The organism is Massilia sp. CT11-137 (assembly GCF_047302885.1).
Taxonomy (GTDB): domain Bacteria; phylum Pseudomonadota; class Gammaproteobacteria; order Burkholderiales; family Burkholderiaceae_D; genus Telluria; species Telluria orientalis.
Window position 1 is genome coordinate 284731 of sequence record NZ_JBKYMP010000001.1, and the last position, 56624, is coordinate 341354.

Below are 56624 nucleotides of genomic sequence, written 5' to 3' on the forward strand. Positions count from 1 at the left end.
CGCGGCCAGTTCACGGTACTGCGCCAGGTCGGTACGGATACCACCGGACAGGCCCTTGATGATCTTGGTCTGGGCTGCGCCACCGACGCGCGACACCGAGATACCCGCGTTGATCGCCGGACGGATACCGGCGTTGAACAGCGAGGTTTCCAGGAAGATCTGACCGTCGGTAATCGAGATCACGTTGGTCGGCACGAATGCCGAGACGTCGCCCGCTTGCGTTTCGATGATCGGCAGTGCGGTCAGCGAACCGGTCTTGCCCTTGACGGCACCGTTCGTGAACTTCTCGACGTAGTCGGCGTTGACGCGTGCGGCACGCTCCAGCAGACGCGAGTGCAGGTAGAACACGTCGCCAGGATATGCTTCGCGGCCCGGCGGGCGGCGCAGCAACAGCGAAATTTGACGATAAGCGACTGCCTGCTTCGACAGGTCATCATAGACGATCAGCGCGTCTTCGCCGCGGTCGCGGAAGTATTCGCCCATCGCGCAGCCCGAGTAGGCCGAGATGTATTGCATTGCTGCCGATTCCGACGCCGACGCGGCGACGACGATCGTGTATTCCATCGCGCCGTGCTCTTCCAGCGAGCGCACGATGTTCTTGATGGTCGAAGCCTTCTGGCCGATTGCGACGTACACGCAGGTGACGCCCTGGCCCTTCTGGTTGATGATCGAGTCGACTGCGACAGCCGATTTACCGGTCTGGCGGTCGCCGATGATCAGCTCGCGCTGGCCACGGCCGATCGGCACCATCGCGTCGATCGACTTGATACCGGTCTGCAGCGGCTGCGACACGGATTCACGGGCGATCACGCCCGGGGCGATCTTTTCGATCGGCGAGGTCAGCTTGGCGTCGATCGGACCCTTGCCGTCGATCGGCTGGCCCAGTGCGTTGACGACGCGGCCGCGCAGTTCCGGACCGACCGGCACTTCCAGGATGCGGCCCGTGGTCTTGACGGTGTCGCCTTCCGAGATGTTCTCGTAGGCACCCAGGATCACGGCGCCGACCGAGTCGCGCTCGAGGTTCATGGCGAGGCCGAAGGTGTTGCCCGGGAATTCCAGCATCTCGCCCTGCATCACGTCCGACAGACCATGGATGCGGCAGATACCGTCGGCGACGGAGATCACCGTGCCTTGGTTACGAACATCAGCCTGACCTTCGAGGCCCTGGATGCGGCTCTTGATCAGTTCGCTGATTTCAGACGAATTAAGTTGCATGAGTGCTAACTCCTAATAGTTTCTTGATGCGTAGGGCAAGTCCTGGACGCGGCGACGGTGCTTGTCTAGCGATTCTCAGGCGACCAGCGCGTTGTGCATCTGCTGCAGCTTCGCGCGGACCGAGGTATCGAGCACTTCATCGCCGACGACCACGCGCACGCCACCGATCAGCGACGGATCGACCACGACCGTGGGGTTCAGCTTGCGGCCAAATTTCTTTTCCAGCGTGGCGACCAGCGGGTTGAGCTGGTCGGCCGAAAGTTCAAACGCGCTGTGGATCGTCGCGTCGGCGGCGCCTTCCTGTGCATTCTTGAGCACAGCAAACTGGGCACCGATTTCCGGCAGCAGGGCAACGCGGCCGTTCTCGGCCAGCATTGCGATAAAGTTCTTCGCTTCAGGGCTCAAAGGCGACTTGACCATCGACGCGATCGCATCGGCAAGCTGTGCGTGCGTGACGATCGGATTGGCAGCAAAAGCCTGCACATCCGGATTGGCACCGATCTGCGCCAGTTCCGCGACGGTGGCCGACCAGGCGGCCATGTCGCCCTGCTGGGCGACGCGGAACAGGGCTTCGGCGTAAGGGCGGGCGACGGTTGCGAGTTCAGCCATGATCAGAGCTCGGTCGACAGGCGGTTCAGCAGGTCGGCGTGGGCCGCTGCATTGACTTCGCGCTTCAGGATCTGCTCGGCACCGGCGACGGCAAGGGTAGCCACCTGGCCACGCAGTTCTTCGCGCGCGCGGGTGATTTGCTGTTCCGCGTCGGCCTTGGCACCTTCGATGATGCGTGCGGCTTCGACGGATGCCTGCTGCTTGGCTTCTTCGATGATCGCTGCGGCGCGCTTTTCGGCGTCGGCGATACGCTTGGTGCTTTCGTCACGCGTTGCAGCCAGTTCGGCGGCGATGCGCTTTTCTGCGGCGGCCATTTCGGCCTTGCCACGGTCGGCGGCTGCCAGACCATTCGCGATCCTCTCGGCGCGCTCGTCGAGCGCTTTCATCAGCGGCGGCCACACGAATTTCATGGTGACGAACGCCAGGATGAAGAAGACCACGAACTGGGCAAACAAAGTTGCGTTCAAGTTCACGGTAGGTTCCTTCTCACAAAAACGGATGCCGAACCGTGCTGTCGGTTCGGCGCTTCAGATCACTTATCGTGGGAAGCTCTTAGCTGGTGAACGGCTTGGCGAACACGAACAGCATGGCGATACCAACGCCGATCAGGAATGCCGCGTCGATCAGACCAGCCAGCAGGAACATCTTGGTCTGCAGAGTGTTCATCAGTTCAGGCTGACGTGCCGAGGCTTCCAGGTACTTGCCGCCCATGATCGCGATACCGATACATGCGCCGATAGCACCCAGGCCGATGATCAGACCGCAAGCCAGTGCAACGAAAGAAACGTCAGTCATGAGATTTACTCCAAAAGTTAATTTAAAAAATTGAAAAATTACAACTTCTTTACTACCACTATCTTGGTCGTTCTTGCGATCGTGCCGATCAGTGGCCTTCGTGGGCCTGACCGATGTACACCAGCGTCAGCATCATGAAAATGAATGCCTGCAGCACGACGATCAGGATGTGGAAGATTGCCCAGATCGAACCTGCAATGACGTGGCCGACGAAGCCGAACACGGTTGCCGTGGAGCCGAGCAGTGCAATCAACAGGAACAGCAGCTCACCGGCGTACATGTTGCCGAACAGTCGCATACCGAGCGACACGGTTTTTGCTGCGTATTCGATGATGTTCAACAGGAAGTTGAACGGAGCCATCCAGATGCCGAACGGAGCGGCGAACAATTCGTGGATCCAGCCACCCAGGCCCTTGATCTTGACGCTGTAATACAGCATCAGCGCGAGCACGCCGAGGGACATGCCGAGAGTGCCGTTCAGGTCGGCGGTCGGCACGACGCGGAAATGCGGTTCGCCCATGTCCAGGGCGCGGAAGATGCTGGCAAACAGGTCGACCGGCAGGAAGTCCATCGAGTTCATCAGCACGACCCAGACGAACACGGTCAGTGCCAGCGGGGCGATGAAGGTACGGTCGCCGTGGACGATGGCTTTCGACTGGTCTTCGACCATTTCGACGATCATTTCGACGAACGCCTGGAAGCGGCCAGGCACACCGGAGGTAGCGCGACGCGCTGCCAGCCACATCAGCGTGAGACCGATCACGCCCATTGCGACCGACCACAGGATCGTGTCGAGGTTCCACACGCTGAAATCAACCACGAAGGATTGATGGCCCTGCGTCAGGTGACCCAGGTGGTGTTTGATGTATTCGCTCGCGTTTGGCGCATGCTCCGCCGCGGTTTCTACCGTACTCGTCATTGTTTATGCCCAAATAATAAAATGATGTAACTTTTCAGCGCCACGATGAACCCGCCCAACAGGGCCAGCCAGTTCAGGCCGTGATACAGCCGCACCGTTGCGAACAATAGCGCGAGCGTTAAAGCAATCTTTACAAATTCCCAGATGAAAAATGTGGCGGGGTTTGCACCGCCCATTTTTTGTGAACTGGCGAACAGGCGAAACGCCATGATGCCATTGGGCACGACACAACACATCCCGCCAAGTACCGCCGAAAACATCGCAGCCCACCCCCCAAGCAGTCCGGCGATTACGCCGGCCACAAGTGTTGCCAGGATTTGCAGGGAGACCAAGCGCAGCATTTTTCTGTTCTTTTCGCGCCAGCCGTGGTGGAACCGTGTAACGGTATGGTAATTACATGAATCAGCGGGATTATAAGGTGTTATCGGAGCCATAGTCAAACTCTTCGCTCCGCGCGCCTGCTTATATCGGGTGTAAAAACGACAAAATAAATTACCTGGAAACTGTTAAATTTTCTACGAAATGTTGTGTATTTGCGACTGTTGAGCGAGGTAAACCGATAGTTTCGGCCATGCATATACCGGCGGGTACGGCCTGGTAGCGCGACCAAGGACATGCTCACCGACGTGCTCGATTTGCACCGCGGCAGTGAGGACGCTGTGCGCTGGGAGTGCGTGGCGCGTCGCCGTGGTGCATCCGTTGTGGATAAAAAAATGCCGGGCGCGCAGCCCGGCATCGGTGCGCGAGTGTCGGCGTCAGGCGCGCAGGCGCGCGAGCACGGTGTCGAGGACGTCGAGGTCGGCGAAGTCGATGATCATCTGTCCCCTGCCCTTCGGCCCCATCTTGAACACGACGGGCGTCGCCAGACGGTCGGACAGTTCTTCCTCGAGGCGCACGATGTCGCCCGACTTTTCCTTCTGGCGCGCGGCAGCCGGCGGCGCGTTCTGCTCTTCCAGCGCGCGCGCGACCAGCTTTTCCGTCTCGCGCACGGACATGCGCTTGGCGATCACCTGGTTCGCCAGCGCGATCTGACTGGCTGCGTCGACGGCCAGCAGCGCGCGTGCATGACCCATGTCGATGTCGCCCGCCATCAGCATCGTCTGCACGGGTTGCGCCAGGTTCACGAGGCGCAGCAGGTTCGACACGGCACTGCGCGAGCGGCCGACGGCCTGCGCCGCCTGCTCGTGGGTAAAACTGAATTCCGAGATCAGGCGCGCGATGCCCTGCGCTTCTTCCAGCGGGTTCAGGTCTTCGCGCTGGATGTTTTCGATCAGCGCCATCGCGGCGGCGTTCTGGTCGTCCACTTCGCGCACGAGGACGGGGATCTCGTCCAGGCCTGCCAGCTGGGCCGCGCGGAAGCGGCGTTCGCCGGCGATGATCTCGTAGCGCGCGCCGGCCGGAGACTGGTCGATCGGCCGCACGAGCACCGGCTGCATGATGCCCTGGGATTTGATCGACGAGGCCAGCTCGGCCAGCGAACCGTCGTCCATGCGCGTGCGCGGCTGGTATTTGCCTGCCTGGATCTGACCGACCGGCAGCAGGGACGGCGCACCGCTTGGCGCGGCCGGCGTCTCGGGAGCGTCTCCACCCAGCAGCGCGTCGAGACCGCGGCCGAGTCCTTTGAGTTTTTTGGTTGCCATGACTTATGCTGGTTCTGGTTACATTGTCTTGATGCGTTCGACCATTTCGGCGCCGAAGGCAATATAAGCCTGCGCGCCTTTCGAGGACGGATCGAACGTGACGCCCGGGATGCCGTACGACGGCGCTTCCGCCAGGCGCACGTTGCGCGGGATGATTGTCTTGAACACCTTGTCGCCGAAGTGCTGCTCGAGCTGGGCCGACACCTGCTGCGACAGGGTCATGCGCGGATCGAACATCACGCGCAGCAGGCCGATGATGCGCAGATCATGGTTCAGGTTCGCATGCACCTTCTTGATCGTGTTCACGAGATCCGACAGGCCCTCAAGAGCGTAGTACTCGCACTGCATCGGGATGATGACGCCGTGCGCGGACACGAGGCCGTTCAGGGTCAGCATCGACAGCGCGGGCGGGCAGTCGATCAGGATGAAGTCGTAGTCGGCGTCGACCTTCGCCAGCGCTTCCTTCAGGCGGCGCTCGCGGTTTTCCAGTTCGACCATCTCCACTTCGGCACCGGCCAGTTCGCGGTTGGCGGGCAGCACGTCGAAGCGCCCTGCTTCGCTGCGCAGGCGCGCCGTGGCCACGTCGGCCTCGCCCAGCAGCACCTCATAGATGGACGAGGTCAGCCCCGCCTTGTTGATGCCCGCGCCCATGGTGGCATTGCCCTGCGGGTCGAGGTCGACCAGCAGCACGCGCTGGTCAAGCTTGGCGAGACCGGCGGACAGGTTCACGCTGGTGGTGGTCTTGCCGACCCCGCCCTTCTGGTTTGCTACGCAAAAAATTTTCGCCATGTATGCCTTTATCAGTCATACGGTTAATATCATTAAAACGGTTTATACGATTTATATAATATTAACGGTATAAACTGTTTATACAGTTTATATGATTATGCTTCGACGGGATTGTTTCACGTGGAACGTTCGATGAATACCAGGTGGCGCTCGGCGCCTAGTCTCGGTACGTCCAGCGGTTCCACCTTGCCGACCTTCCACTCTGCCGGCAGGCGTTCCTGTTCGTCTTTCGGCGCCACCCCTTTCAAGGCGATGTAGCGTCCGCCGTCTGCCAGCAGGTGCGAGGACCAGTTGACGAAATCCGACAGGTCGGCAAAAGCACGCGAGGTGATGACGTCGAATTTGTCGTTCACCTGCAGTTGCTCCACCCGCGCCGTGTACACCGTGACGTTGGCCAGGCCCAGTTCCGCCTTCACCTGCGTAAGAAACGCCGTTTTTTTGTGGACCGTGTCGATCATCGACACTTTCATGTCTGGCCGCACGATTGCCAGCACGATGCCGGGCAGACCACCGCCCGAACCCACGTCCAGCACATTCTGCGCGGTCGCGAAGGCCGGTACGGCGGCCAGCGAGTCCAGCAGATGGTGCGTGACCATCTGCATCGGGTCGCGCAGCGACGTCAGGTTGTAGACCGCATTCCACTTGAACATCAGGGCCAGGTAATTCATCAGCTTGTCCTGCTGGGCCGGATTCACGTCGAGACCCATCGCGGCGATCCCCTCGCCCAGCACGGCGGACAAGGCCGCTCGATCGAAATTCTTCATGCGGCCGATTCCTCGTTCGGGACACTCCCAAAACCCTTGGCGCCGCGCTTTTTCAGGTGAACGAGCAGCAAGGAAATAGCCGCCGGCGTCACACCAGAAATGCGCGAGGCCTGGCCCAGCGTTTCCGGCCGCTGCTTATCGAGCTTCTGGCGCACTTCGATCGACAACGCCGCGATCTCGAGATAGTTCAGGTTCTCGGGCAATTTCAGGTTTTCATAGTGATCGTGGCGTTCGACTTCGCGCGCCTGACGGTCGATGTACCCCGAATACTTCAGCTGGATCTCGACCTGCTCCTTCACGGCCGGATCTTCCACACCCGGGCCGCCCAGCGCCTGGCCCTCGACGCCCTGCAGCGTAACCAGCTTGTCGTACTCGACACCCGGACGGCGCAGCAGGTCCGCCAGGTTGTATTCGCGCTCGATCGCTTGACCGATTACGCGTTCGGACTCGGCCGCGGCAAGGATGCGCGGATTCACCCACGTCGCGCGCAGGCGCTCCAGTTCGCGTGCGACGGCTTCGCGCTTGCGCTCGAACGCTTCCCACTGCGCATCGCCGACGACGCCCAGCTTGCGGCCGATCTCCGTCAAGCGCATGTCCGCATTGTCTTCGCGCAGCGACAAACGGTATTCCGCGCGGCTCGTGAACATGCGGTATGGCTCCGCGACGCCCTGCGTCGTGAGGTCGTCGACCAGCACGCCGAGATAGGCTTCCGAACGCGACGGCGTCCAAGCGTCGCGGCCCTGCGTCTGCAGCGCCGCATTGATACCGGCGAGCATGCCCTGGGCCGCCGCTTCTTCGTAGCCGGTGGTGCCGTTGATCTGACCCGCGAAGAACAGGCCCTGGATGGCCTTCGTCTCCAGCGACGCCTTCAGGCCGCGCGGGTCGAAATAATCGTATTCGATCGCGTAGCCGGGACGCAGGATGAACGCGTTTTCCAGGCCGCGCATCGAGCGCACCAGGGCCAGCTGCACGTCGAACGGGAGGCTCGTCGAGATACCGTTCGGGTAGAACTCGTTGGTGGTCAGACCTTCCGGCTCGAGGAAGATCTGGTGCGACTCCTTCGATGCGAAGCGGTGGATCTTGTCTTCGATCGACGGGCAATAGCGCGGGCCGACGCCCTCGATCACGCCCGTGTACATCGGGCTGCGGTCGAGGCCGTTACGGATGATGTCGTGCGTCTGCGCATTCGTGTGCGTGACCCAGCACGGCAACTGCTTGGGGTGCATCGCGGCATTGCCCATGTACGAAAACACGGGGACCGGATCGAGGTCGCCCGGCTGTTCCGTCATCACGGAGAAGTCGATGCTGCGGCCGTCGATGCGCGGCGGCGTGCCCGTTTTCAGGCGGCCCTGTGGCAGCTTCAATTCCTTCAGGCGCGACGACAGCGACACGGCAGGCGGATCGCCCGCGCGGCCGGCCGAGTAATTTTGCAGACCGACGTGGATCTTACCGTCAAGGAAAGTACCTGCGGTCAGCACGACGGCGCGGGCACGGAAGCGCAAGCCAATCTGCGTGACGGCGCCAACGACGCGCTCGCCTTCGACCATCAGGTCGTCGACGGCCTGCTGAAACAGCCACAAATTCGGCTGGTTTTCCAGGCGCGAGCGGATCGCCTGCTTGTACAGCATGCGGTCGGCCTGCGCACGCGTGGCGCGCACGGCCGGGCCTTTCGAGGAGTTCAGGATACGGAATTGGATACCGGCTTCGTCGGTGGCGATGGCCATCGCGCCGCCCATGGCGTCCACTTCCTTGACGAGGTGGCCCTTGCCGATGCCGCCGATGGACGGGTTGCAGGACATGGCGCCCAAGGTTTCGATGTTATGAGTGAGCAACAGGGTCTTTTGGCCCATGCGCGCAGACGCGAGCGCCGCTTCGGTGCCGGCATGGCCGCCACCAACGACGATCACGTCGAATTCAGTCGGAAATAGCATGATGGAGTGTGTTGCGAGGAGGATTAAGAAGGGATTATAGATTCTTTTTTCCGTGCGGCTTCGGCTCGGCCGCGAAAACGACGATTTGTTTCACGTGAAACAGCGCCGTGTTAGGCTTTTCGCCACACTCACTCGACCTTGCCGCCATGCCGAAACGCCGTCCTCTCACCTGTCTTTTGCTCGCCGCCAGCGCCACCGTCAGCGCGTATCCGCACTCGGATCTGCCGTCGACCACGTTCAGCCACAAGGACTGGGAACTTGTCTGTGACAACACGAGAACCTGTCGCGCAGCCGGCTACAATGAAGAAGACGACGGTCCGAACGCGACCATCCTGTTGACGCGCGCTGCCGGGCCGCACTAGCCGATCAAGGTCGAGCTGCAGCTGGCGGAAGATGAACGCCATCCGGCCCCCGACCAGCTTGCGATGAGCATCGACGGCCGCGCCGTCGGTATGGCCCGCATCGAACCGACATCGTCCACGCTCACGCTGACCGATGCGCAAATGCCTGCACTACTGCCGGCCCTGCTGAAGGACGGGCGCATCGCCTGGTCCGGCCAGGGCACGACATGGACTATCTCGACGGCGGGCTCTAATGCCGTGCTGCTCAAGATGGACGAATTCCAGGGCAGGCTCGATACGCTTGGCGTGTTGGTGCCGAAGGGCAGCAAACCAGAATCAAATGTTCTGCCACCATTGCGCGCGCCAGAAATCGAGGCGGGGCCGGTCAGCCAGGACAAGAACCCCATCAAGCTTACCCCGGCGCAGACCCGCGAGATCAAAACCGCATTGCGCCAGACCGTGAAGGAAGGCGATCGCGAGCTGCTGGACGCGGCGTCCGAATCGGCGGGCAAGCTCGAGGTGCGTCCGCTCGCGAAGGACAAACTGCTCGCGTCGCACACCTGCTGGATCGCCGCGTACAACACGGGCGAGGGCTACTGGGTCGTCAATAAGAAGCCGCCCTACTCGGCCGTCCCCGTCACCACGTCCGCCACGGATTACGATGACGGCGTCATTACCTCGTTCCAGAAAGGACGTGGCATTGCCGACTGCGTGGCAACCGCGACCTGGACATGGGACGGCCGCGCATTCGCCCAGACCTCCGACAAAACTTCCGGCATGTGCCGCCAGTTCACGCCCGGTGGCGCATGGGATTTACCGACACTCGTGACGAACGTCCGAAAGTCGCGTTGACTGTTCCACGTGAAACAATCACCAGCCCAGCCGCTTGAACGTGTCGAACGCTGTCTTTACGATCAGCAGCCCGACGACGACGAGGAACAGCTTGCGCACGAAGCCGCTGCCATGCTTCAGCGCCAGCCTGGTCCCGACCAGTGAGCCGGCGATCTGGCACACGGCCATCAGCAGGCCAAGCTGCCACAGCAGGTGGCCGCTGTAGCCGAACCAGAGCAACGCCGAGATATTGCAGGCAACGTTGACGATCTTCGCCGCCGCCGACGCGCTGAGGAAGTCGAACCCGAAGAAGCGGACGAACAGGAAGATCAGGAAGCTGCCGGTGCCGGGACCAAAGAAGCCGTCATAGAAACCGATGGCGGCGCCGACACCCATCGCCAGCAGCCGCTCCTTCATGCCGCTGTGGGCCGGCGCATGGACGGCGCCCAGGTCCTTCTTCTTGTACGTGTACACGGCCACCGCGACGAGGATCAGCGGCAGCAGACTCCGGACGAAATCGCCCGGCACGCGGGTCACCGTCCACGCACCGATGAACGACAGCGCGAATGCGGCGAGGGCCGCCGGCGCCGCCGTGCTCCAGGCGACCGTCACGCGTCGCGAGTATTTGACGGCCGCGACTGCCGTGCCAAACATCGCGGCCAGCTTGTTCGTGCCCAGTAGCGTTGCCGGTACCTCACGGGGGAACATGGCGAACATCGCCGGGATCTGGATCAGTCCGCCCCCACCGACGACAGCATCCACGAGACCGGCAACGAAGGCCGCGACGGCCAGCAGGGCAAAATCGAACATGATGAATCACGCGTAAAAGCGCTATTGTAGTCCGACACCCTTGTTGCGACGCAACAAACTCAGACGGCCGCCGCCCGCCCCTCTTCCAGGAATTGCAGCAGCAGGCGGTTGACCTCGTCGGCCGCCGTCAGCTGCAGCCAGTGATCCGCGCCGCGAATGCGCTCGAAACGGAATTCGCCGTCGACGTAGTGCGCGGAGTCGCGCATCTGCTTTTCGCCCAGGGCCGGGTCGCGGTCGCTCCACAAGCCCATCACGGGCACTTTCACCTGACGGTGTCCGCGCGGCAGGGCGAGACTCAGGTTGGCGCGGTAATAGTTCAGGGCGGCCGTCAGGCGCCCCGGCGGGGACAGGTCGCGCTTCCAGTGGTCGGCCTGGCCGGGCTCGTCCGTGAACTGGCGCATGATGAACCAGTCGGCGGCGCGCAACGTATGCTCGGCGATGCCCGGCATGATGAAGCCGAGGATATACGTCATGCGCAAGCGCTGCAGGATGCCGGCACGCGCGATGGCGTACGGGTGACCGGTGGACATCGCCACGTAGCGGTGCACGCGCTCCGGCGCCAGCGCCGCGATCTGCCAGCCGATGATGCCGCCCCAGTCATGGCCGACGAGGAAGACCTTGTCGATGTGAAGGGCGTCGAGCAGGCCCAGCACGTCGCCGCGCAGCTTGTCCATCGTGTAGTCGAAGACGCCGCCCGGCGCGTCGCTGCGGCCGTAGCCGCGCAGGTCCGGGGCCAGCACGCGGAAGCCCGCGGCGGCCAGGACGGGGACCTGCTTGCGCCAGACGATGTGGGTGTCGGGAAAACCGTGCAGCAGCAGCACCGCCGGTCCCTGCCCCGTCGTCGTCGTGTGGATGCGGATGCCGTTCACGTCCAGCATGAGGGATTCGTCGATCACGTGCGTCTCCTTGAAACCGGAGCGTGGAGCGCCGCCGCGATCTCGCCGACGATACCCCGGCGGAACAACAACACGCAGGCAACAAAGATGAGGCCGGTGACGATGCCCACCGATTCTCCGAGTGATGCGAACCATTCTACATGCGTCTTCTCGGCCAGGAAGTTCCCCAGGTCGCCCAGCTTGTTTTCCAGTGCGACGATCAGGAAAGCGCCCAAAATCGGCCCGGCCAGGGTGCCCATGCCGCCGACCAGGGTCATCAGGATGACGAGGCCGGACATCGTCCAGTGCACGTCCGTCAGCGTTTCGAAGCCGAGCACGACGGTCTTCGTCGCGCCCGCCAGGCCGGCCAGTGCGGCCGACAGCACGAACGCGACGAGCTTGTAACGATCGACGTCGTAACCCAGGGAAATGGCGCGCGCCTCGTTTTCCTTGATCGCCTTCAGCACTTGCCCGAACGGCGAATGCACCGTGCGCACGATCAGGGCAAAGCCGGCGACGCAGATCGCCAGCACGACGTAGTACAAGGTCAGGTCGTTGCCGAGGTCGACGCTGCCCAGCAGCTTGCCGCGCGGGACGCCCTGCAGCCCGTCCTCGCCATGCGTGAACGGCGCGCGCAGCGCCGCGAAATACACCATCTGCGCGAGCGCCAGCGTGATCATCGAAAAATAGATGCCCTGGCGCCGGATGGCCAGCAGCCCCATGACGACACCCAGCGCCGCGGCCGCCAGCACGCCCAGCACGAGCGCCGCCTCGAACGGCAAGCCGAGCACCGCCAGCGCGTGACCCGTGACGTAGCCGGCGCCGCCGAAGAAGGCCGCATGGCCGAACGACAGCAAGCCGGTGTAGCCGATCAGGAGGTTGAAGGCGCAGGCGAACAGCCCGAAGCACAGCAGCTTCATCAGGAAGACCGGGTAGCCCACGAACGGTGCCGCCAGCGCCACCACCAATGCGAGGCCGTAGCCGAGTGTTCTGTTCATGGTCATCGCCTCATTTTTCTTTGCCGAACAGGCCGGCCGGACGCAGCAGCAGCACGATCACCATCACGACGAACACGACCACTTCCGACGCTTCCGGATAAAACACGCGCGTCAGCCCTTCGACGACGCCCAGCGCCAGGCCCGTGACGATGGAGCCGAGGATGGACCCCATCCCGCCGATCACGACGACGGCAAACACGACGATGATGAGATTGGAGCCCATCAGCGGCGTGACGTTGATGACGGGCGCCGCCAGCACGCCGGCAAAACCCGCCAGCGCGACGCCGAAGCCGTAGGTCAATGTCACCATCAACGGCACGTTGACGCCGAACGCTTCGACCAGTTTCGGGTTCTCCGTGCCTGCGCGCAGGTAGGCGCCCAGCCGCGTTTTTTCGATCGTGAACCACGTCGCCAGGCACACGACGAGCGAGGCGAACACGACCCAGGCGCGGTAGTTCGGCAGGATCATGAAGCCGAGATCGGTGGCGCCGGACAGCGCTTCCGGCACGTCGAGGGTCTGGCCGGACACGCCGAAGAACGAGCGGAACACGCCTTCCAGCAGCAACGTGATGCCGAAGGTCAGCAGCAGGCCGTACAGGTGATCGAACTGGTAGAGCCAGCGCAGCATCGTCTTTTCGAACAGGATGCCGAACGCGCCGACGATGAGTGGCGCCAGCACGAGCATCGCCCAGTAATTCAGCCCGAACGACGTGACGCCGATGTACGCGGCGAACGCGCCCATCATGTACAGCGCGCCGTGCGAGAAATTGATCACGTTGAGCAGGCCGAAGATGACGGCCAGGCCCAGCGACAGCATCGCGTAGAACGAACCGTTCACCAGGCCCAGCAGCAGCTGGCTCATCATCGCCTGCAGGGGGACGCCGAAAATTTCCATATGACGTGCTTACGCCCGGCTCACTTCCACGCCGCGCACTTGGTCTCGGCCTTGGTCGTGTACGCCTGGGCACCCGGAATCGTGGCCACGACCTTGTAGTAATCCCATGGCGCCTTCGACTCGGCCGGCGTTTTCACCTGCATCAGGTACATGTCGTGCACCATGCGGCCGTCCGGACGGATCTCGCCATTCTTCGTGAACATGTCGTTGATCTTGGTCTTTTTCAGCTGGGCCATGACCTTGTTGCCATCGTCGGTACCAATCGCCTTGACGGCGTTCAGGTAGTTCATCGCGGCGGAATAATCCGCCGCCTGCAGCGACGACGGCTCCTTCTTCATCTTCGCGAAGTATTTTTTCGCCCACGCACGGGTGTCGTTGTTCATGTCCCAATACCACGCGTCCGTCAGGTAGAGTCCCTGCGTCGTCTGCAGCCCGAGGGTGTGGATATCGTTGATGAACACCAGGAGACCCGCGATCTTCATCTTGCTCGTCAGGCCGAATTCCTTCGCGGCCTTGACCGAGTTGATGAAGTCGCCGCCGGCATTCGCCAGTCCCAGCACTTGCGCTTTCGACGACTGGGCCTGTAGCAGGAACGACGAAAAATCGGACGCGCCCAGCGGATGCTTCACACTGCCCAGCACGGTGCCGCCATTGGCCTTGACGACATCGGTCGTGTCCTTTTCCAGCGACTGGCCGAACGCGTAGTCGGCCGTCAGGAAATACCAGCTCTTGCCGCCCTGCTTCACGATCGTGGCGCCCGTGCCGCGGGCGAGCGCGACCGTGTCGTACGCGTAGTGCACGGTGTACGGCGAGCACTGTTCGTTGGTCAGTTGCGCGCTGCCGGAACCGATCGCGATGAAGACCTTTTTCTTTTCCGCCGCGACCTTGGCCATGGCGAGGGCCGCACCGGAATTCGTGCCGCCGATCAGCATGTCGACGCCCTGCTGGTCGAACCATTCGCGCGCCTTGCTGGCGGCGATGTCCGGCTTGTTCTGGTGGTCGGCGACGATGAACTGGATTTTTTTACCGTTGATGGCGCCGCCCGCATCGGCGATCGCCATGCGCACGGCTTCGGCGCCGCCATTGCCGTCGATGTCGGAATACACGCCCGATAAATCCGTGATCATGCCGATTTTGACGGTGTCGCCCGAGATCTGGGCCAGCGCCGGCATGGACAAACCGGCCGCGAAGGTGGCGGCGGCAAAGGCAATCGCTGTTTTCATGTGGTCTCCGTTGTCAATGATCAAACGCCCAGCAGCTCGGTCAATGCCGGCATGCTGGCCTGCAGCTCCGCGGCCGCGATCGTCGTGACGATGCGGCCGTGTTCCATGACGTAAAACCGGTCCGCCAGCGGCGCCGCGAACCGGAAATTCTGTTCCACCATGACGATCGTGTAGCCCTTCGCCTTGAGGGTCGTGATCATCTTCGCCAGCGCCTGCACGATCACGGGGGCGAGCCCTTCCGAGATCTCGTCCAGCAGCAACAGGCGCGCGCCCGTGCGCAGGATGCGCGCGACGGCCAGCATCTGCTGCTCGCCGCCGGACAGCCGCGTGCCCTGGCTGTGGCGCCGTTCGTACAGGTTCGGGAACATCTCGTAGATCTCGGCGACGCTCATGCCAGCCTCCTGACCCGCCAACTTCGGCGGCAACATCAGGTTTTCCTCGGCCGACAGCGACGCGAAAATGCCGCGCTCCTCCGGGCAGTAACCGATGCCGAGGTGGGCGACGCGGTGCGTGGGCAGGCGGATCGCCTCGACGCCATTGACCTTGATCGACCCGCTGCGCGCGCCCGTCAGGCCCATGATGGCGCGCAAGGTGGTCGTACGGCCCGCGCCGTTGCGGCCGAGCAGGGTGACGACTTCGCCCGGCTGCACGGTCAGGCTGACGCCGTGCAAAATGTGCGATTCGCCATACCAGGCTTGCAGGTTCTCGATCTCCAGTGCGGGCGTCATCCGTGTGCTCCCGCCAGGTTGTTGTCGGCGCTGCCCATGTACGCTTCGATGACCTGCGGATTGCGCGATACGTCCGCGTAACTGCCTTCCGCCAGCACGGCGCCCCGCTGCAGCACGGAGATGCGGTCGCAGATGCCGGACACGACGTTCATATTGTGTTCCACCATCAGGATTGTGCGGCCGCTCGCCACTTTCTTGATCAATGCCGTCACGCGGTGCACGTCTTCGTGGCCCATGCCTTGCGTCGGTTCGTCCAGCAGCATGAGTTCCGGCTCCATGCCGAGCGTCGTCGCGATCTCGAGCGCGCGCTTGCGGCCGTACGGCAGGTCGGCCGTGACGGTGTCGGCAAAGTTTTCCAGATCCACTTCGGCCAGCAAGGCCATGGCGCGATCGTTGAGCTGGTTCAGCGTTTTTTCGCTGCGCCAGAAATAAAAACTGGTGCCGAGGGCGCGCTGCAGGCCGATGCGCACGTTTTCCAGCACGGTGAGGTGAGGAAAAACGGCCGAGATCTGGAACGAGCGGATGATGCCCATGCGCGCGATCTGCGCCGGTTTTAGCGAGGTGATGTCGGTGCCGTTGAACAGGATACGGCCGGCGGACGGAGAAAGAAATTTCGTCAGCAGGTTGAAGCACGTCGTCTTGCCGGCGCCATTGGGTCCGATGAGCGCGTGGATATGGCCGCGCTGCACCTGCAGACTCACCTGGTTGACCGCCGTAAAACCCTTGAATTCCTTCGTCAGATCACGTGTTTCCAGAATGACGTCTGGCATTGCGTCTCCCCGCTTTCGTCCATTCAAGCTTTACAAATCATACACACTTTTGGAACTCGTCAAGATACAGCACGCGGCAGGCGGATCGCCCTGCGCTACGTCATGACGGCGCGCAAACCCGTTGTGCAAAAACGCACTATGACCACGTGCTGTCGATCAGCGCAGCCGCCTTTTCGGCAATCATCAGGGTCGGGGAATTCGTGTTGCCGGAGGTGATCGTCGGCATGATGGACGCGTCGACGACGCGCAACCCTCGGACGCCTTTGACCCGCAATGTGCTGTCGACGACGGCGAGCGGATCGTCCATTTTCCCCATGCGGCAGGTGCCGACGGGATGGAAAATCGTCGTGCCGATGAGGCTGGCTGCTTCCGCCAGTTCTTCCTCCGTGCGGTAGTGCGGGCCCGGCTTGAATTCTTCCGGGCGGTATTGCGCCAGTGCGGGCGCCGCGACGATGCGCCGGGTCAGCGCCAGCGCGTCGGCCGCCACCTTGCGGTCTTCCGGCGTGCTGAGATAGTTCGGCGATATTTTCGGCGGCGCGTAACTGTCGTTCGCCGCCAGCCGGACGTGCCCCCGCGCCGTCGGCCGCAGGTTGCACACGCTCGCCGTGAATGCGGGAAAACCGTGCAGCGGATCGCCGAATTTTTCCAGGGACAGCGGCTGCACGTGGTATTCCAGGTTCGGCGTCGCCTGGCCGGGATCGGACCTGGCGAACGCACCCAGCTGCGACGGCGCCATCGACATCGGCCCGCTCTGAAACAGCAGATATTGCACACCGATTTTCATCTTGCCGTACCACGACGCGGCGCTCGTGTTGAGCGAGCGGGCGCCCGTGATGCGGTAGACCATGCGCAGCTGCAAATGATCCTGCAAATTTTCGCCGACGCCGGGCGCATCGACGACGGGGTTGATCCCATGCCGATGCAGCAAAGCCGCCGGCCCGATGCCGGACAATTGCAGGATATGCGGCGAGCCGATGGCACCGGCGGCAAGCAGGGTTTCGCGCCGCGCCGTCGCCGTGAATGCCCGGCCGCCGCCCGTGAATTGCACGCCGCGGCAGACGACGCCCTGCTCCGCCTGCCCGATCAACAGCTTTTCGACGTGACAACCCGTCATGATCGTCAGGTTCGGCCGCGTGGAAGCCGGCCGGAGAAACGCTTTCGCCGTATTCAGCCGGATGCCGCGCCGCTGGTTGACTTCGAAATAGGCACAACCCGCGTTGTCGCCGCCGTTGAAATCGTCGACTTTCGGGATGCCCGTCTGGTGGGCCGCTTCGCGGAACGCGTCGAGGATCTCCCAGGACAGCCGCTGGCGCTCCACCCGCCATTCGCCGCCGCTGCCGTGGATGGCGCTGGTACCGCCGTGATGGTCTTCGCTCGCCTTGAAAATGGGCAGGACATGATCCCAGCGCCAGGAGGGATCGCCCGTGATGGCGGCCCAGCGGTCGTAGTCCTCGGCCTGGCCGCGCATGTAGATCATGCCGTTGATCGACGAACTGCCGCCCAGCACTTTACCGCGCGGGTAGATCAGCGCGCGCCCTGCCAGGCCGGGATCGGCTTCCGTTTTATACAACCAGTCCGTGCGCGGGTTGCCGATGCAGTACAGGTAGCCGACGGGGATGTGGATCCACAGGTAATCGTCCTTGCCGCCCGCCTCGATCAGCAGCACCTGCACGTCGGACCTGCGGGTCAGGCGATTGGCCAGCACACAGCCGGCGGTACCGGCCCCGACAATGATGACATCGAATTCCCCTGCGGACTCCATGGACCCTCGCATCGTGATTCGGTTGAACAAGCTTACCAGATGATCAAGCTCAACAAGGGGTCCCTGGGCTGTGGATAAGCGTATGAATATCCACAGGTACGAAATGTGAGGAAGATCGGTTTTTCGCACAGTCGGGATTTTTATCCAGTTTTGCCACAAGGCACATACAAGACCAGCCCACCGTCTTATGCGAACCGTAAACGTTTGATGTTGTGGAAAAAACCCGGCTTATCCACAGAAGAGTGGCACCGTTAACTATTACTATTATTCTGTATACAAGCTTCTGGTTGTAAACCTGACGAGCCGCCTTGAAAGCTGCGGCCCTGTCGAAAAAAATTTCTCGTCGCCGATCTCGACATCGTTCTGCTCAACAAAAAAAATCGACCGACTCCGGATGCGTTCATGACCACAACACCTGCCCGACGTCGACCAGGCCAGCTACCCGCGACACCCAAACGCCCTGTTTCCGGGCCTTTTGTGGATAAGCTGCTGAATATCCACAGGATCGAATGTGCGGAACTGCCACGAAAGTCGATCTCGAATTTTTTCTCCAGTTTTGGTCCTCGACAGAAACAAGGTTTGTTCGACCGCTTTCGACGCACGTAAACCCTTGAGCTTGTGGAAAAAATCCCGTTTATCCACAGTTCAGCCGGCGTTTACTATTATTACTATCCTTTCTTTCTATCCAAGTTAACTAAAGAAGGACAACTCGCCCGGCAGCGATCGACGGCGAAGCAGACACGACGCGAACGCTCTTCTGTCTGCAAAAAAAAAGAACTGAACGCCACCGCATCCAAAAAATGCTGACGTAACGACTGCTCGACTGCCGTTTGTCTACAGGAAGAACACGATGCCGAGGTCGCATCCGGAACAGCGTTCGCAGCCCGCGAACGTCCCGCCGGTAGACAAAACCAGCTCGACTGTGGAAAAGGCGCTGCATATCCACAGGATCGGATGTGCAGAACGGCCGTTTTTTCTGCTCGCCTGGTTTTTGTCCAACATCGGTTCAGCATCGATACAATGCTTGTCCAGCCGCTTCGTGAGCACGTAAACCGTTGACGCTGTAGACAAATTCCTTCTTATCCACAGGAAGGAAGGCGTTTACTATCACTACCATTTTTTATATATATCTTTGTTTTATTAATACAAAGACAGAGCGAACAGCGGGAACAAGCCGCCAAAACCGTCCGTCAACCCATCTAAAAACCAGGCTGAACCATGCGATTAGGGATCATCAGTGCGTTGCACGAAGAACAGCAGGGGCTCGTAGAGGCCATGGAAGGGGCCTACAAGCTCACGCACGGCATGCGCGAGTACTTCCTCGGACGACTGTGGGAAATCGACGCTGTGTGCGTTTTATCGCGTATAGGCAAGGTTGCAGCGGCACTGACGACCGCAACGCTTGTGGAGAAGTTCGGTGTTACCCACATCCTCTTTACGGGCGTGGCTGGCGCTGGAGACGCTTCGATCCGTGTCGGCGACATCGTCGTGGCCGAATCGCTCGTCCAGCACGACATGGATGCGAGCCCTTTGTTCCCCCGCTACGAAGTGCCGTTGACGGGTTTGACGCACTTCCTGTCCGACCACCACATGGCGTTGCAGCTGGCGGATGCGGCGCACCGCTTCCTGGAAGACGACTTCGCGCTTGCCGTCGACCCCGGGGAAAGGGCCGTATTCGCGCTCAGCGGGCCGCGGCTGCATCGAGGCCTGATCGCCAGCGCCGACCAGTTCGTGAGCGACAAGGACCGTCTGGACGCGTTGAATGAGGCATTGCCGGGTCTGCTGGCGGTGGAGATGGAAGGCGCCGCGGTTGCGCAGGCCTGTTTTGAGCTAGGCATCCCGTTCGGCGTGATCCGGACGATTTCCGACAACGCCAACGAACACGCGGCCACGGATTTCATGCGTTTCGTGAAATTCGTGGCCGCGCGGTATGCTTTTTACATCGTCAGGCAGTTTTGCCTGGGTTGGCAACATCAGGCCAACAGGGTATCCGCCGGCACGTAGTCATAGCCGAGATCCTTCGCGACGGCCGCATAGGTCACCTTGCCTTCGCAGACATTCAAACCGTTCTTGAGGTGCGGATCGTCGCGCATGGCCTGCCGCCAGCCCTTCGTCGCCAACGCGACGGCATGACCGATCGTCGCGTTGTTCAGCGCAAATGTCGACGTGCGGGCCACTGCGCCCGGCATGTTCGCCACGCAATAGTGAACAACGCCGTCCACGACAAAGGTCGGATCGGCGTGCGTGGTCGGATGCGACGTCTCGAAACAGCCGCCCTGGTCGATCGCCACGTCGACGACGACAGCCCCTTTTTTCATTTTTGACACCATGTCGCGCGTGACGAGCTTCGGCGCCGCGGCACCGGGCACGAGCACGCCACCGATGACGAGGTCGGCCGACAGCACCGCTTCCTCGATCGCGTGCGCGTTCGAATACAGGGTCGAGATCCGGTTGCCGTAGACGAGGTCGAGCTGCCGCAGGCGGTCGACGTTCTTGTCGAGCACGGTGACACGTGCGCCGATACCGGCCGCCATCTGCAACGCATTCGTGCCGACGACGCCGGCGCCGATGATGACGATATGGCCCGCCGCCACGCCCGGCACGCCGCCCAGCAGGATGCCGGCGCCGCCCTTCGATTTTTCCAGGTGGCTGGCGCCGGCCTGGATCGACATCCGCCCCGCCACCTCGCTCATCGGCGCCAGCAACGGCAGGCCGCCGCCCGGGCCCGTGATGGTTTCGTACGCGATGCACACGGCGCCGGATTGCACGAGGGCCGCCGTCTGCTCCGGATCCGGCGCCAGGTGCAGATACGTGTACAGGATCTGTCCCGGACGCAGCATCGCGCATTCCTGCGGCTGCGGTTCCTTCACTTTCACGACCATGTCGGCCTGCGCGAAGATTTCTTGCGCCGACGGGACGATCGTGGCGCCGGCAGCCGCGTATTGCTCGTCCGTCAACCCGATGCCGGCACCGGCGCCGGTCTGCACGATGACCCGATGCCCGCGCGCGACCAGTTCGTGCACGCTGGGGGGCGTCAAGCCCACCCGGAATTCATTGTTTTTGATTTCTTTTGGTACGCCTATCAACATGTCTGCCTCCAGGTTAAACCTACGAAAAACATCTCCAAAAACAAAACGCCGCGGCGCAGGTTAGAAACCTGCTACCGCGGCGTCGCAGCCATCAGGACCCGGATTACAAACCGAGCGTCATCAGGCTTGCGTTACCTCCTGCCGCGGTCGTGTTGACGCACAAGGCGCGTTCCGCCACCAGCCGCCACAACGCCACCGGTTCGCCCGCACGGGTGTCGACGATGCCGACGATCGCCCCCGGACGGGCCGCCAGCCGCGCCTGCAGATCCCCGGGGAGACCCTGCTCGACGAGGGCCATGGCGAACTCGCTGCCATCCAGCTCCTGCGCGTTGATGAAGCGCACGCGTTCCTTGACGGCGATCGGCAACGCGGGCAGCGTTTCCGCCAGCACGAGCGCGCGGTTGCCCGTCGCGAACGCGGCCGCCAACTGGTTCAGCAGGCTCGCCGTGCCGTTCGGCGCGCACAGGACGGTGCCGCGCGGAACGAAATCGAGCTGGTTGCGCTCGCCCGTCGGGCCCGGCAAGTCGATGCGCACGCCGTCCAGCGTCGTTTCCATGTAACCGTTTGCCAGGTTCGCGATGTCGCCGTGGCCGTTCGCGCACGCCCAGGCAAGCAGGCCGTCCAGCGCGTTATTGCTGCGGCGTGCGTGACGCAGCAGCGGCGCCGCATCCTGTTGCAGGCGCTTCAGGTACAACGGACCGCCGGCCTTCGGACCGGTGCCGGATTTCCCCTCGCCACCGAACGGCTGGACGCCGACGACGGCGCCCACGATATTGCGGTTCACGTAGATGTTGCCGACGTGGGCCCGCGTCGTGATGAATTCGATCGTCTCGTCGATGCGCGAATGCACGCCGAGCGTGAGGCCGTAGCCGGTCGCGTTGATCGTGTCGACGACCTTGTCCAGCTCGGAACGGCGCCAGCGCACGATGTGCAGCACGGGGCCGAAGACTTCGCGCTTCAGTTCGCTCATCGAGCCGATCTCGAGCACGGTCGGCGGCACGAACGTCCCCTGCGACAGCAACACGTCCGGCAAGACCAGCGAGAAATGCTGCTTCGCCGTCGCCTTCATGCGCTCGATGTGGCCGAGCAGGTTTTGCTGGGCTTCCTTGTCGATGACGGGGCCGATGTCGGTGGACAGGCGGTCCGGCACGCCCACGCGCAATTCCTGCATGGCGCCCTTGAGCATCTTGATCGTTTTATCGGCAATGTCTTCCTGCAGGAACAGCACCCGAAGGGCGGAGCAGCGCTGGCCGGCGCTGTCGAACGCGGAACTGAGCACATCCTGCACGACCTGCTCCGGCAGTGCGGAAGAATCGACGACCAACGCGTTCTGGCCGCCCGTCTCGGCGATCAGCGGGATGTCGGCGCCTTCCTGTGCGGAACGTGCGGCCAACGTACGGTTGATCAATTGCGCAACCTCCGTCGAGCCCGTAAAAATGACGGCTTTTACACGCGCATCGGAGGTCAATGCGGCGCCGACGGTCTCGCCACGGCCCGGCAACAGCTGCAGCGCGGCTGTCGGCACACCCGCTTCGTGGAACAATTGCACGGCGCGGTGGGCGATCAGCGGCGTCTGCTCGGCCGGCTTTGCCAGCACGACATTGCCGGCGGCCAGCGCGGCGGCGACCTGGCCCGTGAAAATCGCGAGCGGGAAGTTCCAGGGGCTGATGCACGTCACCGGTCCCAGCGCGCGGGCTTGCGGGGCATTGCGGATCTCAGCCGCGTAATAGCGCAGGAAATCGACGGCTTCGCGCACTTCCGCGATCGCGTTCGGCAGAGACTTGCCCGCTTCGCGCACGGCCAGGGCCATCAGTTCGCCGCGGTATTGCTCGAACAGATCGCCGACGCGGGCGATGATGTCGGCGCGACCGGCATTGCCCATGCCTTCCCAGGCCGGTTTCGCGTTCACGGCGGCCTGCAGCGCGGTATCGACGTCGGCGGTGGTCGCTTCCGTCACCTGGCCGACGATGTCCGCCGACTGCGCGGGATTCACGATGTTCAGCGCACCGGCCGCTGCGACGGGACCGTCGACGAGCGGTGCGGCCACGTAATGGCGCGGTGTACCGAGGTCTGCGGCCAGTTCGGCCAGCACGTGTTCATTTGCCAGGTCGAGCCCGGTGGAGTTGCGGCGGCCGTCAGGGAACAGAGTCAGCGGCAGCGGAATGCGCGGGTGCGGCAGGCAGTGCGCGGCGCGTGCGGCTTCGAACGGATCGGCCAGCAGGGTGTCGATGGGCACGCTCTCGTCGACGATCTGGTTCACGAACGACGAATTCGCGCCGTTTTCCAGCAGGCGGCGCACGAGGTAGGCGAGCAGTGTCTCGTGCGAACCGACCGGCGCGTAGATCCGGCAAGCTTTACCGAGGTTCTCTTTGCCGACGACCTGGTCGTACAGCGTTTCTCCCATGCCGTGCAGGCACTGGAATTCGTAATCGGTGACGTTGTCGGCCTTCGCCCACGTGTAGATCACGGACAGCGAATGTGCATTGTGCGTGGCGAACTGGGCGTAGATCACGTCCGTCGCGGCGAGCAGCTTGCGCGCGCACGTGAGGTAAGACACGTCCGTGTAGATCTTGCGCGTGTACACCGGATAGCCCGGCAGGCCGTCGACCTGGGCGCGCTTGATTTCCGCATCCCAGTACGCGCCCTTGACGAGGCGGACCATGAATTTGCGGCCGCTGCGGCGGGCCAGGTCCACGACGAAATCGATCACGAACGGGCAGCGCTTCTGGTACGCCTGCACGACCAGGCCGATGCCTTCGAAGCCGGCCAAGGATGGATCGAAAGCAAGAGCTTCCAGCATGTCCAGCGAGATTTCCAGGCGGTCCGCTTCCTCGGCGTCGATATTGATGCCGATGTCGTATTCCTTGGCGAGCAGCACGAGGTTGCGCACGCGCGGCAGCAGTTCGCCCATCACGCGGGCATATTGCGCGCGGCTGTAGCGCGGATGCAGGGCCGACAGCTTGATCGAGATGCCCGGACCGTCCTTGATGCCGCGGCCATTGGAGGCCTTGCCGATCGCGTGGATGGCCGCTTCGTATGAGGCATAGTAATTGTCGGCGTCGGATTCCGTCAGCGCCGCTTCGCCCAGCATGTCGTAGGAATAGCGGTAACCGCGGGTTTCGTTTTCGACGCTGTTCTTCAAGGCTTCGGCTATGGTCTGGCCGGTGACGAACTGGTTGCCCAGCATACGCATCGCGAGGTCGACGCCCTTGCGGATCAGCGGTTCGCCGCCTTTGGCGATCATGCGGGTCAGCGCGGCGCCGAGGCCCTTCTCGCTGCTGGACGACACGAGCTTGCCGGTGACGAGCAGGCCCCACGTGGCGGCGTTCACGAACAGCGACGGCGATTCGCCCAGGTGCTTTTTCCAGTCGCCCTTGCTGATCTTGTCGGCGATCAGGCGGTCGGCCGTTTCCGTGTCGGGGATGCGCAGCAGCGCTTCGGCCAGGCACATCAGTGCGACGCCTTCTTCCGACGACAGCGAGAATTCGTGCATCAGCGCATCCACGCCCGACGAGCGCGTACGTTTTTCGCGCACGGCCGACACGAGGCGGTGCGCCAGCATGTAGGCGTCGCCGTTGGCGCTGGCACCCTGGGCCAGCAGCCATTCCACTGCGCTGGTCTCGTCACGGCGGTAGGCGGCGGTGATCGCCGCACGCAGCGGCGTCTGTTCGCGGCGGGTTTCGGCCTGCAGGGCGTCGAAAGGGACGTAGGTGGAAGCCGGGAAGGCGGCAATGTTCATGAACGGTCAGGAAAAAATGGATGAGGACGGGCACCGGCAAACGCCGGTCTGGAGTGCGGATCAATGATTCGATTGTAGAAGGAAATCTTCTGGATTAATTCTGTTTTTACAGAAGACTAGCAATAGATAGTTTTTGGTGAGAGAATTTCACCAAATAATATTTATAGTGGAGAGAGAACACATGCTGGACAAGATCAGCAAGAAAATCCTGGCCGAACTACAGAGCGACGGGCGTATCAGCAACGTCGAGCTCGCCGCACGGGTCAACCTGTCGCCCGCCGCCTGCCTCGAGCGGGTGCGCAAGCTGCACGAGTCCGGTTACATCATGGGCTATACAGCCCAGCTGAATCCGCAGCTGCTGGACGTGTCGCTGCTGGTGTTCATCGAAGTGGTGCTGGACCGCACCACCCCGGAAGTCTTCGACGCGTTTAAGCAGAGCGTGCAATTGATTCCCGAAGTGCTCGAATGCCACATGGTGGCCGGCGGGTTCGATTACCTCGTCAAGGCGCGCGTGAAAGACATGGCAGCTTACCGCGAATTCCTCGGCAAGACACTGCTGCAGAAAGGCGTGCGCGAGACGCACACGTATGCGGTGATGGAAGAAGTCAAGAATACGACCAAGCTGCCCATCAAATGAAAAACGCCCTGGCAGGCAGGGCGTTTGTATCTTCAGGCAATCTTTTCCATCTTTTCCGACGTTTCCGACTTCTGCGGAAGCATTTTTTGCGCCGAGGCTGACAGGTTTTCCAGGTTCTTGCGCAGCCAGCGGTGGGCCGGGCTGCGGCCGTCGCGTTCGTGCCACAGCATGTCCAGGTGCACGGCCGGCAGCTGGAACGGCAGCTCGCGCCAGATCAATTGTTCGGCCGCACCGGTCGACGCGATCAGATGCTTCGGCAACACCGTGACCAGATCCGAGTTCGCGACCACGCGGCCGGCCGTGAAGAACTGGTTCACGGTCAGCAGGATGCGGCGCTCGCGGCCGAGCTGCGCCAGCGCTTCGTCGACGAGGCCGTGGGCGCGGCCCGAGAAGCTCACCAGCAGGTGGTTCGCCTTGCAATAATCGTCGAGGGAGAGCGTGCCCTGTGCGAGCGGGTGATTCTTGCGCATCACGACGACGTATTCTCCCGAATACAGGCGCTCGTGGCGGATCGGCGAACCCGTTTCGTACGACAGCTGGGCCGCGACGCCGGGGAAGAAGCCGACAGCGAGGTCGATGTCGCCGCGCAGCAGCATCGGCCGCGGTTCGCGCGTGGTCAGCGGCACCATGCGGATGTTGACGCCCGGCGCCTCTTTTTCGATCGACCGCACCAGAGAAGGCAGCCACAGGGCGGCAGTGGCGTCGGCCATCGCCATGCGGAACGTCGCCTGGGCCTTGGAAACGTCGAAGGTTTCCGGCATCACGGCCGCTTCCAGCGCGGCCAGCGCCTGGCGCACGGCGGGCCACAGCGCTTCCGCGCGCGGCGTCGGTTTCACACCGTAGGCCGTGCGGATCAGCAATTCGTCGCCGAGGCTTTCGCGCAGGCGTTTGATGGCGTTCGAGACGGCCGGCTGGGTCATCGCGAGGTGACCGGCGGCGCGTGTCAGGTTTTGCTCGGTCATGACGGCGTCGAAGACGCGGAGCAGGTTCAGATCAAGCGTGAGGAAGCTCATGGGACTCCGTTCAGGACGGGCAATAAATGGTTTGTCGGTACGGTAAGTGTACCCGATTTCCATTCACGATCAATATAATAGCTATTACCAAGTGTAATTAGATTTATATGTTGCGTTGCACTATAGTGACATCGAACGAATAGATCAGCTTGCTACTTAGTCTTCCCATGTCCTTCTCCGACACCCTTTTCCAGACCCCGGTGCTGGCTCTGCCCTTCACCCACCTGCTCTTGTGCATGGTCCAGCTGACCCTGCTGGGCGGCGTGTTGATGTTCTTCCGCCCCCTGCTGGTCGGCATCGTACGCGCGCTGGTATTGGTGGTGCGCCCGCGCCCGACGAAGGGCGAACTGGCGGCACGCAGGCAGCGTGCGCAGGCCGCAGCGGTGGGATCGCACTGATCCTTACAGTCTAGTCTACACAGCTTCATTCCCGAAAGCGGCGCCCGGATAACCGGGCGCCGCTTTTTTCGCCCCTACTCTTACCCGTCGCCGGTAACTCGTGGTCGCTCGAGTTGTCAGGCGCTTTTTTTGGTGATTTAATTTAACAATCAGTCGTCGAATGGATGGTGTATCAAAAAATCGATGATTCATGAATCGATGAGTTGATGATGAGTTTGAAGAAGATGGCATCATATTGATGAGATATGAGGAATTTCGCTGAATTTGTCGGGTAGCAGTCGAATGCCGCATCATAAGGATGAGATAGAGATGAATTCAATGTAGTTGCTGAGTCATCCTCGCAAAATAAGAGAAGTTCATGATTGGTCATTTTGTATGGATGAGTTGAGGTAACTTCGATCCTGTCGAATGGATGCGCCGCCAGAGGCATCGACGCGCCGGCTGGCACCCCACCTCATCCAGAAATCCGGGTGGTGCGCAGTCAAAAAACGAGGGACGAAAAAAAACGCGGCCGCCGGTTGCCCGGGGCCGCGTTTCGAAGAAAAACGAGCGGATTACTTGGCGTCGCCCAGCAGCGCCGGCTTGAGCGAGCGGTCGACAGGCTTGTCGCCCAGCCAGATGCGCAGGATCGCGTTGTAGAAGTTGACGTCAGGGATCGGGCCGCCCAGCTTTTTGCCGTTCAGCTCGGCCTGGGTGCCGGTGCCCGGGATCCAGTCCAGGTGCAGCACGTCGCCCTTCTTGAGGCCGTCGACGGACGCGAACAGCTCGCCCATCTTGCTGATCTGGGCCACGATGCGCTGTTTTTCCGCCTTGTCGATGTTCTCGTTCAGGCCATCCATGAAGGCCTTGCCGAAATCCTCGGACGAGATGTCGCGCGCCATCTGCAGGGTCACGCGGCGCGGGCCCTCTTCCTTCAGGATCTCGGCCGTGTTGTTCTTCTTCTCCGGCAGGTACAGGCCGGCCGCGTAGACCTTGACGATGAATTTGGTGCGCATGCCGGCGCCGTTCAGTTTCAGGTCCTTGCCGGCGACCTTCGTCATGTCGTCGAACTTGTAGCCGTTCACGTCGACGACGGCGGCGATGGCCGGCAGGCTGGCGGCCAGGGTCAGAATGGCGCCTGCGAGCAGGCCCTTGATGGCAAATTTACGGGCAGTCATGGTTGTCTCCTTGGTGGGAAAGCTATCGTTGTAAACATCGTGGCCGCCGTTCAGGCCGCGGCCAGCGCCAGGGTAGGTTGGACATTCTGCAGCTTGAACACGCTGACGGCGCGCGCCAGGCGCTGCGCCTGTTCCTGCATCGATGCGGCGGCGGCGGCGGCCTGCTCGACGAGGGCGGCGTTCTGTTGGGTCGTCTCGTCCATCGCGACGATCGTCTGGCTGACCTGGGCGATCCCGGCGCTCTGCTCGAGGCTGGCAGCGCTGATTTCACCCATGATGTCGGTGACGCGGCGCACGCTTTCGACGACCTCTGCCATCGTCACACCGGCCTGCTCGACGAGCGTGCTGCCTTCCTGCACCTTGTCCACGGAATCGCCGATCAGCAGCTTGATTTCCTTGGCGGCCGCGGCCGAGCGCTGCGCCAGGCTGCGTACTTCGGAGGCCACGACGGCAAAGCCGCGTCCCTGCTCGCCCGCGCGCGCGGCCTCGACCGCCGCATTCAAGGCGAGGATATTCGTCTGGAACGCGATACCGTCGATCACGCCGATGATGTCGACGATCTTTTTCGACGACGCCGTGATCGAGCCCATTGTGTCGATGACGTGCGCGACGACGGAACCGCCGCGCGCCGCCACTTCCGACGCCTGGGCCGCCAGTTGATTCGCCTGGCGCGCATTGTCCGCGTTCTGTTGCACGGTACCGGTCAGCGCCCGCATCGAGCTCGACGTTTGCGCCAGGGACATGGCTTGGGATTCCGTGCGCGTCGACAGGTCCTGGTTGCCGGTGGCAATTTCACCGGACGCGCAGGACATCGATTCCGTGCTCGTGCGCACTTCGCCGACGATGCGGATCAGGCTGGCGTTCATGTGGCGCAGCGCTTCCATCATCTGGCCCGCCTCGTCGCGGCTGTCGACAGCGATGTCGCTCGTGAGATCGCCGTCGGCGACGCGGCGGGCGATCTCCACCACCTGGCCCAGCGGCCGGGTGATGCTGCGCGTGGCCAGCCACGCGACGCCCAGCGACAGCCCGGCCGCGACCGTCGTCAGCGCCAGAATGAGCATCTGCGTGCGCTGTGTGACGGCGGCCGTGTCGGCGCCGGCCTGGTGCATCGCGGCGTTTTGCCAGGCGACGAATTTGTCGAGTTGTTCGAAATAGCGGGTTTGCTGGGGGCGCAGCGAGAACATGAATTTCATCATCGCCTCGTCCTTGCGGTCTTCGTCGACGAGCTTGATGAATGCCGTTTGCGCCGGCAGGAATTTGTTCTGGATGGTGGCCAGCGCTTTCAGGATGTCGGCGGCCTCGGCATCGCCCGTGCTCTTGGCCAGCTCGGCGACCTGGGCCGTGGCGCTGGCGCTTCTCGCTTCCGTGTTCGCCAGCTCTTTCTTGATCTGGTCCGGATCGGTCATGATGAGGACGTTGAGCATGCTGCGCGTCGCTTCGCTCACGTCTTCCTTGATGTGGTTGGCCGCGACGGTATTCGCGTAACGCACGTTGACCAGGGTCTCCATTTCCTTGTTCAGGCTGGCAATCCTGACGTATGACAGCCCCGCCAGCAGCACCAGCAAGGCAATCACGACCCCGAACCCGATGGCCAGACGCTGGCCGATACTCATATTTCTAATCATTATTGTGAGTCTCTCCGTCCAAAAAAAAGAATGGCCGTGCTAATTTTGCAAGATAAATATAGCACCAATGTGTTTGGCGAAATTAGAGACTCAAAACTATTTCAATGCTGCAAGAGCACAATCCCGGCCTCGGGAGACATGCCAGCGAACGAAGGCGCGGCTTTGTTGCGCACCAATGCAGTGCGGAAAGTGTTGTGTTTTGGAACGGGAATAATGATTGTATGCGTAATGAATGAACTTATTGCGCACGCAATCATTGGGTGAGGTGTAGCGGATGGCAAACCGCCAAAAGAAAAGCCGGCGCAGGCCGGCTTGTGCGATCAGGCCGCTTTGGCCTTGTCTGCGGTCAGGCGTTCGTATTTCGCCTGGAGCTGTTCGCGCGTTTCACGCCATTCGGGATTGAACGGAATGCAGGCGACCGGGCACACCTGCTGGCATTGCGGCTCATCGAAATGGCCGACGCATTCCGTGCATTTATGCGGATCGATCTGGTAAAACTCCGCGCCCATCGAGATCGCGTCATTCGGGCACTCGGGCTCGCACACGTCGCAATTGATGCAGTCGTCGGTAATCAGTAATGCCATGACTAATAAGACCTCAGGCTTTCGGTGCGGCCGCCATGTCGGCGATTTTCTTTTGCAGCCAGCGGTCGACCGAGGGGAACACGAATTTGGATACGTCGCCGCCCAGCATCGCGATCTCGCGCACGATGGTGCCGGAGATGAACTGGTACTGGTCGGACGGCGTCAGGAACAGGGTTTCGACGTCGGGCAGCAGGTAGCGGTTCATGCCCGCCATCTGGAACTCGTATTCGAAGTCGGACACGGCGCGCAGGCCGCGCACGATCACCCGTGCATCATGCTGGCGAACGAAATCCTTGAGCAGGCCGGAAAAACTTTCGACCTTCACGTTCGGATAATGGCCCAGCACTTCGTTGGCGATTTCCAGGCGCTCGGCGAGCGAGAAGAAGGGGCGCTTGTTCTTGCTGTCGGCGACCCCGACCACCAGGGTGTCGAACAGACCCGATGCGCGACGCACCAAATCCTCGTGGCCGCGCGTGAGCGGATCGAAAGTTCCTGGATAAACGGCTACAACCATTGCGGCTCCCTGGAGAATGCACCTGAATAGACGCGCATTATGCCTGAAATTTCGGCAACCGCCCGGGGAGGGGGCCCATTTTGCTTATTGTTTAAGCAGTTTTGCCCAGAAAAGCGGTGTTTTAACGCAACTTTAACAAATGGTAGTGCACCATCCCGGCCTTGTCGGCGCGGACCAGCTGCCAGGGCTGCAGCCATTCGGGGACGTCCTCGGCCGCCTCATCCGTCTCCGGGAACGGCAGGCGCTCGCCCGATTCGGCATACACGAGACCGCCTTCGTTCAGCAGTTGCGCGCAGAGCGGCAGGGCCTGGACCAGGAAATCCTGCTGGTAGGGCGGATCGAGGAAGATCACGTCGAAGCGTTGGCCGCGCTGGATGAAGTCGCGCGCCACGGCCAGGGCATCGGCGCGCAGGATGCGCACGTTGTCCGCCTTGAGCTTGTCCTTGATCAGTTCGAGCTGGCGCACGACGGGGCCGACGGTGTCGATCATCGTGACGGACCGCGCGCCGCGGCTGGCCGCCTCGAAACCGAGGGCGCCGCTGCCGGCGAACAGGTCGAGGCAGTCGGCGCGGTCCCAGCCGCCCGTCATCTGGTGATTGATCCAGTTGAAGACGGTTTCGCGGACGCGGTCGGGCGTGGGACGCAAGCCAAATGCGTCGAGAACGGGAAGCGGGGTGCGCTTCCAGGCGCCGCCGATGATGCGGACCTGCTGCGGCGGGCCCGGGCGGCGGGCGTAGATTGGGGCGGACTTCTTTTTTTGCATGGGGCGGAATATAGCATCTTATTTCCCGCTAGCCAGCGCGTTGAAGTCGTTGATCCAGCCCTGCATGCGTTTCTGCGCATGGGCTTTCTGGTCCGGCGTCGTCAGGCGGATCGCCGTCAGGATGAATTTCGACGTGTTGTCGACATAGGCGTCGAAGAATGCCTTGCGCTCCGGCGCATCCATGCGGTCGAACAAGTCGCGCAGCAGGTCGTGGATCGCCGACATCGTCTGTTCCTTGTTCAGCTTGTCCCGCTGAATACGCTGCAGCAGCGCGATGATTTTTTTCTGGCGCAGTACGCGTTCCTGCAGCCAGATCTCGTTGTCGAGTGGGCGTGCATCGGACGCCTTGCGGAGTGCCGCTTCCTGGTCGCGGCTGAAACTGCCGAACCATAATTCAAGCTGTTCCAGCGCCTTTTTATAGCGGGCTTTATGCTGGTCCTCGACGCTGCCGCTCATGAATTTCCTGCGGAAGTCTTCGTTATTTTTCGCGAACTTCTTTTCCATCTGCGCGATCTGGTCAGGCTTGATCGACATCGCCAGGTCGGCCAGATCCGGCAGCGCTTTAAAGGCCAGCAATTCCGTTCTCGCCTTGACGTCGCGGTAGTCGGACAGCAATTCGTCCTGCGTGACATTGCCGTCGCCGAGCTGGCGCTGCATCTTGGTCAGCAGGCCGGCGTAATCGCGCAGCTGCGTCGTGCGGTGCCACTGGAACAGCTTGTCGATATCTTTCTTGACCCAGTCGGACTGGTCGCTGTCGAGATCGAGATACGCGTTCAACCACCAGTACAGCAGCGTGTCACCGTGGTTATAGGTGAACCGGATCGCGCTGCACGCACTCAGCAGCGCCACGAAGGCAATCAGGAACAGCATGCGTACGCGCAGGAACACGGTAGGGGGCGTGTTAAACTTTTTCATCTTTTTTAACTCGTTTTGAGAACGGCCTATGAACGTAGTCATCCTCGCCGCCGGCATGGGAAAGCGCATGCAATCCGCACTGCCGAAAGTCTTGCATCCACTGGCCGGCAAGCCGCTGTTGCAGCATGTTATCGATACGGCGCGCAGCCTGGACCCGAGTAAATTATGCGTGATTTACGGGCACGGCGGCGCAGCGGTGCCGAGTGCGGTTCAAGCCTGGTCGGGCCAGGGCGGCGTCGCGATCGACACGGCCCTGCAGGAACCGCAGCTGGGCACCGGCCACGCCGTGATGCAGGCCCTGCCGCAGATCGACGAGAACGAGCCGACGCTCGTCCTGTACGGCGACGTGCCGCTGACGACGGCCGCCTCGCTGCGCCGCCTGGTCGAAGCCGCCGGCGACGACAAGCTGGCGATCCTCACGGTCGAACAGGCGAACCCGTTCGGCCTCGGCCGTATTGTCCGTGAGAACGGCAACATCGTGCGCATCGTCGAAGAGAAGGATGCGAATGAAGCCGAACGTGCCATCAAGGAAATCAACAGCGGCATCATGGTCATCCCCACCCGCCACCTGACGTCCTGGCTCGGCTCGCTGAAGAACAACAATGCACAGGGCGAATATTACCTCACCGACATCGTCGCCCAGGCTGTCGCGGCCGGCGTACCGGTCGTGTCGGCCCAGCCGTCCGCCGAATGGGAAGTGGCCGGCGTGAACAGCAAGGTGCAACTGGCCGAGCTCGAGCGCCGTCACCAGCTGAACATTGCAATCGCCCTCCTCGAACAGGGCGTGACCCTGATGGATCCCGCGCGTATCGACGTGCGCGGCGAACTCGTCTGCGGACGCGACGTCACCATCGACGTCGGCTGCGTGTTCGAGGGCCGCGTGGTCATCGGCGACGGTGTGACGATCGGCGCCCACAGCGTGTTCGTGAACGCGACCGTCGCCGCGGGCGCCCAGATCAAGCCGTTCTGCCACCTGGAAGACGCCGTCGTCGGCGAAAAATCGATCATCGGCCCGTATGCGCGTTTGCGTCCGGGTACCGAGCTGGGCGAGGACGTCCATGTGGGCAATTTCGTGGAGATCAAGAACAGCAAGGTCGCCGCGCACAGCAAGGCGAACCACCTTGCTTATGTGGGCGATGCCGACGTCGGTTCGCGCGTGAACATCGGCGCGGGCGCGATCACGTGCAATTACGATGGTGCCAATAAATTCCGCACGATCATCGAAGACGAAGCGTTCATCGGCAGCGACAGCCAGCTCGTGGCCCCGGTCACGGTCGGCAAGGGCGCGACGATCGGCGCCGGCACCACGCTGACCAAGAATGCGCCGGCCGGCAAGTTGACGATCTCGCGACCGAAGCAGTTGACGATCGAGAACTGGACGCGCCCGGTCAAGGTCAAGAAATAAGCTTGTCCACCGCATACGCACAGGCAATCCACGGCAAAAACACAGGGTAATCACAGCCTGGTCCACTGCCTGTGCACAGGGATGTCAACTGCCCGTCCACAACATCATCCACAAAGTCATCCACAGGCCCACCGCGTTGTCCCGGCGGGCCTGATCGTTTCAGAAACCCAGTGAAATGCGCATGTGGCGGGAGATGGCGCCGCTGGCTTGCCGATGCGCCAGGAATAAGCGCACAGAGTTATCCACAGGTCGTCAGACGCCGATACGCGTTTCGAACTTGCTGCGGAATGTGGAGAAGTAGGCTTTGACGTTGCGCACATTGCTGTGCGTGGTGAACAGGCGGTGCGCCAGGGCGTGATACGCCGGCATGTCGGCCACTTGCACGACGAGCACGAAATCCGGCCCGGGTGACACACGGTAGCACTGCAGCACGGCAGCCTCGTCCGCCACCACTTGCTCGAACTCCGCCATGCGGTCGGCGGCCTGCACGTCCAGCGTGATCTCGACGATGGCGGAGAGACGCGCGCCGACCTTGTCCGGCGCGACGATCGCAACTTGCCGCTCGATAACACCGTTCTCCCTGAGCTGTTTGACACGGCGCAGGCAAGTCGGCGGCGAGATGTGTACCAATTCCGCCAATTCTGCATTGGTCTGCGAGGCATCAACCTGCAGGATGTTCAGGATGCGACGATCCAGATCGTCAAGGTTTGGGCCCTCTTGCGCCATATAAGTAAAATCTCTCGAGAAAAATGAAAGGATATTTCATGTCGAATGTGTCGTGAAATTATCTATCAAAATGAGGCGCACTTAGAAAGCATATTTCGTTTCCTCTACTCTACAGTGCATGCATTCATCGATTTCGGAGGTTTCCCATGTGTGGCATCGTCGGCGCAGTCGCCCAACGCAACATCACCCCAGTGCTCATCGAAGGCCTGAAGCGTCTCGAATACCGCGGCTATGATTCCTGCGGCGTGGCGCTGCACGTGGACGGCCGCCTGGCGCGCTCGCGCAGCACGTCGCGCGTGGCCGATCTGGAAGCGCAAATCCAGGAAACCCACTTGCAAGGTTTCACGGGCATCGCCCACACCCGCTGGGCGACGCACGGCGCGCCGGCCACCAAGAACGCGCACCCGCACTTCTCGCCGAACAGCGACGACGCGCGCATCGCCCTCGTCCACAACGGCATCATCGAGAACCACGACGAGCTGCGCGCCGAGCTGACCGGCCTGGGCTATGTGTTCCAGAGCCAGACCGACACCGAGGTCATCGCCCACCTGGTCGACCACATGTACAACGGCGACCTGTTCGACACCGTGCAGCAGGCCGTCAAGCGCCTGCACGGCGCCTACGCGATCGCCGTGTTCTGCCGCGAAGAGCCGCACCGCGTCGTGGCCGCCCGCCAGGGCTCGCCGCTGATCGTCGGCCTGGGCAAAGGCGAAAACTTCGTCGCCTCCGACGCGATGGCGCTGGCCGGCACCACCGACCAGATCATCTACCTGGAAGAAGGCGACGTCGTCGACCTGCAACTGGCCCGCTACTGGATCGTCGATGCCGAAGGCCGTCCGGCCGAGCGCGAAGTCAAGACCGTGCACGCCCACACCGGCGCCGCCGAGCTGGGCCCGTACCGCCACTACATGCAGAAGGAAATCTTCGAACAGCCGCGCGTCGTCGGCGACACGTTGGAAGGCGTGACGGGCATCATGCCGGAACTGTTCGGCGACCAGGCTTTCCGCGTGTTCAAGGAAATCGACCGCGTGCTGATCCTGGCCTGCGGCACCAGCTACTACGCGGGCCTGACGGCCAAGTACTGGATCGAGTCGGTGGCCAAGCTGCCGGTGAACGTCGAGATCGCCAGCGAATACCGCTACCGCGACAGCGTCCCGCACCCGAACACCCTCGTCGTGACGATCTCGCAGTCCGGCGAAACGGCCGACACGCTGGCCGCGCTGAAGCATGCGCGCAGCCTCGGCATGACGAACACGCTGACGATCTGCAACGTCTCCACGAGCGCAATGGTGCGCGAGTGCAAGCTGGCGTACATCACCCGCGCCGGCGTCGAAGTGGGCGTCGCGTCGACGAAGGCCTTCACGACCCAGCTGGCCGCACTGTTCCTGCTGACCCTGACCCTGGCCCAGGTGAATGGCCGCCTGACCGACGAGCAGGAAGCGAACTACCTGAAGCAGATGCGCCACCTGCCGGTCGCGCTGTCGTCCGTGCTGGCGCTGGAGCCGCAGGTGATCGCGTGGGCCGAGGAATTCGCCCGCAAGGAAAACGCCCTCTTCCTGGGCCGCGGCATCCACTACCCGATCGCCCTGGAAGGTGCGCTGAAGCTGAAGGAAATTTCGTACATCCACGCCGAAGCCTACCCGGCCGGCGAACTGAAGCACGGCCCGCTGGCGCTGGTGACGGAAGAGATGCCGGTGGTGACGATCGCCCCGAACGACGCGCTGCTGGAAAAGCTGAAGTCGAACATGCAGGAAGTGCGCGCCCGTGGCGGCCAGCTGTACGTGTTCGCCGACGTCGACACCCAGATCACGTCGGGTGAAGGCGTGCACGTGATTCGACTGCCGGAACACTACGGCCTGCTGTCGCCGATCCTGCACGTGGCGGCACTGCAGCTGCTGGCGTATCACACGGCGCTGGCGCGGGGTACCGATGTGGATAAGCCGCGGAATCTGGCGAAGTCGGTGACGGTCGAGTAAGGGGTACGGCTGTAGATAGAAAAAGTGTGGACGAACAATAAAGCCGGACACAAAACAATAAAGTTAGACACAAAGGTGCTGTGAAGCGATGATTTTGGTAACGTCAGTTATCGGTTGCGCGATCCAATAGGGAGTCTTCCTTGGAAATCCGGTTTAGAAGAGCGTCATCCAGTAGGCCGACGTTCCAGAGGCTAGGTATCGTTTTTCTCTACTACGCTTTCTCATTGCCAGGGATATTCGTCATGAGCGTCGGGATCGGGACTGACCAAGTTCCGGTTTTTATGAAATGCATGTGGGTTGTGGCTTGGGTGGCACATATCGTTATGAGCGTCCAGTGGATACGCAATGCCCGACTGTCCAAGTTATGGCCAGCAATAGGTGTTGCCAGCGGATTGGGCAGTTTCCTTATACTTATAATCCTGCCTGTCGCCATGTTTATCCAGCTTCTTCTTGTACTACCGTGCGTTTTACTTTCATTCTGGCTTATAAAATTCCATTGGGCGAAGCCTGTTTAGAAATCCAAGGTCGATAGCGGATGGTGGTGTGGCCTTGCCGCCGACGTGCAGGCTGTGTCAAACTTTATTGTTGCAAATCGTGGACCAGAGACGCCCCGAAGGGCGTTTGTGTCGAACATTATTTCGATGCTCGGCATATCGGAGTCGGTACGCCATAGGTGCGCTTGTGTCAAACTTTTTTGCTCTTCCACAAAAGTTAACCTTGAACTAAAAAGGTTGGCCACAAGTACAGAGCCCGGCGGAAACGCCGGGCTTTTTGCTTTTCTATTACGCCGAACAATCATAATCGCCGATAGGAAATTCTCAACAGCAACAGCGTCTGCCGGGTTCGGCATAAAGCAGTAATTCCGGCGGTATCTCTTTCTTGTCGGGAATCAGATCAAAGGACTTGAGGTAGTTACTGATAAGAAGGCGAGCGCTTTACCGGGGTTGCGCCCGCCGCCCACGATCAATAACGGCCTTACCCTTCGCCCGCGCGCTTCGGTCAGCGTTGTCGCAGAATCCACTGCGCGGCGCACCCCGCCAAAACTTGCGTTTTGTCACTGTTTACACGCACTTTAATCACTACAGTCAAGAACTTCGTCGCAAGTTCAGACGCGCTAACAACCACTTCGAGCACCTTGAGTTCAACAATGCGCAGCTCAACGAATGAGTAACTACGATGACTGACCTGCAAGCACTGCTGGAAGTTCACCAAAGCAACCGCCTCTATGGTAGCCCTTATGGAATTTTTACATCTCCCACTGGCACACCATATCGTGCAAGAGCATCAAAACCAGGCACTGATTTAAAGCCATATTGTGTTTACGAAGTTAATAAGCTGTTAACAGTAAAAGCTGGAGAAGCTGCTCCGTGGTTTGGTTATGAAGAAAATGGAATTCAGTATGAGCTTCCGGACAGGGTAATAGCCTTAGAAAAGGCTGGAATCCTAACGAAAATTAACTAGGTCAAAAGATGAAAAAAGATGAATTGCGTTCGGTTTTAATTAATAAGGGTATATCGAGGTCTTACTATTCGCTAGAAGGCGGATTGCCAAACGAAAAACTTTGTTTAGATTACGAAAGTGGAGAATGGATTGTGTATTATTCTGAGCGTGGCGTAAGAACAGGTATTCAATATTTTGATAGCGAAGATGACGCTTGTGATTATCTATTGCACGCAATTGAAGAATCAGCTAGCGGAAAATATTGATGTGTGATGATTAGCCTAGATATCTCTAAGTCGGCGTGCAAGCAACCATTCTCAGGTGCTACCGCTGCCGCTCACGCTACGGCCCACGGGCCAACTGACGAGCATCGACAACAGCCGGCGCGGTCGCGTGGAATAGTGTTACGACCCGGTCGGGCGGCTACTTGAAAGGCTATGAGAAGGCGTAATCGCAAAAAAACCGTAGTTGGCAAAATCGATATTGTTGGCTTGAAATACGGAACCTCGCAGACCATTTTCAAGAGGTAATTTATGAATTTCGAGGTCATTCATGTCTCACGGGGAGACATAAGGTTGAAGTGTGGGGACAAGCACGTGCGTGTTCTAGGCGAGGCGCTTATTGCGTCAGCGTCGACCGAACCAAGTTACATCATCTATTTGGACTCATTGTATAACTGGGAGGTGCCATCGGATGTTGCCTTGACTGAAACTGAGAAGAACGATGTCGTTAGCACAATTCGGAAACATTTTCAGGACTGCGGCTCGGTTGTCGAGTTCGAATAGTGATGCGCTGTGAAAGCGACGCTTTTCTAAAGGGACAGTAACTTGTAGATATAGGGCGAATAATCGCGTACGGAAATTAATAATGCATACCGTTAAGTTAGATTTGAAACACGGTTTGGTTTTAGTTGATTCGGCACCTATAAAGGTTGGCAAAAATGGCGTTCTTTCCGGTTCGATCACAAAACTATGTTCACTGCCAATTCACACAGATGAGGGGCGAACACGCTATCGTTTATTAAAAAAGGCCGGTGTTTGTGGAAAATCGGCCGATGGCGTGATTGAAGTCGCTGAAGGAAGAGTTTGCGCTGTAACGTTTTTATTTGATTTGATCGAGTTTTTCGAATCCAGCGTCCTTGAATCAAAAGTACTAAAGAAATTCGAGAAGTCTTTAAATCTAAATTTTATGAGCAATCATCCAAGCACTGCTTTTTTAGACTGCTGCGAATGGGGGCAGGTTATATTTTTTTACGATGCTAAGCAAGGCGATCTAAGTTTGGACATTACATTCGAACGCAGTCCAAATGAACCTAATTAGTGGCGTGACTGTAAAATTCTCAAAATGGCACCATTGAACAGCTGCTTTTCTTCAGGCAACAGTGTCTTGCGCACCGATGATCAAGTGCTAGCCTCTCCCGGACTTGCTCGCTTGGAATTCGACCGTGGCCTTGGCAAAAACATGACCGTCCAAAATTCCGCCCCGGATTTCGTCGTGTATGGCCCGGTTCCAGTTCGATTGTGGGGGCAGCGCTTCGTGGCCGGTATCAGATTCTTCAGAGACGTCATACATGGGGTCACTCTGACACTCGAACAGAGCAACGTTGCCACAAGGCAATGAAGAAGAATCCGCTGGGCCGCGCCAAGGAAAAGCTGGAAAAGGCCAAGGCCAGCGTGCGCGCCAAGGTCGAGCATCCGTTCCACGTGCTGAAGAACCTGCTCAAGCATCGCAAGACGCGTTACCGTGGGTTGGCGAAGAACACCGCCCAGCTCCACACCTTGTTCGTATTCGCCAATCTGGTGCTGGCCGGCCGAACTTTTGGAAGTTCCCACGCCCGAACTCCGTCCTGAACCGGGGGGCGCACACCGCGGCACCTAAAAACGCGTCTCGTGGCCCAGCACACGCGCGAAAAATAACTGATTTCAACCATCGTGATGGCCGACGCTGGTTTTGACGCATCGAATCGAACGCGCAAGCTATTTATTCAGCGTTTCCTTAGGATATGACGCTACGCAGAAAGACCTCCTGGCCGAGAAGAAAGCGCTGACAATGATCCTCTCGAAGCAACTGGTGTGCTCACCGTCATCGACATCAATAGGCGCCGACGTGTTTGATTTCCCTTGGGGGCGGCGTAGTATCGAGAGCCGATCTGAAATCGACGTGGTGCGGTATCGAGGTTCGGTATAAATGAACAACCATGTACGCCTTGCAGAGCTCGTAGTGGTAATAGTGGCAGGCGACTGGGCCATGAAAGCGTACTGCGCTTGAGCCGACGGCCCAGGCCGCACTGCCACATGGGCTCACACCACCATCGGCCCCCCGATGTTCCCTTTGAATATCTCCATATTCAGCGAGAAATCATCCACGGTGCCCGCAGTCCGCCCATCGACCAGCACGCTGATCGCCCGGCCGCCGCATACCCGCTTCATCTCGTCGATCGACAGCGAGCGCACGCGCGAGCCGGCCGGCGCCGTGCCGTCAAAGGCCAGGTCTTCGATAATCAATGTGTTCATGATGGTTCTCCTCGAATGGTTGGAAGTGGATCGGCGCGCATGTCACGCGCCCACCTACCACCATGCAGGGAGCATGCCACCTGCCGCGTAACGGGCAGGCCGGCATTGACGGCGGTTTGTGTTGGTCCGGGACCAACACATTGCCTGAGGCTGTTGGAAGATCAGTTCTTGCCGGACGATTTGGCCGCCACTTCGCGATACCGGGCTTCCGTCTCGGCCAAGCCTATGCGGGCCTGGACGAGCTGGGTCTGCATGCGTATGCGTTCCACCTCTTGCTGCATGCCTGAGAGTCCGGAGCCCTCTTGCGGTGCCCAGATCAAATCTCCGCCTTTGCCCGTGGCATTCCCGCGCGTGCACACGCGGCCATTCAACGTGGCCCCTTCGGAAAACTTCTGGTCCTGGTAAAAACAGTAGGATGGGTCGGCGGCCTTGGCGGGGCCGACGAAAACGGCCGCCAATGCGGCGGCCGTGATGAACATTGATTTCATTGCGCTCCTGTTCAGGTAACGCCGCGCCGGCTCGCACCGGCGCGGCACTTCAGGTTAGAACACGTAGGTGGCCTGCATGCGGAAGCTGCGGCCCGGATCGAACCAGGAACGGCCCATGTCGCCAGGGGTCTGCTGGTTGACCTGTTTCGTCACGGTACGGGTCAGGTTGCTGATGTTGAAGCTGCCCGAGAAGTGGTCGCTGAAGCGGTAGTTGATGCCCGCATCCCACTGGCCCACCGGCAGCTGCCACACCGGGATCCCGAAGCCCGCATCCTGCAGCGGGTTGCCCTTGTCGTCCACGTGCGCCGGATCGGCGCTGGTGCCGTTAGAGCCCTTGGCGCCATAGACACCCGTCGCCAGCAAGGTACGGTCACGCCAGGAATACGCCAGACGTGCCGACACCGGGCCGCGGTCGTACATGAAGGCCATGTTGAAGGCGCGCTTCGACATGTACGGCACCGGCAGATCCTTGTACGGGATGCCGTTGGTGTCGCAGCCATACAGCGCCGCAGATCCCTTCAGCTCGCCACCGGACGGGCAGAAATTCGACGGGTTCGGGTGGTACAGCTGCTGCTTGCCTTCGATATAGGTGAAGTTCGACGACACACCGAAACCCTTCGCCCAGTCCGGCAGGACATCGCTCACGCCGGGCACGTGATCGAGGTAGGTCATGCCGGCCAGCTCGATACCGCGCACGCGGGCCTTGGCCGCGTTGGCCGGACCGGTGATCGTGAACTCCATATCGTTGCCGGCGAGATCCTTATACGTCCTCGTATAGGATTCGTTCATGATGATGTCCTTGACCTGCTTGTAGAAGAATGCAGCGGTCAGGGATTGGCCCGGGCGCGGATACCATTCCAGCGTCAAGTCGACATTGTTCGACTTGAGCGGCTTCAGCTTCACGTTACCGTCGTTGGTGCCGGTGTACGAGATGGTGGTGATCTTCTTGCTGTCGTTGGGATCGTTGATCACGTTCTGCGACAGCGTGATGTACTCCTGCAACTGATCGAAACCGGGACGGTAGATGCCGCGCGACAGCGCCACGCGTGCCTGCAGCTTGTCCGTCAGGCTCGCCTTCAGGTTCAGGCTCGGAATCACGTCGACGTGGCTGGACTTGAGATCCATCGGGTCGCTGATCTCGCCGAAGCGCGGGACGTTCGGATTGGTGGTCTCGCCGTAGCTCGGCTTGAACACCGTGTAACCGTGGGCCACGGTGTTGGTCCGGACCACGCGTACGCCGGCGACGCCGTCCACCGGATATTTCCAGTTGTCGAAGCCGAAGCGCAGGTTGCCGTACAGGGCCTGGGTGCCTTCGCTGTGCCGGCTGACGTACTGCGGTTCGGTGCTGAAGCCAGGCGGGCGCCAATCGCTGCCGGCCGTCGAGCAATCGCTCGTCGCGCCCGTCAGCCTGTTGTCGTCCTCGCAGTTATAGCGCAGCGCGGTCAGCAAATTCTTGTACGCGGCCATGTCCCTGACCATCGACTGGGCGGGCACGACGAACGCCGGCGGTGCAGGCATCCTGCCGTTGAAGAAGTCGGGGAACGCGAACGTTTGGACGTTGCCCAGCGCTGCGTATTTCGGGTCGCTCAGGTAACCGAAGTTCGGGCGCTGCCAGTCCCAGCTTTCGAGGTGCGGGATTTGTCCTGGGACGTCGGTTTCCTTCACGCCCCATTCTTCGGCATAGGATTTCCAGCCCGAACCCGCATTCTTGTCCTTGCGCGAGGAACGTTCCGTGATGCGAACGCCAAAGCGGACGTCGCGCAGCACCGGATGGTCGAAGCTGTATTTGCCATCCAGTTTCCAGGCATACAGATCGGCCTTGGCACGGTTGAATTCAGGCTGCGAAATACCCCAGTAGTAGTTGCGGGGATCGGCCAGGAAGGCGATCGCCTTGTCGTTGAAATTGAATGCGGGCCGCGAACCGGAGACGTCCAGGCCTTCGCTCGGCAGGAACGTGCCGAGGTTGAGCATGCCGTAATTGCCGTTGTTGGTGGCGTGCACCCATTGCAGGTCGTTCTGGAACGACCAGCTTTCGTTGACGCGCCATTTGAAGTTCCATGCCAGCTCGCGCGTGCGGCCATGCACGTCACGGAAGTTCTGGGTGGTGTTCATGCCGAGACCGCCGTCCACGAACTGGTTCGCGCCCTTGCCGCCGATCGGATAGCTGAGGATGCCCGACTGGAACACGCCGGCGCTGTTGAACTTGGCGTCGGTATAGACGGTCTTGTACGGGTTTTCAGGGTTGACACCCATCGAGACATTCGCGTTGACCTGATGGAACGCGGAGTCGAAGTACGTCAACGACGATTCCAGGTTGTCCTTCTTCCACTGCAACGCGCCATAGAAGCCCACGCGGCGGGTATCTTCGTTGTTGCTACCCCAGTTGCCACCGGCCGGCACCCACGCGGTCTGGCCTGGGATGAGATCGCTCCTCGGGTAGTAGACGTTCTGGTCGATCGTGTCGTAGCGGAACTTGGTGCGATTGAACGACAAATCCACCAGCGCGCCGAATTCGCCCGCGCGGGTCTTCCACCGGTTCGAGTACAGACCCGAGAAGCCCGGCGATTTGGTCTTGCCCAGTTCGGCGTAATTGCCCGTGGTGGTCAGCGCGCCGTACTGGCCCGGCGCGTCGAACGGCAGCCGCGTGCGCAGGTTGATCTGGCCGCTGATGCCGCCTTCGATCAGGTCGGCGGACGGATTCTTGTAGACCTCCACGCCCGCCATCAGTTCCGGCGGCACGTCGCCCCAGCTCAGTTCGCGTCCAGGCCAGCCGGCCGAGAACGTTTCGCGGCCGTTCATCGTGGACGAACCCCAGGACAGGCCGCGCACCTGCACGCCCGAACCTTCCACGTTGAATTCCAGGCCGTTCGCGGCCAGGGAGGCGCCCTGGCGCGACTGGTTACGGTCCATCGTGACGCCCACCACGCGCTGCAGCACTTCGGTGATCGAGCGGTCCGGCAGCTTGCCGGCTTCGTCGGCCACGACCGCATCGACGATCTGGTCGGAATCGCGTTTGATCGCCGTCGCGGTCTCGAGCTGCTTGCGCTGGCCGGTCACCACGACGGTGGTGGTCGCGCTGTCGGTCGTCTGCGCCTGCGCGCTGCCGCACAGCATCGCGAACTGCGCCGCGGCCATCGCCAGCGCGGTCATCTTGATCGTCTTCCTGACGACCTTCGTCTCTTCTCTTGTCATTGGATGTCCTTTGTCTATGCCTTGGTTGCCACCGCCGTGCGGTGGCCATGAATGTCAGTCGAATGTCACTGGAAGTAGATCGGGCCGGTCAGCTTGAACTGGGTCTGGTACTTCGACGCTGCGTTTTTCACCTGCCCGTTCGGCTGTACCGCGGAGAACCGCATCTCGAGGACCGGGTAGTTCTGCACTTCGTTCATGATGTCCAGCCCGCTCAGGCCGCAGGTCTCGCTGAATGCGAACTGATCCTTGAGGCCGACGCTGTAGTTCGTGGCGGCGGCGGTCGGCTGGACGGTGGCTTTCAGGGCTACGTTGCAAGCCTTGCCGTCCTTCTGGTTGAAGTGACCGAGGAAGAGTTCGACGTTGAACTTGTTGTTGGCCGCGCCGAACCACTCGGGATTTTGCGCAAGGTTGAAATGCAGCGCCGACTGGATCTCGAGCTGCAGGCCTTTCGGCGCGGCGCCCGGCGTGGTGAGGGCGGTTTCCTTGACGCCGGCCCGGTACGTGCCGTCGGGCGACAGGAGATCGGCGTCCGCGAGGCCTTGGGCGAAGAACTGGAACGACGCGCGGCTATACCACCATGCGTCCGGCGGCGCATCGGACGTTGCCGTGAAGGTAAAGCTGTTGTTGGAAACAGCGCGATCGCAACTGTCGCACCACCATTGGTTACCGAAATGGCCAATGAGGCCTTCGTTGGTGTTGTCGGTGTCCTTGTAGCCGGTCAGGAAAGTCATCTTGGCCGGCAGTTCGGTGCCGATCGGAATGTCCTTCTGCATGAACTTCGCCATTGCCACCGACGTCGAATCTTTCCCCGTCACCAATGCCGGCAGATAGAAGTCATTACCCTCCTGCTCGGCGACGATGGTGCACATCCCGTTGGCGAGCTTGGTCATCGTCGTCCCGCTGACCGAGCACACGTCCGGCGTCTTGCTCGTGAATTTGGCCGGCAGGCCCGAGGTGAAGGTGGCGGACAACTGCACCGGCTTCGAATCGAGCGGTTGCCAGCCCGGGTTGGGGAACTTGGCGATCATCTGCGGGTTCTTGGGAACGACGAAGATCTGGCGCTGCGAGACCGGCGCATAGCCGTTGGAACCGGCCTGCGTGGCGGTCACCGAGCACTCGCCCAGTTTCAGCAGCGTCAGTTGATCCCCGCTGACGCTGCAAACGTCCGGCGTGTTCGACGTGAACGTCACGGCACCGCCGGAACTCGCCGTCGCCTTCAGCGTGGCCGTTGCGGAATTGGGCGGCACGCCGATCAACGCCTCGCCCGAGAACGGGAGCTGAAAACTGATGGTCTGCTCCGCGGCCCCGTCAGTGCCGCCGCCGCCGCCGCAGGCGCTCAGAAGTGCGATGCAGCCGAGTGCAATCGCAGAAACATGGAATTTCATCGCTTCTCTCCTCATGGTCGTGTTCCTCTATGTCGTATTGATGCGTTTTCATGAGCCCATGGCACCGTGCCGCGTGCTGACACGCGTTAGGCAAATGCTTCCGAAGGGATGCACTGGACTGGTAGTGGGACGGGAAGGCCCGGAAAGCGCGGTACAACAATCGCGCTTCTGTCGTTAATGTTCTTTATATATAACGGACATTCTCATGAGTTATGATGCCATTGGAAGACGCATGGCTACAATTACAATAACTTTTAAGTTAAGACATGAAATTCACCAGCCGTTGCTGTTAAGCCAATTAGACGCAGGAGACACGCACCGCTGATGTTGTTGATTAGCAACGTAGAACGACTGCGAACCTAAGCGCTGCCGCATGCTCTAACACCTGCTCCGGACATCGACCGGACGCAGGAGCGTGACCATGGCAGGCATCGTGCGCATCGACGACGAAGTGATCACGACGGATGACTTCATCCGTACGCTGAAGTTGAACGGACAGTTCGAAGGATTGGTCGAGCAGATGGTGCGCGACCGCCTCACGGCGCGCGCCGCGCGGCAGGCCGGCCTCGTGCTCGCGCCCGGGCAGGTCCAGGAGCGCGCCGATGCATTCCGCCGCGCGCTGGGCCTGCATCGCGCGGCGGACACCAACCACTATCTCGACGCGCTGGGCGTTTCGCTGGACGAGTTCGAGGCGTACATCACCGACAGCCTGTACCAGGAAAAGATGCTGGAGCAGGTGTGCAGCGAAGCGGCCGTCGCGCAGTATTTCAAGCTCAATTCGCCGCGCTTCGACAGCGTGGAAATCAGCCACGTCGTGCTCGATGCCGAAGGCGCCGCGCGGGAGATGCTGTCCGTGCTGCAGGAGGAACCGGAGGCGTTCGCCGAGATGGCGCGCGAACACTCCATCGACGAGGGCACGCGCGAGCAGGGCGGCGTCATCGGCAAGGTGTTGCGCGGCTCGCTCAAGGGCGACATCGAGGCGCGCGTGTTCAATGCGCGTGAGGGCGAACTGCTCGGGCCGTTTCCATCCCCCGATGGCGCATGCTGGGAAATTTTTTGCGTCAACGCGAAACACCCGGCCTCGCTCGATGCCGACACGGCCGCCGAGGTGCGCCGCCTGCTGCGCGAAGCGTGGCTGGTGGCGCGCGCGCAGGAGCACGTGATCGAAGCGTGTCCGACGCGCTGAGCCCGGCTGTCATCATGGAAACGCCGTCCAGAGCGCCGCCGTCTACGGATTTCCTGGCATCCGTGGAGATCCTGTCGCCGCTCGGGCGCGAGGCGCTGGAACAGCTGGCGGACGCGGTGCAGGTGCGCCATTACGCGTTCGGCCAGACGATCTGCAAGGCGGGCGACCCGGCCGAGGGGCTGTATGTGGTGAAATCCGGTTCCGTGCGCGTGTTCTCCGAAGAGCACGGCAAGGAGCTCAGCATCGGCGTCCGTAAAACGGGCGAGACGTTCGGCGACATCGCCATGCTGCGCGACGCCCACCATGAATTGTCGGCACGTGCATCGCTCAAGACGGAGCTGTGGCTGATCCCGCGCGCGGCGATCGAGCCCGTGCTGGCGCGCAATCCGCAGGCCCTCGATTTCGTCACGAGCTATGTCGCGATCGGTTCCGCCGGCGGCCTCGTGGCGCGCCTGTTCGATTTGCGCGGCAAGGTCGGCAAGGAAGAACTGGAAGAGATGGTGCGCAGCGTGGGCGTCAAGCGCGTCCCGGCCGGCAAGGAAATCCTCAGGCAGGACGGGCGCGACGACCGCCGCCTGTACGTGCTGCGCCAGGGACAAGTGAAACTGGTCTACCACGACGGCGCCGACGAATTGACGTTGGCCACCTTGCAGGCGGGCGACATGTTCGGCGAGAAGGCGTGTTTGATGCGGCAGGAACAGATGGCATCGGCCGTGGCGGTATCTGCCGCCACCCTGCTCGTCATCCCCGAAAAGACGGCACACATGATCCTCGAGCGCAACGCTGGCCTGCGCGAAGTGCTGGAAGACCGCATCCGCTTCGTCGAACGGGAGCTGGAGCGGCAAAAGAAGCTGGCCGAACGCCGCAAGCGGCCGCTGCGGCTCGACCTCGCCGAGCCCGAGTCCGGCGAGCGCGTGATCCGCCGCTTCGCCCTGGTGGAGCAGGCCGAGGAGATGGATTGCGGCGCGGCCTGCCTTGCCATGCTATGCCGCCACTACGGCCTGCAGATTACGCTCGGCAAGCTGCGCGAACTGGCCAACGTCACCACGCAGGGCGCGACCCTGGACAGCCTCGCGCGCGCGGGCGAGACGCTCGGCTTCTCGGCGCGCGGCGTGCAGTGCACCTTCGATGCGCTGCAGGGGTTCGAGCTGCCCTTCATCGTGCACTGGGAGGGCTACCACTACGTGATCGTGTACGGCATCTCGCCGCGCACCATCTGGGTCGCCGATCCGGCGGTGGGCTTCCGCAAGATGTCCGTCGAGGCGTTCGAGCGGGGCTGGAGCGGCACCTGCCTCGTCTTCACGCCCGGCCAGGACATGGCGGCGCAGGCCGCCCTTCGCTCGCCGTGGCTGCGCTTCGTGGGCTATTTGCGGCCGTATCGCAAGATATTGCTGCACCTGTTCCTGGCCACGTTCGTGATCCAGATGCTGGGCATCGTGCCGCCCCTGATCATCCAGAACATCCTCGACGGCGTGATCGTGCACCAGAACGTCAGCCTCCTGCATCTCCTGATTGCCGGGCTCGTCATTTCAAGTGTGTTCTCGCAGCTGATGGCGACCGTGCGCGCCTACCTTGCCAACTACATGGTGCGCAATCTCGACTTTTCGATGATGGCCGGGTTTTTCAAGCACACGATGTCGCTGCCGTTCTCGTTCTTCGCCAAGCGCAAGACGGGCGACATCGTCGCGCGCTTCCAGGAAAACCAGACGATCCGGGCCTTCCTCACCGAATCCACCGTCACGACGTTGCTGAACCTCTTGATGGTGTTCATCTATTTTTCCATCCTGTTCGTCTACAACGTCAAGCTGACCCTGCTGCTGATTGCATTCGTCATCCCGATCATGGCGCTGACGATCCTGACGACGCCGCACATCAAGCAGTACGCGCGCGACGTCTTCAACGCCTCCACCGATGCGCACGCCTTCCTGATGGAGGCGCTGGGCGGCGTGGAGACGATCAAGGGCATGGGCAGCGAGCGTCCCGTGCGCCTGAAGTGGGAAAAGAAGTACGTGAAGGCGCTCGACACGCAGTACCGCGCGCAGCAATTCAACATCCTCGTCGGCCTCGCGAGCCAGTTGCTCAATGCGGGCACGACGATCGCGATCCTGTGGGCCGGTGCCAGCCTCGTCCTCGACCACGAGCTGACGATCGGCCAGCTGATCGCCTTCAACGCCCTGATGGGCAGTGTGCTGGCGCCGCTGATGGGGCTGGTAGCGCTGTGGAGCCGGCTGGCGGACGCGGGTGTCGCCATGGAACGCCTCGGCGATGTGCTCGACATCGAACCGGAACAAAAGCCCGGCGAGGCGGCCAGCCGCGTCGTGCTGCCCGACCTGCGCGGCGACGTCAAACTCGAGAACGTGTACTTCCGCTATGGCGGCAACGACACGGCCTATGTGCTGGAAAACATCAGCATCGACATCCGCCGCGGAGAACTGGTCGCCATCGTCGGCCGCAGCGGCTCGGGCAAGACGACGCTGGCGAAACTGCTGGTCGGCTTTTATGCGCCCACGGACGGCAAGATCCTCGTCGACGGCTACGACATGAGCGCGATCGACAAGGATTATTACCGCGCCCAGGTCGGCTACGTCATGCAGAGCAATCTGCTGTTCTCCGGCACCATCGCCGAAAACATCGCGAGCGGCGACGAGAGTCCGGACCGGCGCCGCATCGAGCAGGTCGCGAAGATGGCCGATGCGCACGCCTTCATCAGCAAGATGCCGCTCGGGTACGAGCAGGTGGTGGGCGAGCGCGGCGTCGGGCTGTCCGGTGGCCAGGTGCAGCGCTTATGCATCGCCCGCGCGCTGTACCAGGATCCGCGCCTGCTCGTGTTCGACGAGGCGACGTCGGCACTCGATACGCAGTCCGAAAGCAACATCATCGCGAACATGCACGAGATCCTCGCCGGACGCACGGCCGTGATCATCGCGCACCGTCTCAGCACGATCATGCGGGCGGATAAAATCGTCGTGCTGTACGAGGGCGGCATCGTCGAGCAAGGCCGGCACGACGAGCTGCTGGCGGGGCGCGGCATGTATTACGAGCTCGTGCAGAGGCAATTGGCTGCGGCTTGATTATCATGAAACTGTTCAACCAGGATCTGCCGCAGGGCGCATCGTCGATGTCGTACGCGGGCTTGCTGGAGCGCCTGGAAATCCTGCGCTCGACCCTGCGCTGGGCCAGCCGCCTGGACCGGCCCGACATTGAAAAGCTGCTGCGCCAGGCGAATGCCGTGCGCGACGAGGTCATGCAACTGTCGCACACGGAGCGTTTCATACAAGCAGTCGGCAGTCAGGCGGCGCCGGAGCAGATCCCGGGCGAACGCCGCCAGGCCCTGCTCGCGCGCAGCTTCGTGTTCGAAGGCACGTTCGGCGACAACCCACGCCTGCTGGACGCGCTCGAGATCGCGGAAAAGGCGGCGCCGACCGACCTGCCGGTCCTCGTCGACGGCGAAAGCGGTACGGGCAAGGAATTGATGGCCAAGGTGATCCATGCGAACGGCGCGCGCGCCGACAAAGCGTATATCTCCGTCAACTGCGGCGCCATTCCCGAGAGCCTGATCGAATCGGAACTGTTCGGCCACAAGCGCGGCGCCTTCACCGGCGCGGCGACGGACCGCAAGGGCAAGTTCGAAAGCGCGCACAAAGGCACGATCTTCCTGGACGAGATCGGCGAGTTGCCGCTGCAGGGACAAGTGAAATTGCTGCGCGTGCTGCAGTCGCACGAGATCCAGCGCGTCGGCTCGGACGAGACGATCGCCATCGACGCCCGCATCGTCGCGGCCACCAACAAGAACCTCCGCCAGCTGATCGAACAGGGCCAGTTCCGCGAAGACCTGTTTTATCGGCTCAGCGTGATCCACGTGACCTTGCCGCCGCTGCGCGAGCGCAAGGACGAGATCCCGCTGCTGCTGGCCTATTACGGCGACGAGGCGGCCGAAGCGCTGAAGAGGCGGCCGGTCGCGCTGACGCCGGTCTTGCGCGCCTTCCTGCTCGACTACACCTACCCCGGCAACATCCGCGAATTGCGCAACCTGATGTACCGCCTGGCCTGCCTGGCCGGAGACATGGCGGACATCGCGCACCTGCCCGAGGACATCCGCCCCGTTGCGCCTGCCCGGATCGAGACGGCCTCACTGGACCCGCCGGCCTCGCTGGCCGAAGCCAAGCGCGCGGCCAGCGACGAAGCCGAGCGCGCCTGCCTGGAACGCGGCCTGAAGGACGTCGGCGGCACCGTGGCCGAACTGGCGCGGCGCTGGGACATGAACCGCTCCCACCTGCAGATCCTGCTGAAGAAGCACGGCCTGCATTCGAAGGATTTTCGGCGGCATTAGCCGCGGATCACAAGGAGGGATTGAGAACGGTCTGGTCGGCCTCGACGTCGTCCGCTCGCACGACGATGACGGAGATGTTGTCGCGTCCGCCCCCTTCCAGCGCGAGCCGGACGAGCGTATCGGCCGCCTGCGCGCAGTCGCCGCCGGCCAGCGCGCCGAACATCGCCTCCGGACTGACCGCATTGCTCAGGCCATCGCTGCAGAGCAGGAAGATGTCGCCGTCGCTCACTTGCACCTGCACTTCGTCCAGCTCCAGCGTCGTGGCCGCACCGAGCGCCCGCGTGATCATGGTCGCGCCCGGGTAGGCCGATGCGTCGGCGGGAGACAGGTGGTTCCGCGCTTGCAGTTCCTCGAACTGGTTGTGATCGCGTGTGAGCTGGTGCAGGCTGCCGCCGCGGCATAGATAGATGCGGCTGTCGCCGGCCCAGACGCAGACGGCGGTGCGGCCGGATGCCAGCAGCAGGACGAGCGTCGTGCCGATGACGGGCACGTTGCGTGCGGCGGCCTCCGCCACCAGCAAGCCGTTCACTTCGAGCAGGCAGACGCGCGCGGCGGCGACGGCCTGCTGCAGCGCGTCTTCCGGCGGCAGCGCGTCCAGCGCCTCCACCGTCATCCGGCTCGCGATTTCGCCGAACGCATGACCGCCCATGCCGTCGGCGACGGCCCATAATCGCCGCGCCGGCCGGTCCAGCACGGCATCCTCGTTATTCGTGCGCACCAGTCCCGTGTCGGTGCGCGCCGCCGAGATCCAGCGGAGTTGCAGCGTCTCGCCCATCAGACGTGTCCGTTGTTGGTACTCCGTTCATCCACGCCGACGGTCACCACCGAGTTCGGCGCCGAATTGCTCACGCTGACCGTCTGGAACTGGTTGATCATCTGGTCCGCGTAATTGTTGATCTGGTAAAAATTGATGACAGGTGAAGCGCGTAACTGCTCGGGCAGATAAGCCTGGATCCAGCCGAAGCACCACGCCGCGCCGTCGCCGCCGCGGACACGCGCCATCGCGCGCGCGTCGAGGGTGCGCTCGACGCGAAGGTCATCGATCCTGATGTGCGCCATGTGGGCCTCCTGATTGAAAGACAGCGGCTGGTCGTTTTGGTTCATCGGTTTGGCGGGAACCGTATCAGGTTCCCGCCCTCCCGGGTCAGATCACCGCGATGTTGTTCTGGCCGAACTGGCTCGTGTTGTTGTTCGCGGTCACGCCGTTGACGAAGGCCGATCCGTTCGCAGTCGCGTTGACGACGTTCTGGAACTGGGTCAGGTTCTGCGTCGCGTCCACCGTCGTACCGTAGGTCGGCGACGGCGAGGGCAGCGGGTACCAGGACGTCTGGCTCATGTTGTAGCCACCGCGTACGGCGGCCATGGCGCCGTGGTCGAGTTCGGCGGTGACGGACAGGTCTTTGATGATCAGGGTTTTCATGATGATGCTCCTCAAAAAATTACAGCGGGACGACAGCGTTATTGGTAGCAAATTGCAGTGGGTTCAAGGTCACGGCGGGGGCCGTGAAGCCGTCGCCGATCACACTGTTGTTGAGCACGTTGACCTTGATGTCCTGGACCTGGGCGATGCGCTGGTCGAGGTTCAGGTTGACGTTCACGTTCGGCCCGAAGGCCTGGCCTCCGCGGATCGCGGACATGGCATGCGTGTCCAGTGCGCGGGTGCGGGTGAGGTCCTGGATGACGATCGACGACATGGTGTTCTCCTTAGATGACCAGCAGGTTGTTCTGGCCGAATTGCGACGTGTTGTTGTTCGCCGTGACGCCGTTCACGAAGGCCGAGCCGTCGGCCGTCTCGTTGAGCACGCTCTGGATCTGGGCCAGGTTCTGCGTCGCGTTGACGGTTTTCGAATACGTCGGCGACGGCATCGGGTACAGCGAGTACGACGGGCTGCTCATGCCATGGCCACCGCGCACGCTTGCCATTTGCTTGTGATCCAGTTCGCAGCTCTGGGCCAGGTCGTTGATGATCAGGGTTTGCATGACGTTCTCCTTACAGGACGGCGATGTTGTTCTGGCCGAATTGATCGGTGTTGTTGGTGGCGCTGACGCCGGAAATGAAGGCCGCGCCGTTGGCGGTTAGGTTCTTCACGTCCTGGAACTGCATCAGGTTCTGGTTCGCCTTGATGGACGAGTCGTACGACGGGCTGTACATGGTCGACCAGGGCGTGGACGTGGCGCCGTGGCCGCCGCGGATGGCGGTCATGTCGCTGTGGCTCAGTTCGCAGGTGGCGGCGAGGTCTTTGATGATCAGGGTTTTCATGTTGATTCTCCTTGCGTCAGTGATTTGGTTGGAAGAGCGTTTGATTTGCGCTCACCAGGGTATGAGCAGAATGCGTGCCAGCCCAAAAAGCCCGTAAAAACACGCTGTCTGGCTGTTTGGAAGGAGAATCTGGCGGGCACGGACCAACACCGCGCCGTATCTGTTGGATCCAACCGAACACCGAACTTGAAGGTACAAAAAAACCGCCCGGCTGGCGGGCCGGGCGGCATGGTGATCGTACTAAACGGTTTATATGGTTTATCTGGAAGGCGGCTTGCCCGGCTTCGCCTTCGTGCGGAAGTCGACGATCCGCTGCGGTTGCGCGGTCCGCAGCACACCCGTGTGCGCGCGCGCGCGCGAGCCGCCCGAGATCGCCCGCATTGCCTTGCGGTCCAGGTCCGTGTTGTCGGACAAGTCCTTGATGGTGATGGTTGCCATGTCGTTCTCCTGAATGGGAATGCCGGCCCGGCCATCGCGAAATGACCGGGCCGGCATGAGTGACAGATTAAATTCGCGTTGGTTCCGCTCAGTGATCCATTTAATGAGCAACCACCGCGTTGTTCTGGCCGAACTGGCTCGTGTTGTTGTGTACGGTGACGCCGTCGATGAAGGCCGAGCCGTTCGCGGTCGCGTTCGTCACGTTCTGGAATTGCTGCAGGTTCTGGTCGACGTCGACGGTCGAGTTGTAGCTCGGGAAGTAGACCGGCATCGGGGACAGCCCATGCGACGGTTGCTGCATCTTGCCGTGACCGCCACGCACGTGCGCCATCGCGCCGCGGTCCAGTTCGCAGGTGAGTGCCAGGTCTTTGATCGACAGAGTGTTCATCGTGTTTCTCCTTGAGTGGATTGGGTTGGTTGGCGAGCCGCTTTCGTCGTGCTCACCCTACTCTTTGCGAGAACCGTGCCAACACTTTTTTGCGCCCATTCGCGGCGTTTTATCGGGTATCCGGTGGGTTCGGTCCAACACTGGCAGTGACGCCGTTTGGCCGGGAACAACACGTCGTCTGTGCGGTGAATTTGCACACGGCGCACCTGTCAGAGGAAGACATGGACAACCTCGCCGATACCCTTCGCCAGTTCCAGAGCGGCACCCTCGGGCAAGCCGAGTTGTTCGCGCGCGTCGACCGCCTGCTGGCCAGTACGCCCGAGAGCGTATCGAGCCTGCTCAAGACCCTCAACGACGCGCATCGCCGCGCGCCGCTGCCGGCCGAGGTCTATGGCGAAGTCGAGCGCCGCATCGCGCAGGCGATCGAGGCACGCCAGCGCCAGCGCGTCGGCGACGAAGAAACCTATGTCCAGACCAAGCCCCTGCAACCGCCGACGCAGCCCGCGGGCATCGCCGGCCCGCCGGGCGCGGCGGTCGAGCGCATGAAAGGCGTCGGCGACACGCTCAACGGCCGCTTCGTGCTCGAGGAATGTGTCGGCTTCGGCGGCATGGGCACCGTCTACAAGGCGCTCGACCTGCGCAAGCTGGAAGCGTCGGACCGCCATCCCTATATCGCGATCAAGGTGCTGAACGTACAGTTCCAGGGGCACCCCAAATCGCTGATCGCCCTGCAGCGGGAAGCGCGCAAGGCGCAGACGCTGGCCCATCCGAACATCGTGGCCGTGTACGACTTCGACCGCGATGGGCCGATGGTCTACATCACGATGGAATACCTGCAGGGCAAGTCGCTCAGCCAGATGCTGCGCGCGCCCGACTTCCACGTCCTGCCGTTCGACGAGGCGATGAAGATCGTGAGCGGCATGGGCCGGGCACTCGCCTATGCGCACGAGCGCGGCTTCGTCCATTGCGACTTCAAGCCGGCCAACGTGATCCTGACGGAGACCGGCGGCGTCAAGGTCATCGACTTCGGCATCGCGCGCGTGTTCCAGAAGGCGGAAGAGGACTCGGACGTGACCGTCTTCGATCCCGGCAGCCTCGGCGCCCTGACGCCCGCCTATGCGAGCCCCGAGATGCTGGAAAACCGCGAGCCCGATCCGCGCGACGACATCTATGCGCTCGGCTGCATCACGTATGAATTGCTGACGGGGCGCCACCCGTTCAACCGGCTGTCTGCCCTCCAGGCGCGCGATGCGGGCCTGCGTCCGCAGCGGCCGCCCGGACTCGGCCACAGGCAATGGCGCGCGCTGCGCAATGCGCTCGCGTTGCGGCGCGAGCTCCGCACGCCCACCGTCAACGGTTATTTGAAGGAGATCGGTGCACGCGACGCGCGGCGCCGGCAGCCGCTGCTGATCGGGGCGGGAACCGCGCTGGCCGCCGCGGCCGCCGCACTGGTCGTGTTCGTCGCGCTGCGCCTGCTGTTGCCGCGGCATGGCACCGCGCCGGCCGCGCAGGGACCGCCCGCGTCCGTCGCCGCCACGCCGCCGCCCGCGAACTCGCCACCCCCTGCGCCTGCGCCTGCGCCTGCGCCGCCGCCGACCCTGGCGGCCGTCTCCACCGTGCTGGCCGGCGTGCCGTGCTCGGCGCTCGTGCCCGCCATCGATGGGCGTGTCGTGAGCGTGCAGGGCTATCTCGCGCACAGCGTGGGTCCGGCGCGCCTCAAGACGATGCTGGCGGCTCTGCCGGGCGTGACGCGGGTCGAGCTGACCCTGCACGACGTCGACGATGCGAAATGCCCGTTGATGCACGTCCTCGGCCGCTACTGGGCCGCGTCCCGCGCGGCCGGTGTGTCGCTCCGCCTGAACCCGGGCAGCGGCCGGGGCGGCAACCTGGCGGCAGGCGATACGCTGATGGTCGACGTGGCCACGCCGGACTACCAGTCGTACGTGTCGGTCGATTATTTCGTCCTGGACGGCAACGTCGTCCACTTGCTGCCCAATGCGGCCGCGCGCGAAAACCTGGCGCCGCCGCGCTACACCGCCACCATCGGCAGCCTCGGCAACTGGGTGATCGGTCCGCCGTTCGGCACCGAGATGCTCGTGCTGGTGACCACGTCCGTGCCGCTGTTCGACGGGCTGCGTCCGGATGCGGAACCGGGATCGGCGTATCTGCGCGCCCTGGACGAGCGCCTCGCCGCGATCGCCGGGGCACATGGCGCGATCGCCGTCGACTTTTTGCAGATCACGACGCACGCGCGCCGCTAGCCGTCAATCGAGCGACCGCGCAACCCGGAATCCGTTCTGCGACTGGCGCACGCTGGCGTCGTATTTGAAACGCGTGGTGGACAGCATGTAGCTGCCGTTTTCGCGCCATGAACCGCCACGGATGACGCGCGCCTGGCAGTTGCCGTCGACCCAGGCGCTGCCGTCGGCGGGGGCCCCCTTGTACGTGCTGTGCCAGCAATCCTGCACCCATTCCCACACGCTGCCGTTCATGTCGCTCAGGCCGAACGGATTGGCGGGGAAGCTGCCGACCGGCGGCGGGCGCTCCTCGCTCCAGGGCATGCCGCAG

The 56624-nt window shown here is 61.8% G+C and carries 54 protein-coding genes and 2 pseudogenes (2 of these 56 only partly in view); 15 read left to right on the forward strand and 41 right to left on the reverse strand.

What is annotated here, in order from left to right:
* The 10 genes from atpA to mnmG form a co-directional block, all read right to left on the reverse strand.
* Positions 1 to 1215 carry the 5' portion of a F0F1 ATP synthase subunit alpha gene (gene atpA, locus ACEN98_RS01300; RefSeq protein WP_413336987.1) on the reverse strand. The gene continues 321 nt to the left of window position 1, outside the view, so 1215 of the gene's 1536 nt are visible here — the first part of the coding sequence; the start codon lies at positions 1213 to 1215; its stop codon lies beyond the left edge, outside the window.
* A gap of 75 nt (positions 1216 to 1290) precedes the next feature.
* Positions 1291 to 1824, reverse strand: coding sequence for a F0F1 ATP synthase subunit delta (locus tag ACEN98_RS01305; RefSeq protein ID WP_413336986.1), 534 nt, complete (start codon positions 1822 to 1824; stop codon positions 1291 to 1293).
* 2 nt (positions 1825 to 1826) lie between these two features.
* Positions 1827 to 2297, reverse strand: coding sequence for a F0F1 ATP synthase subunit B (locus ACEN98_RS01310; RefSeq protein WP_413380804.1), 471 nt, complete (start codon positions 2295 to 2297; stop codon positions 1827 to 1829).
* 79 nt (positions 2298 to 2376) lie between these two features.
* The gene (gene atpE / locus ACEN98_RS01315; protein ID WP_091665119.1) at positions 2377 to 2619 is read right to left on the reverse strand and encodes a F0F1 ATP synthase subunit C; all 243 of its coding nucleotides are present in this window, start codon (positions 2617 to 2619) and stop codon (positions 2377 to 2379) included.
* Positions 2620 to 2707: 88 nt separating this feature from the next.
* Positions 2708 to 3538, reverse strand: a complete 831-nt coding sequence (atpB, locus tag ACEN98_RS01320) for a F0F1 ATP synthase subunit A (protein WP_413380806.1) — start codon at positions 3536 to 3538, stop codon at positions 2708 to 2710.
* The gene (locus tag ACEN98_RS01325; RefSeq protein ID WP_413380808.1) at positions 3535 to 3879 is read right to left on the reverse strand and encodes an ATP synthase subunit I; all 345 of its coding nucleotides are present in this window, start codon (positions 3877 to 3879) and stop codon (positions 3535 to 3537) included. The genes atpB and ACEN98_RS01325 overlap by 4 nt, the downstream gene beginning before the upstream one ends.
* A 414-nt stretch (positions 3880 to 4293) precedes the next feature.
* Positions 4294 to 5178, reverse strand: coding sequence for a ParB/RepB/Spo0J family partition protein (locus ACEN98_RS01330; protein ID WP_413380810.1), 885 nt, complete (start codon positions 5176 to 5178; stop codon positions 4294 to 4296).
* 18 nt (positions 5179 to 5196) lie between these two features.
* A complete protein-coding gene (locus tag ACEN98_RS01335) occupies positions 5197 to 5967 on the reverse strand; it encodes a ParA family protein (RefSeq protein WP_036237197.1) in 771 nt (256 codons plus the stop codon).
* A 116-nt stretch (positions 5968 to 6083) separates the two neighbouring features.
* Positions 6084 to 6731 carry a 16S rRNA (guanine(527)-N(7))-methyltransferase RsmG gene (gene rsmG / locus ACEN98_RS01340; RefSeq protein ID WP_413380812.1) on the reverse strand — a complete coding sequence of 216 codons (648 nt, stop codon included), beginning with the start codon at positions 6729 to 6731 and terminating at the stop codon, positions 6084 to 6086.
* Positions 6728 to 8662 carry a tRNA uridine-5-carboxymethylaminomethyl(34) synthesis enzyme MnmG gene (gene mnmG, locus ACEN98_RS01345; protein ID WP_413380814.1) on the reverse strand — a complete coding sequence of 645 codons (1935 nt, stop codon included), beginning with the start codon at positions 8660 to 8662 and terminating at the stop codon, positions 6728 to 6730. Before mnmG ends, rsmG begins: the two co-directional genes overlap by 4 nt.
* Positions 8663 to 8808: 146 nt before the next feature.
* Here mnmG and ACEN98_RS01350 point away from each other — a divergent pair.
* Positions 8809 to 9855: pseudogene (locus ACEN98_RS01350) on the forward strand (DUF1176 domain-containing protein).
* A gap of 18 nt (positions 9856 to 9873) precedes the next feature.
* On the opposite strand, the gene ACEN98_RS01355 reads toward ACEN98_RS01350, so the two are convergent.
* The 8 genes from ACEN98_RS01355 to ACEN98_RS01390 form a co-directional block, all read right to left on the reverse strand.
* The gene (locus ACEN98_RS01355; protein ID WP_413380816.1) at positions 9874 to 10644 is read right to left on the reverse strand and encodes a sulfite exporter TauE/SafE family protein; all 771 of its coding nucleotides are present in this window, start codon (positions 10642 to 10644) and stop codon (positions 9874 to 9876) included.
* A 59-nt stretch (positions 10645 to 10703) separates the two neighbouring features.
* The gene (locus ACEN98_RS01360; RefSeq protein ID WP_413380818.1) at positions 10704 to 11540 is read right to left on the reverse strand and encodes an alpha/beta fold hydrolase; all 837 of its coding nucleotides are present in this window, start codon (positions 11538 to 11540) and stop codon (positions 10704 to 10706) included.
* On the reverse strand, positions 11537 to 12517 hold the full coding sequence (locus tag ACEN98_RS01365; protein WP_413380820.1) for a branched-chain amino acid ABC transporter permease: 981 nt from the start codon (positions 12515 to 12517) through the stop codon (positions 11537 to 11539). Before ACEN98_RS01365 ends, ACEN98_RS01360 begins: the two co-directional genes overlap by 4 nt.
* 10 nt (positions 12518 to 12527) lie before the next feature.
* Positions 12528 to 13412: a branched-chain amino acid ABC transporter permease gene (locus ACEN98_RS01370; RefSeq protein ID WP_413380822.1), complete on the reverse strand. Its 885-nt coding sequence runs from the start codon at positions 13410 to 13412 to the stop codon at positions 12528 to 12530.
* A 20-nt stretch (positions 13413 to 13432) separates the two neighbouring features.
* A complete protein-coding gene (locus ACEN98_RS01375; protein ID WP_413380824.1) occupies positions 13433 to 14635 on the reverse strand; it encodes an ABC transporter substrate-binding protein in 1203 nt (400 codons plus the stop codon).
* Between the two features lie 20 nt (positions 14636 to 14655).
* Positions 14656 to 15363 carry an ABC transporter ATP-binding protein gene (locus ACEN98_RS01380; RefSeq protein WP_413380825.1) on the reverse strand — a complete coding sequence of 236 codons (708 nt, stop codon included), beginning with the start codon at positions 15361 to 15363 and terminating at the stop codon, positions 14656 to 14658.
* Positions 15360 to 16133, reverse strand: coding sequence for an ABC transporter ATP-binding protein (locus tag ACEN98_RS01385; protein ID WP_413380827.1), 774 nt, complete (start codon positions 16131 to 16133; stop codon positions 15360 to 15362). Before ACEN98_RS01385 ends, ACEN98_RS01380 begins: the two co-directional genes overlap by 4 nt.
* A 136-nt stretch (positions 16134 to 16269) precedes the next feature.
* Positions 16270 to 17895, reverse strand: a complete 1626-nt coding sequence (locus tag ACEN98_RS01390; RefSeq protein WP_413380829.1) for a GMC family oxidoreductase — start codon at positions 17893 to 17895, stop codon at positions 16270 to 16272.
* A gap of 1218 nt (positions 17896 to 19113) precedes the next feature.
* On the opposite strand from ACEN98_RS01390, the gene ACEN98_RS01395 reads away from it, so the two are divergent.
* Positions 19114 to 19899, forward strand: a complete 786-nt coding sequence (locus ACEN98_RS01395; RefSeq protein ID WP_413380831.1) for a 5'-methylthioadenosine/adenosylhomocysteine nucleosidase — start codon at positions 19114 to 19116, stop codon at positions 19897 to 19899.
* Here ACEN98_RS01395 and ald read toward each other — a convergent pair.
* Complete coding sequence (gene ald, locus ACEN98_RS01400) at positions 19869 to 20984, reverse strand: alanine dehydrogenase (protein WP_413380833.1); 1116 nt, start codon at positions 20982 to 20984, stop codon at positions 19869 to 19871. The genes ACEN98_RS01395 and ald overlap by 31 nt on opposite strands.
* 103 nt (positions 20985 to 21087) lie before the next feature.
* Positions 21088 to 24723, reverse strand: coding sequence for a trifunctional transcriptional regulator/proline dehydrogenase/L-glutamate gamma-semialdehyde dehydrogenase (gene putA, locus ACEN98_RS01405; protein WP_413380835.1), 3636 nt, complete (start codon positions 24721 to 24723; stop codon positions 21088 to 21090).
* A 181-nt stretch (positions 24724 to 24904) separates the two neighbouring features.
* Between putA and ACEN98_RS01410 the strand changes: the two genes are divergently transcribed.
* The gene (locus tag ACEN98_RS01410) at positions 24905 to 25360 is read left to right on the forward strand and encodes an Lrp/AsnC ligand binding domain-containing protein (protein ID WP_036171419.1); all 456 of its coding nucleotides are present in this window, start codon (positions 24905 to 24907) and stop codon (positions 25358 to 25360) included.
* 32 nt (positions 25361 to 25392) lie between these two features.
* On the opposite strand, the gene ACEN98_RS01415 is transcribed toward ACEN98_RS01410, so the two are convergent.
* Positions 25393 to 26373, reverse strand: a complete 981-nt coding sequence (locus tag ACEN98_RS01415; RefSeq protein WP_056133791.1) for a LysR family transcriptional regulator — start codon at positions 26371 to 26373, stop codon at positions 25393 to 25395.
* Positions 26374 to 26573: 200 nt separating this feature from the next.
* On the opposite strand from ACEN98_RS01415, the gene ACEN98_RS01420 reads away from it, so the two are divergent.
* The gene (locus ACEN98_RS01420; protein WP_156403983.1) at positions 26574 to 26771 is read left to right on the forward strand and encodes a hypothetical protein; all 198 of its coding nucleotides are present in this window, start codon (positions 26574 to 26576) and stop codon (positions 26769 to 26771) included.
* A gap of 554 nt (positions 26772 to 27325) precedes the next feature.
* On the opposite strand, the gene ACEN98_RS01425 is transcribed toward ACEN98_RS01420, so the two are convergent.
* The 6 genes from ACEN98_RS01425 to ACEN98_RS01450 all read right to left on the reverse strand — a co-directional run bounded on the left by ACEN98_RS01425 (position 27326) and on the right by ACEN98_RS01450 (position 32329).
* Positions 27326 to 27928 carry a chalcone isomerase family protein gene (locus ACEN98_RS01425; RefSeq protein ID WP_413380837.1) on the reverse strand — a complete coding sequence of 201 codons (603 nt, stop codon included), beginning with the start codon at positions 27926 to 27928 and terminating at the stop codon, positions 27326 to 27328.
* Positions 27929 to 27978: 50 nt separating this feature from the next.
* A complete protein-coding gene (locus ACEN98_RS01430; RefSeq protein ID WP_413380839.1) occupies positions 27979 to 29541 on the reverse strand; it encodes a methyl-accepting chemotaxis protein in 1563 nt (520 codons plus the stop codon).
* A 332-nt stretch (positions 29542 to 29873) separates the two neighbouring features.
* Complete coding sequence (locus tag ACEN98_RS01435) at positions 29874 to 30137, reverse strand: YfhL family 4Fe-4S dicluster ferredoxin (RefSeq protein ID WP_413338704.1); 264 nt, start codon at positions 30135 to 30137, stop codon at positions 29874 to 29876.
* A gap of 13 nt (positions 30138 to 30150) precedes the next feature.
* Positions 30151 to 30651 carry a pantetheine-phosphate adenylyltransferase gene (coaD, locus tag ACEN98_RS01440; protein ID WP_036237176.1) on the reverse strand — a complete coding sequence of 167 codons (501 nt, stop codon included), beginning with the start codon at positions 30649 to 30651 and terminating at the stop codon, positions 30151 to 30153.
* Between the two features lie 121 nt (positions 30652 to 30772).
* Complete coding sequence (rsmD, locus tag ACEN98_RS01445) at positions 30773 to 31414, reverse strand: 16S rRNA (guanine(966)-N(2))-methyltransferase RsmD (RefSeq protein ID WP_413380841.1); 642 nt, start codon at positions 31412 to 31414, stop codon at positions 30773 to 30775.
* Between the two features lie 18 nt (positions 31415 to 31432).
* Positions 31433 to 32329, reverse strand: a complete 897-nt coding sequence (locus ACEN98_RS01450; RefSeq protein WP_413380843.1) for a DUF6279 family lipoprotein — start codon at positions 32327 to 32329, stop codon at positions 31433 to 31435.
* Between the two features lie 28 nt (positions 32330 to 32357).
* On the opposite strand from ACEN98_RS01450, the gene glmU reads away from it, so the two are divergent.
* Complete coding sequence (glmU, locus tag ACEN98_RS01455; protein WP_413380845.1) at positions 32358 to 33734, forward strand: bifunctional UDP-N-acetylglucosamine diphosphorylase/glucosamine-1-phosphate N-acetyltransferase GlmU; 1377 nt, start codon at positions 32358 to 32360, stop codon at positions 33732 to 33734.
* A gap of 252 nt (positions 33735 to 33986) precedes the next feature.
* Here the strand turns inward: glmU and ACEN98_RS01460 are convergent, their stop codons facing one another.
* A complete protein-coding gene (locus ACEN98_RS01460) occupies positions 33987 to 34460 on the reverse strand; it encodes an Lrp/AsnC family transcriptional regulator (RefSeq protein ID WP_413380847.1) in 474 nt (157 codons plus the stop codon).
* 146 nt (positions 34461 to 34606) lie between these two features.
* Here ACEN98_RS01460 and glmS point away from each other — a divergent pair, with 146 nt between their 5' ends.
* From glmS to ACEN98_RS01490, 6 genes and pseudogenes are all read left to right on the forward strand, one after another.
* Positions 34607 to 36436, forward strand: coding sequence for a glutamine--fructose-6-phosphate transaminase (isomerizing) (gene glmS / locus ACEN98_RS01465; RefSeq protein ID WP_413338694.1), 1830 nt, complete (start codon positions 34607 to 34609; stop codon positions 36434 to 36436).
* Positions 36437 to 37612: 1176 nt separating this feature from the next.
* The gene (locus ACEN98_RS01470; RefSeq protein WP_413380849.1) at positions 37613 to 37897 is read left to right on the forward strand and encodes a TNT domain-containing protein; all 285 of its coding nucleotides are present in this window, start codon (positions 37613 to 37615) and stop codon (positions 37895 to 37897) included.
* An 8-nt stretch (positions 37898 to 37905) separates the two neighbouring features.
* Positions 37906 to 38142 carry a hypothetical protein gene (locus tag ACEN98_RS01475; RefSeq protein ID WP_413380851.1) on the forward strand — a complete coding sequence of 79 codons (237 nt, stop codon included), beginning with the start codon at positions 37906 to 37908 and terminating at the stop codon, positions 38140 to 38142.
* A 267-nt stretch (positions 38143 to 38409) separates the two neighbouring features.
* Complete coding sequence (locus ACEN98_RS01480; RefSeq protein ID WP_413380853.1) at positions 38410 to 38661, forward strand: Imm74 family immunity protein; 252 nt, start codon at positions 38410 to 38412, stop codon at positions 38659 to 38661.
* Between the two features lie 82 nt (positions 38662 to 38743).
* Complete coding sequence (locus ACEN98_RS01485; RefSeq protein ID WP_413380855.1) at positions 38744 to 39196, forward strand: hypothetical protein; 453 nt, start codon at positions 38744 to 38746, stop codon at positions 39194 to 39196.
* Between the two features lie 248 nt (positions 39197 to 39444).
* Positions 39445 to 39726, forward strand: a pseudogene (locus tag ACEN98_RS01490) (transposase); the annotation flags it as partial.
* A 450-nt stretch (positions 39727 to 40176) separates the two neighbouring features.
* Here the strand turns inward: ACEN98_RS01490 and ACEN98_RS01495 are convergent.
* From ACEN98_RS01495 to ACEN98_RS01510, 4 genes are all read right to left on the reverse strand, one after another.
* Positions 40177 to 40389 (reverse strand): hypothetical protein, encoded by a 213-nt coding sequence (locus ACEN98_RS01495; protein WP_413337471.1) that lies wholly within the window; start codon positions 40387 to 40389, stop codon positions 40177 to 40179.
* Between the two features lie 161 nt (positions 40390 to 40550).
* The gene (locus ACEN98_RS01500; RefSeq protein WP_413380857.1) at positions 40551 to 40877 is read right to left on the reverse strand and encodes a DUF1496 domain-containing protein; all 327 of its coding nucleotides are present in this window, start codon (positions 40875 to 40877) and stop codon (positions 40551 to 40553) included.
* 54 nt (positions 40878 to 40931) lie between these two features.
* A complete protein-coding gene (locus ACEN98_RS01505) occupies positions 40932 to 44069 on the reverse strand; it encodes a TonB-dependent receptor (RefSeq protein ID WP_413380859.1) in 3138 nt (1045 codons plus the stop codon).
* A gap of 65 nt (positions 44070 to 44134) precedes the next feature.
* Positions 44135 to 45454: a hypothetical protein gene (locus ACEN98_RS01510; RefSeq protein WP_413380861.1), complete on the reverse strand. Its 1320-nt coding sequence runs from the start codon at positions 45452 to 45454 to the stop codon at positions 44135 to 44137.
* Positions 45455 to 45875: 421 nt separating this feature from the next.
* Here ACEN98_RS01510 and ACEN98_RS01515 point away from each other — a divergent pair, with 421 nt between their 5' ends.
* The 3 genes from ACEN98_RS01515 to ACEN98_RS01525 are packed head-to-tail and all read left to right on the forward strand — an operon-like array spanning position 45876 to position 50970.
* Positions 45876 to 46640 (forward strand): peptidylprolyl isomerase, encoded by a 765-nt coding sequence (locus ACEN98_RS01515; RefSeq protein WP_413380863.1) that lies wholly within the window; start codon positions 45876 to 45878, stop codon positions 46638 to 46640.
* A 14-nt stretch (positions 46641 to 46654) separates the two neighbouring features.
* Positions 46655 to 49711, forward strand: coding sequence for a peptidase domain-containing ABC transporter (locus tag ACEN98_RS01520; protein WP_413385934.1), 3057 nt, complete (start codon positions 46655 to 46657; stop codon positions 49709 to 49711).
* 5 nt (positions 49712 to 49716) lie between these two features.
* On the forward strand, positions 49717 to 50970 hold the full coding sequence (locus tag ACEN98_RS01525) for a sigma-54 interaction domain-containing protein (RefSeq protein WP_413380865.1): 1254 nt from the start codon (positions 49717 to 49719) through the stop codon (positions 50968 to 50970).
* A gap of 7 nt (positions 50971 to 50977) precedes the next feature.
* Here the strand turns inward: ACEN98_RS01525 and ACEN98_RS01530 are convergent, their stop codons facing one another.
* The 8 genes from ACEN98_RS01530 to ACEN98_RS01565 all read right to left on the reverse strand — a co-directional run bounded on the left by ACEN98_RS01530 (position 50978) and on the right by ACEN98_RS01565 (position 54056).
* Positions 50978 to 51745: a PP2C family protein-serine/threonine phosphatase gene (locus ACEN98_RS01530; protein ID WP_413380867.1), complete on the reverse strand. Its 768-nt coding sequence runs from the start codon at positions 51743 to 51745 to the stop codon at positions 50978 to 50980.
* Entirely contained in the window at positions 51745 to 52029 is a 285-nt protein-coding gene (locus tag ACEN98_RS01535) for a hypothetical protein (protein WP_160407403.1), read from the reverse strand. Before ACEN98_RS01535 ends, ACEN98_RS01530 begins: the two co-directional genes overlap by 1 nt.
* 85 nt (positions 52030 to 52114) lie before the next feature.
* On the reverse strand, positions 52115 to 52390 hold the full coding sequence (locus tag ACEN98_RS01540) for a hypothetical protein (RefSeq protein WP_056133721.1): 276 nt from the start codon (positions 52388 to 52390) through the stop codon (positions 52115 to 52117).
* Positions 52391 to 52409: 19 nt separating this feature from the next.
* Positions 52410 to 52664, reverse strand: a complete 255-nt coding sequence (locus tag ACEN98_RS01545; RefSeq protein ID WP_036237151.1) for a hypothetical protein — start codon at positions 52662 to 52664, stop codon at positions 52410 to 52412.
* A 10-nt stretch (positions 52665 to 52674) separates the two neighbouring features.
* Entirely contained in the window at positions 52675 to 52950 is a 276-nt protein-coding gene (locus ACEN98_RS01550) for a hypothetical protein (protein WP_056133718.1), read from the reverse strand.
* Between the two features lie 10 nt (positions 52951 to 52960).
* On the reverse strand, positions 52961 to 53230 hold the full coding sequence (locus ACEN98_RS01555) for a hypothetical protein (protein ID WP_413380869.1): 270 nt from the start codon (positions 53228 to 53230) through the stop codon (positions 52961 to 52963).
* Between the two features lie 258 nt (positions 53231 to 53488).
* On the reverse strand, positions 53489 to 53668 hold the full coding sequence (locus ACEN98_RS01560) for a hypothetical protein (protein WP_413380871.1): 180 nt from the start codon (positions 53666 to 53668) through the stop codon (positions 53489 to 53491).
* Positions 53669 to 53768: 100 nt separating this feature from the next.
* On the reverse strand, positions 53769 to 54056 hold the full coding sequence (locus ACEN98_RS01565; RefSeq protein ID WP_056133709.1) for a hypothetical protein: 288 nt from the start codon (positions 54054 to 54056) through the stop codon (positions 53769 to 53771).
* Positions 54057 to 54277: 221 nt separating this feature from the next.
* On the opposite strand from ACEN98_RS01565, the gene ACEN98_RS01570 reads away from it, so the two are divergent.
* Positions 54278 to 56317, forward strand: a complete 2040-nt coding sequence (locus ACEN98_RS01570) for a protein kinase domain-containing protein (RefSeq protein WP_413380873.1) — start codon at positions 54278 to 54280, stop codon at positions 56315 to 56317.
* Between the two features lie 3 nt (positions 56318 to 56320).
* On the opposite strand, the gene ACEN98_RS01575 is transcribed toward ACEN98_RS01570, so the two are convergent.
* Positions 56321 to 56624, reverse strand: the end of a protein-coding gene (locus ACEN98_RS01575) for a formylglycine-generating enzyme family protein (RefSeq protein ID WP_413380875.1). 863 nt of this gene lie beyond the right edge of the window; 304 of the gene's 1167 nt are visible here — the last part of the coding sequence; the start codon falls outside the window, past its right edge; the stop codon is at positions 56321 to 56323.

Coding starts and splice junctions, on each gene's coding strand:
- ACEN98_RS01305 (WP_413336986.1), bottom strand. CDS start 1,824: ATGGCTGAACTCGCAACCGTCGCCCGCCCTTACGCCGAAGCCCTGTTC.
- atpE (WP_091665119.1), bottom strand. CDS start 2,619: ATGACTGACGTTTCTTTCGTTGCACTGGCTTGCGGTCTGATCATCGGC.
- atpB (WP_413380806.1), bottom strand. CDS start 3,538: ATGACGAGTACGGTAGAAACCGCGGCGGAGCATGCGCCAAACGCGAGC.
- ACEN98_RS01325 (WP_413380808.1), bottom strand. CDS start 3,879: ATGCTGCGCTTGGTCTCCCTGCAAATCCTGGCAACACTTGTGGCCGGC.
- ACEN98_RS01330 (WP_413380810.1), bottom strand. CDS start 5,178: ATGGCAACCAAAAAACTCAAAGGACTCGGCCGCGGTCTCGACGCGCTG.
- ACEN98_RS01335 (WP_036237197.1), bottom strand. CDS start 5,967: ATGGCGAAAATTTTTTGCGTAGCAAACCAGAAGGGCGGGGTCGGCAAG.
- rsmG (WP_413380812.1), bottom strand. CDS start 6,731: ATGAAGAATTTCGATCGAGCGGCCTTGTCCGCCGTGCTGGGCGAGGGG.
- mnmG (WP_413380814.1), bottom strand. CDS start 8,662: ATGCTATTTCCGACTGAATTCGACGTGATCGTCGTTGGTGGCGGCCAT.
- ACEN98_RS01355 (WP_413380816.1), bottom strand. CDS start 10,644: ATGTTCGATTTTGCCCTGCTGGCCGTCGCGGCCTTCGTTGCCGGTCTC.
- ACEN98_RS01365 (WP_413380820.1), bottom strand. CDS start 12,517: ATGAACAGAACACTCGGCTACGGCCTCGCATTGGTGGTGGCGCTGGCG.
- ACEN98_RS01370 (WP_413380822.1), bottom strand. CDS start 13,412: ATGGAAATTTTCGGCGTCCCCCTGCAGGCGATGATGAGCCAGCTGCTG.
- ACEN98_RS01375 (WP_413380824.1), bottom strand. CDS start 14,635: ATGAAAACAGCGATTGCCTTTGCCGCCGCCACCTTCGCGGCCGGTTTG.
- ACEN98_RS01380 (WP_413380825.1), bottom strand. CDS start 15,363: ATGACGCCCGCACTGGAGATCGAGAACCTGCAAGCCTGGTATGGCGAA.
- ACEN98_RS01385 (WP_413380827.1), bottom strand. CDS start 16,133: ATGCCAGACGTCATTCTGGAAACACGTGATCTGACGAAGGAATTCAAG.
- ACEN98_RS01390 (WP_413380829.1), bottom strand. CDS start 17,895: ATGGAGTCCGCAGGGGAATTCGATGTCATCATTGTCGGGGCCGGTACC.
- ACEN98_RS01395 (WP_413380831.1), top strand. CDS start 19,114: ATGCGATTAGGGATCATCAGTGCGTTGCACGAAGAACAGCAGGGGCTC.
- ald (WP_413380833.1), bottom strand. CDS start 20,984: ATGTTGATAGGCGTACCAAAAGAAATCAAAAACAATGAATTCCGGGTG.
- putA (WP_413380835.1), bottom strand. CDS start 24,723: ATGAACATTGCCGCCTTCCCGGCTTCCACCTACGTCCCTTTCGACGCC.
- ACEN98_RS01410 (WP_036171419.1), top strand. CDS start 24,905: ATGCTGGACAAGATCAGCAAGAAAATCCTGGCCGAACTACAGAGCGAC.
- ACEN98_RS01415 (WP_056133791.1), bottom strand. CDS start 26,373: ATGAGCTTCCTCACGCTTGATCTGAACCTGCTCCGCGTCTTCGACGCC.
- ACEN98_RS01425 (WP_413380837.1), bottom strand. CDS start 27,928: ATGACTGCCCGTAAATTTGCCATCAAGGGCCTGCTCGCAGGCGCCATT.
- ACEN98_RS01430 (WP_413380839.1), bottom strand. CDS start 29,541: ATGAGTATCGGCCAGCGTCTGGCCATCGGGTTCGGGGTCGTGATTGCC.
- ACEN98_RS01435 (WP_413338704.1), bottom strand. CDS start 30,137: ATGGCATTACTGATTACCGACGACTGCATCAATTGCGACGTGTGCGAG.
- coaD (WP_036237176.1), bottom strand. CDS start 30,651: ATGGTTGTAGCCGTTTATCCAGGAACTTTCGATCCGCTCACGCGCGGC.
- rsmD (WP_413380841.1), bottom strand. CDS start 31,414: ATGCAAAAAAAGAAGTCCGCCCCAATCTACGCCCGCCGCCCGGGCCCG.
- ACEN98_RS01450 (WP_413380843.1), bottom strand. CDS start 32,329: ATGAAAAAGTTTAACACGCCCCCTACCGTGTTCCTGCGCGTACGCATG.
- glmU (WP_413380845.1), top strand. CDS start 32,358: ATGAACGTAGTCATCCTCGCCGCCGGCATGGGAAAGCGCATGCAATCC.
- ACEN98_RS01460 (WP_413380847.1), bottom strand. CDS start 34,460: ATGGCGCAAGAGGGCCCAAACCTTGACGATCTGGATCGTCGCATCCTG.
- glmS (WP_413338694.1), top strand. CDS start 34,607: ATGTGTGGCATCGTCGGCGCAGTCGCCCAACGCAACATCACCCCAGTG.
- ACEN98_RS01470 (WP_413380849.1), top strand. CDS start 37,613: ATGACTGACCTGCAAGCACTGCTGGAAGTTCACCAAAGCAACCGCCTC.
- ACEN98_RS01475 (WP_413380851.1), top strand. CDS start 37,906: ATGAAAAAAGATGAATTGCGTTCGGTTTTAATTAATAAGGGTATATCG.
- ACEN98_RS01480 (WP_413380853.1), top strand. CDS start 38,410: ATGAATTTCGAGGTCATTCATGTCTCACGGGGAGACATAAGGTTGAAG.
- ACEN98_RS01485 (WP_413380855.1), top strand. CDS start 38,744: ATGCATACCGTTAAGTTAGATTTGAAACACGGTTTGGTTTTAGTTGAT.
- ACEN98_RS01495 (WP_413337471.1), bottom strand. CDS start 40,389: ATGAACACATTGATTATCGAAGACCTGGCCTTTGACGGCACGGCGCCG.
- ACEN98_RS01500 (WP_413380857.1), bottom strand. CDS start 40,877: ATGAAATCAATGTTCATCACGGCCGCCGCATTGGCGGCCGTTTTCGTC.
- ACEN98_RS01505 (WP_413380859.1), bottom strand. CDS start 44,069: ATGACAAGAGAAGAGACGAAGGTCGTCAGGAAGACGATCAAGATGACC.
- ACEN98_RS01510 (WP_413380861.1), bottom strand. CDS start 45,454: ATGAAATTCCATGTTTCTGCGATTGCACTCGGCTGCATCGCACTTCTG.
- ACEN98_RS01515 (WP_413380863.1), top strand. CDS start 45,876: ATGGCAGGCATCGTGCGCATCGACGACGAAGTGATCACGACGGATGAC.
- ACEN98_RS01520 (WP_413385934.1), top strand. CDS start 46,655: ATGGAAACGCCGTCCAGAGCGCCGCCGTCTACGGATTTCCTGGCATCC.
- ACEN98_RS01525 (WP_413380865.1), top strand. CDS start 49,717: ATGAAACTGTTCAACCAGGATCTGCCGCAGGGCGCATCGTCGATGTCG.
- ACEN98_RS01530 (WP_413380867.1), bottom strand. CDS start 51,745: ATGGGCGAGACGCTGCAACTCCGCTGGATCTCGGCGGCGCGCACCGAC.
- ACEN98_RS01535 (WP_160407403.1), bottom strand. CDS start 52,029: ATGGCGCACATCAGGATCGATGACCTTCGCGTCGAGCGCACCCTCGAC.
- ACEN98_RS01540 (WP_056133721.1), bottom strand. CDS start 52,390: ATGAAAACCCTGATCATCAAAGACCTGTCCGTCACCGCCGAACTCGAC.
- ACEN98_RS01545 (WP_036237151.1), bottom strand. CDS start 52,664: ATGTCGTCGATCGTCATCCAGGACCTCACCCGCACCCGCGCACTGGAC.
- ACEN98_RS01550 (WP_056133718.1), bottom strand. CDS start 52,950: ATGCAAACCCTGATCATCAACGACCTGGCCCAGAGCTGCGAACTGGAT.
- ACEN98_RS01555 (WP_413380869.1), bottom strand. CDS start 53,230: ATGAAAACCCTGATCATCAAAGACCTCGCCGCCACCTGCGAACTGAGC.
- ACEN98_RS01560 (WP_413380871.1), bottom strand. CDS start 53,668: ATGGCAACCATCACCATCAAGGACTTGTCCGACAACACGGACCTGGAC.
- ACEN98_RS01565 (WP_056133709.1), bottom strand. CDS start 54,056: ATGAACACTCTGTCGATCAAAGACCTGGCACTCACCTGCGAACTGGAC.
- ACEN98_RS01570 (WP_413380873.1), top strand. CDS start 54,278: ATGGACAACCTCGCCGATACCCTTCGCCAGTTCCAGAGCGGCACCCTC.